The sequence below is a fragment of the Mycobacterium sp. 360MFTsu5.1 genome (genome assembly GCF_000383495.1).
GTDB lineage: Bacteria > Actinomycetota > Actinomycetes > Mycobacteriales > Mycobacteriaceae > Mycobacterium > Mycobacterium mucogenicum_B.
Map to the genome: position 1 here is coordinate 529,629 of NZ_KB911462.1, position 54,033 is coordinate 583,661.

Below are 54,033 nucleotides of genomic sequence, written 5' to 3' on the forward strand. Positions count from 1 at the left end.
CGGAACCGCCTGATCGACGCATTTCGCAACTGGCGCTGAGGGATCAGGGCGCTCGGCGGTACCGCGGACGACGCCTGCCCCGTAGAACCGGGCTTCGGACGGTTCTCCGCGTGCACCGACGACCAGGGCGTGCGGTTCGGGCTACATCAAGCCGCACGCTAGGTCAGCTGGCCCGCACACACCGGAAGCCGACGTGGCTCATCCCCGTATCGACCGCTTGGGGACGACGGGCCGCCGGCCGGTAGCGGAGACAGTAGCTGTCCGCGCACAGGAACGAACCGCCCTTGATCACCCGGCGCGGTACCGGTGTGCCGGGCTGATCCGGGTCGTAACTATCTGCGGCGCAACAGGGTTGGCTGTCGCGCGTCGCGCCGTAGAAGTCGGTGGTCCACTCCCAGACGTTGCCGGCCATGTCGAACAGGCCGTAGTCGTTCGGTGGGAAGCTCCCCGCCGGTGTGGTCTGGCCGTAGCCGGTGTCGGGCAGGTAGGGGAATTCGCCGTGCCAGAAGTTGGCCAGCCGTTGGCCGGGTTGTTCGGCTTCGTCGCCCCACGTGTAGGTGGCGCGGTCCAGGCCACCGCGCGCCGCGACCTCCCACTGCGCCTCGGTGGGCAGGGCCAGACCGGCCCACTCGGCGTACGCCGCGGCGTCGTCGAACGCCACATGTACGACGGGATGCTGCTCCCGATTCCGCAGCGACGACTTCGGGCCCCGCGGGTGGTTCCAGCACGCGCCCGGCGTCCACGTCCACCACTGGCTGAGGTGACGCAGGTCGACGGGGCCGGGCGTGCGCCGGAACACCATCGAGCCGGGTTGCAGGTTCTCCGCTGGAGCGCCCGGATAGTCCGCGGGGTCGAGCGGCCTTTCGGCCACGGTGACGTAGCCGGTGGCTTCGACGAATGCGGCGAAGTCCGCGTTGGTCACCTGGCGGGGCTGAATCCAGAAGCCCTCGACGGTGACCTCGCGCGCGGGCGCCTCCTCGGGGTAGTGCCCGTCGGAACCCAGCACCGCCGTCTGCGCGGGGATCCAGACCAAGGTCAACTGGGGAACACCTCGGCCCAGTCGGACCGCATGCTCGCGACGGTCCAGCCCTCGGTCTTCGCCAACTCGAGGACCCGTTCGGCCCCGGCGACGTAGTTGAATTCGCGCTCGGCGTCGTCGTGCCGCACCAGCAGCCGGAAGCTGCGCGCGAACTCGAGCATCTCGATGTCGCCGTTGGAATTGCCTGCGGCGAAGATCGGCCGGCGTCCGGTCCGGCCCCAGATTCGGGCCGGTTTCACCGGGCCGTCGTCGAGGAACTCCGGCTGGGACGTGGTGTACAGGTCGCCGTCGCGGTATTGCAGCGCAACCGAACTGCCGACGACGCGCTCCGGTGGGATGCCGTACATGCTGCCGGTGACGGGCCGCATGAAATCCCGTCCGCCGCCGGAGACGATGTAGCAGGTGAACCCGTTCGCCTCGAGGTACCGCAGCAGTTCGACCATCGGGACATAGCCGCACTCGGTGTACGGGCGGTCCAGCGTCGGATGCCGGACCTCGGCGAAGAACCCCGTCACCCGTTCGGTGAGCGCATCGACGGTGATGGCGTCATTGGCCGAAAGAATGCCGGCGGCAAGGATTTTCAGGTCACTGTCGTCGCCTTCGTAGTGCTTGGTGACGGCGTCGCCGAACCAAGACAGGTCGCCGGACACGGCCGCGGTGTACGGCTGACGTGCGGCCAGCGACGGATCGGCAGCGGCCTGAGCCGCCAGCCGGCGCACCAGGAAATCCAGCTGGACGTACGCCGGCTTCTCGCACCACAGCGTGCCGTCGTTGTCGAAGACCGCGATGCGGTCTTGCGGCGCAACGAAATCCGGGCCTTCGGTGGTGACCCGCCCGACGAAGTCGACGATCGCCGACTTCGTCGGGCCGTTGTTCCAGGACTCCAACACCTAGTCGGCCGCCAGGAACTCGTGCAGCTTCTCGACGATCTGATCGATGCTGAAGCTGGCCGGTGGGTGCCGCGGCGGGAACTCCTTGAAGGTGTCGAGGAATGCCGCGGCCATCGCCGTCGCGTAGAAGGCGAAGAAGTCGCGCCGCAGGAACCACTCGTAGTACGTGTTCGACGTGATGTCGGCGTACTCGTAGGGGTCGGTGCGCAGGTTGAAGAGCTTGGGCACCCGCAGCGGCGTGAACGGCTCGGCCCAAATCCGCAGGGTGCCTTGGCAGCGCTGCTCGGCGAAGACGATCTTCCAGTTCTCGAAACGCATCGCGACCAGCTCCGCGTCGTCGTTGAAGTAGAAGAAGCCCCGGCGCGGGCTGTGCTCGACCTCGCCCGTCAGATACGGCAGCAGATTGAACCCGTCGATGTGGACCTTGTACTCGGTCTCGCCGTCGGCACCGGCCTTGTGGCCCTTCTTGAGCTTCTCGAGGATATCGGGGTCGCCCGCGGCGGCCAGCAGCGTCGGCAGCCAGTCGTGGTGCTGGATGATGTCGTTGGAGACGGTGCCCGCCTTGATCTTTCCGGGCCAGCGGATCAGCTCCGGTACCCGGAAGGCGCCCTCCCAGTTGGTGTTCTTCTCGCTGCGGAACGGCGTGGTGCCGGCGTCGGGCCACGTGTTCCGGTGCGGGCCGTTGTCGGTGGAGTAGATGACGATGGTGTCGTCGGCGATGCCCAGTTCGTCCAGGACGTCCAGCACCGTGCCGACGTTCTTGTCGTGGTCGATCATCGCGTCGTGGTACTCGGACTGCCAGATGCCTGCTTGCCCGCGGCTCTCCGGCTTCACATGCGTGTAGAGGTGCATGTGGGTGAAGTTGCACCAGACGAAGAACGGATTGCCCTCGTCGTGCTGGCGCTTGATGTAGTCGACGGTGCGGTCGGCGATGTCGTCGTCGATGGTCTCCATCCGCTTCGCGGTCAGCGGCCCGGTGTCCTCGATGGTCTGCTTGCCGACCGGACCGAACTTCGGGTCGTCGGGTTCGGACGAGACCTCGGTGGTGGCCTTGCAGTTCATCACCCCGCGCGGCAGAGCCTTCTCGTACAGCCGCGGGAACTGGTCCTTGTGCGGGTAGTCGTACTGCTCGGGTTCTTCTTCGGCATTGAGGTGGTACAAGTTGCCGTAGAACTCGTCGAAGCCGTGCACCGTCGGCAGGTACTTGTTCAGGTCGCCGAAGTGGTTCTTGCCGAATTGCCCGGTGGCGTAGCCCAGCGGCTTGAGCAGTTCGGCGATGGTCGGATCCTCTGCGGCCCAACCGATGTCGACGCCCGGTATGCCGACTTTGCTCATCCCGGTGCGGTACACGCTCTGCCCGCTGATGAACGCTGCCCGGCCCGCGGTGCAGCTTTGCTCGCCGTAGGAGTCGGTGAAGCGCATGCCCTCGGCCGCGATGCGGTCGATGTTCGGGGTGCGGTAGCCCATGAGGCCGTCGCTGTAACAACTCAGGTTGCTGATGCCGATGTCGTCGCCCCAGATCACCAGAATGTTGGGTTTGCCGTCGGGCATGACAGAGCTCCTCGTTCGAAACGGAATTTCCTGTGCCCGTTCGACTTTACGGGTGGGGCAACGATTCCGGTGGCCGTTCGGTCACACGGTGAAATCGGTACTGGTCAACGGGCGGCGGGAGGCGCACGCTTACTTAGGGAAGGTGATCGACATGTACGACAAGGATCTGACCAACAAGTGGCACGTCGAGATCGAGTTCTTCGAGGACGATGTCCACACCCACGCCTCCGCGCACGCCCGGCTGCGCGACGACACACTCACCACGACGGGGGATGCCTACCGCAATCCCAAAGACCCGAGTGCGCCGTTGGTAGGCGAGGAGATCGCGGCGGCCCGCGCGCTCATCGCCCTCGGCACCGATCTGCTGATGGCGGCGTCGGCGAACATCGAGAAATCAACACAGCACCCGGTGCACCTCTACCGTTGAAATCGGTAGAGGCACACGGGCGTACAGCTACTTCGTGGCTTCAGCCGCTTCCATCTGGTGGAAGAGGTCGACGTAGTACGGCATGCATTCCTTCATGGCCTGCTCAGTGTTGAAGAGCGGCTCGTAGCCCAGGTCGCGCTTGGCCTTGGCGATCGAGAAGTAGTTGTTCAGGTAGAGGCGCTCCACCGACAGCGGCTCGATCAGCGGCTCGGGCAGGGCGAACTTGAAGTGCAGCCACTGCCACGCCATCATCACGCGGTGCACGAGCTTGCCGGACACGTAGAACGTGGGCAGCTTGCGGCCGCACGCGGTGATGACGGGACGGGCGAACTCGAACATGTTGAGCGGTTCGCCGTCGTTGATGAAGTACGCCTGCCCGGGTGAGGTGCCGCCGGGCACCAGGTGCTCGCCCGCCAGGATGAAACCGTGGATCAGGTTGTGCACGTAGGAGTTGTCCAGCTTGATGTTCTTGTTGCCCACCAGCACCTTGACGTGGCCGGCGAGGATGTTCTCGAACACCTTGCGGAACATGGTCTGGTCGCCCCGGCCCCAGATGCCGCTGGGCCGGATGGAACAGGTGAGCATGCCGTCGACGCCGTTCTGCGACAGCACGAACTTCTCGGCGGCGACCTTGGTCTCGGTGTACAGGTCGTTGAAGCGGGCGGTGTACGGCATGGTCTCGTCGCCGTTCTGGATGTCCTGCCCACCCATGACCACGCTGTTCGACGCGGTGTAGACGAAGCGCTTGACGCCCGCGGCCCGGCCCAGCTTCACCAGGTTCTCGGTGCCGCCGACGTTCACGCCGAAGCTGCGGTTGCGGTACTCGTCGGTGACGGACGCACCGCCCATCAGGTCGATGATCGCCGCGGTGTGAATGATCGTGTCGATATCGGCGACGGCCTTCGACACATCTTCGGGGTTCGTGATGTCGCCGACCTGCGTCTCCAGGTTCGGGTGCTCCGGCAGCGGCGACGGCGCCCGGTCGAAGGACCGGACGTGATGGCCGCGGTCGAGCAGTTCGGTCACCAGGTTGGCGCCGACGAAGCCAGACCCGCCGGTTACCAGCACACGGCCGAGGTCTGTGGTCAGGGAAGCATCACGCATGGTGCAGGAGCATAACTGAAACGTGTTCCAGTTAACAGAGCGCGGAAAAAATTACCGCGCTGATCAATTTTCGTCGTCGGCGCCCGTGGCGAGCGCGTCCTCGACTTTCTTGCGGGCGCCGGCCAGGTGCTCCTCGCACCGTTTTGCCAGTTGTTCGCCCCTTTCCCAGAGCTGGAGCGAGGTGTCGAGATCGAGTCCGCCCGCTTCCAATTTGCGGACGACCTCGATCAGTTCATCGCGGGCAGCTTCGTAGCCGAGCTGACTAATGTTCGTCATATATTCCTTCGCTCACGGTCGTGACGGCGCCGTCGGCCACCCGGATTCGGAGTCTGGTTCCCGCCGGGGCATCCTGCGCCGACCGCAGGACCGCACCGGCCGCCGACAGGTTCTGCACCACGGCGTACCCGCGGGCCAGTGTCGCGGCGGGCCCGAGCGTCGCCAGCCGCGCCGACAGGTGCCCGACGTGGTCGGTTTCGGTGGCGATGAGCCGCCGGATGTCGCGGCGCGCGGCAGTCACGGCCCGGGTGATCTCCTCGGCTCGGGCGTCGAGGGCCTGCAGTGGCTGCGCCAGCACCGGGCGGCCGCGCAGCTGACCGATAAAGCGTTCCTCGCGGTGCACCCAGTTGCGCAGGGCCTGCGCACTGCGCCGGCGCAGGTCGGTCACCAGCGCCTGCTCAGCGGCGGCGTCGGGGACGACGCGCTTGGCGGCATCGGTCGGGGTGGCGGCACGCAGGTCGGCGACCAGGTCGCACAGCGGGTTGTCCGGTTCGTGCCCGACGGCGCTGACCACCGGGGTGGTGCACGCCGCGATCTCGCGGCACAGCGTCTCGTCGGAGAACGGCAGCAGGTCCTCGACGCTGCCGCCGCCGCGCGCGATCACGATGACGTCCACGTGCGGCGCGGCGTCCAGGGCACGCAGGGCCTCGACGATCTGCGGCACCGCGTTGGTGCCCTGCACCGCCGTATTCCGGATATCGAAGTGGACTGCGGGCCAACGGCTTTGGGCGACGGTGACGACGTCGTGCTCGGCCGCTGAGGCGCGCCCGGTGATGAGGCCGATGGTGTTGGGCAGGAACGGAATCGGGCGCTTGAGCCGCGGGTCGAACAGGCCCTCGGCGTCCAGCAGGCGACGTAGCCGGTCGATGCGGGCCAGCAGCTCACCGATGCCGACGGCGCGAATCTGGCTGATGCGCAACGAGAATGAGCCGTTGCGGGTGTAGAACTGCGGCTTGCCCAGCATGATCACCTGGGTGCCCTCCGACAGGGCAACCGGGGCGTCGTCGACGAGGGCGCGGGGGCAGCTGACCGACAGCGACATGTCCGCAGCCGGGTCGCGCAGCACCATCCAGGCCGTCGACTGCCGCAACTTCAGCTCGGTGAGCTGACCCTCGATCCAGATGGTGCCGAGCCGGTCGATGTACTTGGCCACCCGGGTGGATACCGCCCGGACCGGCCACGGGTTCTCGGCCGAGTTCTCGTTCCCGGCCGCTGCGGCAGCCGACGTCACCGCATCACTTCGCGGTCGCGCGGGTGATCCTGTTGGCCAGCAGCGTCTGGAATGGCGCGCGGGACTTCGTGTTGTTCTCGTAGGTCAGCAGCGCCTCGAGGTCGTCCACCTTGAGCTGGGGGAGCCGGGCGCGCAGCTGCGCCAGGGTCAGCTCGGCGTAGTCCAGGTCCTCGACGATCGCGGGGGTCACGACGCTCGAGCCGTTGGCGGCCGAACCATTCGTCGTCGCCTTCGGGGCCTCGGCGGCCCCGGTGCTGTATAGCGCGAACCGGCCTTCGGTCAGGCGCGCGCCGTCGGGCTGCTCGGTGGCCGGGCCCGCGGGATCGGCGGCGGCCGGCTCCAGCAGATCCTCGTCGAACGTGGCCCATTCCGGCTGCTCGTCCTTGGGCGGGAACCACTGCTCCAGGGTCTCGTCGCCCTTGTTGACCAGTTCGGCCAGGTCCTGCTGCATTTTCATGACCAGCTGGGCGAGCTGACTGGCCAGCGTCATCGGGTAGGTCAGGATGGTGTGGGGGAGCCGAATGGTCTCCTCGAGCGCGGTCGCAGCCGCGCCGACCAGCAGCCGGACTCCGTAGGGCGCAGTAGACATGCTTGCCAGAGTACGGCTGGCTGTGGCCCTGCGTTGATCAGTACCCTTGTGCTATGCCACCGACGATCAATATGGGCATTCCCGGCGCGACCGTTTCGGTCGCCGGGGAGGCTATGAGCAAAACCGGCAAGCGCGTGCTGCTCGCCGAGCCGCGTGGCTACTGCGCCGGCGTGGACCGTGCGGTCGAGACCGTGGAGCGCGCACTGGAGAAGCACGGCGCGCCCGTGTATGTGCGCCACGAGATCGTGCACAACCGCTACGTGGTCGACACGCTGGCCAAGGCCGGCGCGGTGTTCGTCGAGCAGACCGATGAGGTGCCCGAGGGCGCCATCGTGGTGTTCTCCGCCCACGGCGTCGCGCCGACGGTGCACGAGGAGGCGGCGGCACGCAATCTGCGGACCATCGACGCCACCTGTCCGCTGGTCACCAAGGTGCACAACGAGGCCAAGCGCTTCGCCCGCGACGACTACGACATCCTGCTGGTGGGCCACGAGGGCCACGAAGAAGTCGTCGGCACCGCCGGCGAGGCCCCTGAGCACGTGCAGGTCGTCGACAACCCGGACGCCGTCGACAAGGTGACCGTCCGCGACCCGAACAAGGTCATCTGGCTGTCCCAGACCACGCTGTCGGTCGACGAGACCATGGAGACCGTCCGGCGCCTGCGGGAGAAGTTCCCGACGCTGCAGGACCCGCCCAGCGACGACATCTGCTACGCCACCCAGAACCGCCAGGTCGCGGTGAAGGCCATGGCTCCCGAGTGCGAGCTGGTGATCGTCGTCGGCTCGCGCAACTCGTCCAACTCGGTTCGTCTGGTCGAGGTGGCGCTGAACGCCGGTTCCAACGCGGCCAAGCTGGTCGACTACGCCGAGGACATCGACCCGGCCTGGCTCGACGGTGTCACGACCGTCGGCGTCACGTCAGGTGCGTCGGTGCCGGAAATCCTGGTGCGCGGCGTGCTCGAGCGCCTCGCGGAATTCGGCTACGACACCGTCCAGCCGGTCACCACCGCCAACGAGACGCTGGTCTTCGCGCTGCCGCGCGAGATTCGTCCGGCCCGGCACTGATTTCCTAGCGCAGGCGCGGTCGGCGTCAGTCCCAGTTGTTGTGGGACTGACGCGGCCGGCGCTCTGCGTGCTGTTCTGCCGCATCGTCGTCCGCACCGCGGTACCGCACCCGTGAGACGGGGTGGTGAGCGCCGCTGGGCGGTGCGTTGCGCGACGGACGGGCCGGGGACTGGTAGCGGTCGCCGGGCTCGTACGGATCGTCGGCGTAGCGACGACGGCGCGGCTCGGGCCCGGACGGGCGCTGCGTCGGCCGCTCGTAGCGGTCGCGCTCACGCGGCTCCCGGTAGTCATAGCGCTCCTGCGCGGCGCGGCGCGGCTCGCCGGCCGGACGCGGACGGCGCCGGGGCTCGTCGGGCACGGCGTAGGAGTCGGTGGCGGCCGGGCGGGGACGAGCCGGCCGCGGCCGACGCATCTGTCCGGGCACCGGTTCGATCAGCTCGGTGTCACTGGCCTGCGCCCGGGCACGGGATGGCCGCGCTGCGCGCTGCGGATCCGCGGTGCCGCGGCGCGGCGACTCCGCTGCGGACCGGCGCGACGGGGTCGCGCGGGTGCGGGAGCTGCGGGGCGTCTGGCCGGTGGTCAGCTTGGTGAGCTTGGCCGACAGCGTCGCGGCGAGACCGGCGGGAGCGACGTCTTCGTCGTCCGCCTGACGGCGGCTGCGGCGCGGCTTGGGCTCGGCGACCGCCTCCTCCGCGTCGTCCTCGTCGAACGTCTGGAACTGCGGCAGGACGAACCAGCGGACCAGGCCGAGGACGAGAACCGTCGCCGCGGTGAAGAACATCGTCGGAAAACGCTCGATCAGCGGATACCCGCAATTGATCAGCAGGTCCTTGATGCCGGCGATCTTGTCGCTGTGGAACATGAAGTACGCGCCCGGCACGGCAACGAAGAGGATCAGCGGCGGCTGGATGACCGCGGTGAAAATCCCGGACCGCCGCACGCCGAGCACAGCGAGTACACAGCCGGCCACATAGCAGAAAGTGAAGAATGCGCTGAGTTCTTTGTCACCGGTGCCGGCGTCGTAGGCGAAGCCGACCGCGGTGGCTGTGACCGCCAGCACAATGGCTCCCCACCAGGGGATTCCCGGGATGCTGGGCAGCGCCGAGCGGCGATCGAGGGCGGCTTCGGGCCCATGATGCTCTGCTGACACTCCTAGACCGTACCGGCAATCTGGGCCGCTGTGCCTGCAGGCGGGCGTTGGAACGGTGTGGCGTCTCTTAAACTAATGAACTCGTGGGTCTGAACCTGGGAATCGTCGGTCTGCCGAACGTCGGGAAGTCGACGTTGTTCAACGCGTTGACACGTAATGACGTGCTCGCGGCTAATTATCCGTTCGCAACGATCGAACCCAACGAGGGTGTCGTACCGCTGCCCGACCCGCGGCTCGACAAGCTCGCCGAAATCTTCGGCTCCGAGAAGACCGTCCCGGCGCCCGTGACGTTCGTCGACATCGCCGGCATCGTCAAAGGCGCGTCCGAGGGCGCGGGCCTGGGCAACAAGTTCCTGGCCAACATCCGCGAGGCCGACGCCATCTGTCAGGTGGTGCGCGCCTTCGCCGACGACGACGTCGTGCACGTCGACGGCCGCGTCGACCCCAAGTCCGACATCGAGGTCATCGAGACGGAGCTGATCCTCGCCGACATGCAGACGCTCGAGAAGGCGCTGCCGCGGCTGGAGAAGGAAGCCCGCACCAACAAGGACCGCAAGCCGGTTCTCGATGCGGTGGTCGCCGCCCAGGCGATCTTCAACGAGGGCAAGACGCTGTTCTCCACCGGACAGGACTGGTCGATCCTGCGCGAGTTGAACCTGATGACCGTCAAGCCGTTCCTGTACGTCTTCAACGCCGACGAGTCGGTGCTGACCGACGAGGCCCGCAAGGCCGAGCTGACCGCGATGGTCGCGCCGGCCGAGGCCGTGTTCCTGGACGCCAAGATCGAGGCCGAGCTGCTGGAGCTCGACGACGAGTCCGCCGCCGAGCTGCTCGAGTCCATCGGCCAGACCGAGCGTGGCCTGGATGCGTTGGCGCGCGCCGGTTTTCGGACGCTGAAGTTGCAGACCTACCTGACCGCGGGGCCCAAGGAGTCGCGGGCGTGGACCATCCACCAGGGCGACACCGCGCCCAAGGCGGCCGGCGTCATCCACACCGACTTCGAGAAGGGCTTCATCAAGGCCGAGATCGTCGCTTTCGACGACCTGGTCGAAGCCGGCTCCATGGCTGCCGCCAAAGCCGCCGGCAAGGTCCGGATGGAAGGCAAGGACTACGTCATGGTTGACGGGGATGTCGTGGAGTTCCGCTTCAACGTGTAGCCCCGGCAGCGCGCCGAAAGTGGAGAAGATTGCGAGATTTTCGCGAAATCTCGCAATCTTCCGCACATTCGATGACATAGATTCACAGCTGTGAGTGGGGATTGGTGCACCGACCTGGTCGACGAGCTGCGGTCTTTGATCAAGCAAGCGGAACCGGATGTCGTCGAGGAGTTCAAGTGGCGCAAGCCCTCGAATCCTGATGGCGTGCCGACGTTTTCACTGGACGGACTGATCTGCACGGTGGAGACGTACAAGGACAAGGTCAAGATGACCTTCGCCAAGGGTGCGTCCCTGAAGGACCCGGCGAAGTTGTTCAACGCCAGTCTTGATGCGGGAACCCGGCGCGCCATCGATCTGCACGAAGGCGACGAACTGGATGCCGACGCGTTCAAAGCGTTGATTCGCGAGGCTGTGACGGCCAACCGCAGTTAGCGCGCCGGGCGACCGGTCCCAGGGGCCGGTTGCTCAGTTGATGATCTCGCCGCGGTTGTCGGCGTGAACTGCCGCCAATCGGTCACGCCACATCTGGAGCTCCTCAGGTGTCAGCCGCCTCCAGTCCGTGACCTCGCTGACGATCCGGAGCGGGGCCGTGCTGCGGTACGACCGGGTGGGATTGCCGGGGAACTTCTTGTCGGTGACGTTGGGATCGTTCTCGAATTCCCCGGTCGGTTCCACGGAATAGACCCGCGGCTCACCCTCGCCGGCGGCGAGCTCGGCGGCGAGGCCGGCACCGTCGCGCAACGCGGTGAAGTAGATGTGGTTCATCACGATCTCGGGCCGGTAGTTGGACCGGAAACCGGCCGTAAGAAGTTCTCCCACTTGCAGATCGGCCTTCGTGCCGTGAAAGAAGGGCCCGTCGTCCAAAGGCTCTGTCATCTCGACAGGTTACAAACTCGGGTGCCGTCGCGCTTGTGCGTGCCGGGGTGCGGAGGTCCGGCTACACCGTGTAGTCGGCGCCGGACCGCAACAGCCGCGCCGCCTCCTCGACGATGCGCTCGACGATCGCAGCCGCTGGCTCGATCGAGTGGATGAGCCCGGCGGCTTCGCCGAACACGACCCCGGCGTTGTCAGCATCGCCGTCGGCGAAGGCGGTGCGGTATCGCGGACCCTCGATGTCGGCGTTGGCCGCCAATGTCTTCTCGTCGCCGTGCCACCGATCGGTAAATGCGTTGCGCCGCATCCGCATGGTGAATTCCGGCGGCCAGTTGATTCCGCGGACGACGTCGCCCGCCGTCGTGCGAATTGTGCTGTCCCCGTCGGACTCGACGATCGCTTGACGGTGACGCGGATGCACCAGCGCTTCGTCGGCAGCCCACAGTCGGGTGCCGATCAACACGCCGTCGGCGCCCAAGATGAGCGAGGCGGCCAGCGCCCGGCCGTCGGCGATTCCGCCGGCCGCGAGCAGCAGGGTATCGGGGGAGCGGGCAGCGAGGAAGTCGGCGACCTCCGGGACGAGGCTCAGCGTCCCGCGCAGGGAACCGTGGCCACCCGCCTCGGCACCCTGCGCGACGACGACGTCGGCACCCACATGTATCGCCCGCTCGACGTGATCAAGGTTCTGGCATTGGCAAATGAGCACGGCGCCAACGTCTTTGACCTGGGTGGCGAAGACTCCGGGGTCGCCGAACGACAACATCACCGCGGCCGGACGGAATTCGAGCGCTTCGGCCACTACGCTGGGTGAGCGCTGCGCCGACCACGTGATGAATCCGACGCCGACCCGCTCCGGGCCGGCGGCCGCGAATTGTGCACGGACCCAATCGGAGTCGCCGTAGCCGCCGCCGATGAGGCCCAGCCCGCCGGCCCGACTGACCGCCGCGGCCAGTGCACCGCCCGCGGCCAACGCCATGGGCGCCGAGACGATCGGATGCTGAATCCCGAGGCGATCGGTCAGGCGTGTGGTGATCATCTACCGATTATCGGCGTCAGGGGTGCCATCGAGCGTGGGGCTTTGCGCGAAGACACGCCCAGAATGCCTCGTAAAGCCCCACGTTCGACGTAGGTGGTGACCGACCTGACATTGCCACCCGCCTGCCCCTGTGAGAACTTGGTAACAGAGCCTTAACGCAGGCTTCCGGACGATGGGTGCCGTACCCGGTGTGCGACAAGACGGCCCGGGAGAAACATCATGTCGTGGCTCGTTCTGGTCTTGTCCGGTGTCCTCGAAGCGGTATGGGCCACCGCGATGGGCAAGTCCGAGGGGTTCAGCAAGCTCTCGCCCAGCATCGTGTTCGCGGTCGCGCTCATCGCCAGCATGGCCGGCTTGGCCTACGCCATGCGTGACCTGCCGGTCGGCACCGCGTACGCCGTCTGGGTCGGCATCGGTGCGGTCCTCACTGTGGTCTATGCGATGGCCGCCGGGGATGAGCCGACGTCGGTCCTCAAGGTCGTGTTCTTGACGCTGATCATCGGCGGCGTCGTCGGGCTCAAGCTCGTGCACTGACGAAAGGCGTTGGAGTCGCTCGAGTCTCCACGGCATCGTCGATCTGGAGCTGTCACACACGGCGACATTGTCAAAAAACCGAACATTGTCAGCCGATGCTGACAGCTCCAGATCGCAAGTGCCGCAGGGAGAGCCGACACGCCGAGCGGGCCGCTCGGCGTGTCACAGCGGCCGCAGCGACTTGATCGTCTTCATCGGGAACCGTGACGAGACGCGGTGGATGCCGGGGATCGCGAGCACCTTGCTCGTCAGGAACTGCTCGTACGCGGGCAGGTCCGCAACGGCGACGCGGACGAGATAGTCAGGCGAACCGAACAGCCGGTGGAGTTCGAGCACCTGCGGGTACTCGGCCATCGTGGCCTCGAACTTTTCGATGCTCTTCATGTCGAAGTCGGTGATCTCGACGTCGAGCAGCACCTCGAAACTCTGGTTCGCGGCGGCGGGTGAGATCAGTGCCTGGTAGCCGACGATGACGCCGTCGGCTTCGAGCCGCTGCACCCGCCGCAAGCACGGCCCCGGCGTGAGCCCGACTCTTTCAGCGAGGGCGACGTTCGCGATCCGGCCGTCTTCGCGCAGGACGTCGATTATTGCTGTGTCGAGACTATCCATGACCAATTATTGCTCACCGCAGGCTCCGGGCGCAGTAAGTGGCAACCAAATTCTGCAGCTGACCTGGGATCATTGTTGTCATGGATGCTGCGGTGGTGACTTCTCGGAAAGCGGAGGTCGCCGCGGGCGTGCGGGCCTCGCTGGCAGCCGGACTCGGCATGTATCCGATCGGCGTCGCCTTCGGCCTGCTGGTCATCCAGGCTGGCCTGCCCTGGTGGGTCGCCCCGGCACTGTCCATCGCCTGCTTCGCCGGGTCGTTGGAGCTGCTGCTGATCGGCATGATCGTCGCGGTCACTCCACTGGCGACCATCGCACTGACGGCGTTCCTCGTGAACTTCCGCCACATCTTCTACGCGTTCACCTTCCCGCTGCACGTCGTGCGGAACCGGTTCGCCCGGGCCTACTCCGTCTACACCCTCGTGGACGAGGCGTACGCGGTGACCGCCGCCAACCCGCGCGGCTGGACGTCGTGGCGCCTGGTCACGATGCAAGCCGCGTTCCAGTGCTACTGGGTCGGCGGCGGTCTGACGGGCGTCCTGCTCGGCTCGATGTTGCCGGCGCGCATCGAAGGGCTCGAATTCGCTTTGTGCGCACTGTTCGTCACGTTGACACTTGACGCCTGTCGCTCTCGCGACGGCGTGCCGTCGCTCCTGCTCGCCGCCCTGAGCTTCTCAATCGCGATCGTGGTTGCGCCGCACGCGGCGTTGTTCGTCGGGCTGCTGCTGTTCATCGCCACGCTCGTGGCGCGCTATCTGTTGGTGCGGCGGCAGGTGGCCGTCGATGCTTGACCTGAAGTACCTCGCGGCCGTGCTGGCGACCGTCTTCGTCATCAATCTGGCCCTGCGCGCCGTGCCCTTCGCGATCCTTCAGCCGCTGCGCAAGTCCCGCTTCGTCAACACGATGGCCGCCTGGATGCCGGTCGGCATCGTCATGATTCTCGCTGCCGCCACGTTCCGTTCGGTCTCCGGCGACGCAAAGCACCTGGCGTATGCGGTGATCGGTGTGGCAATCACCATCGCGGCCCACCTCATTGGTGGCCGGCGGACGCTGCTCAGTGTCGGCGCCGGGACCCTCGTCTATGTGCTGCTGGTGAATTCGTTCTGATCCTGTCCGAAGTACTGCACCAGGCAGAACTCGTGACCTTCGGGGTCGAACATGACGAGAACGATGCCCTCGTCATAGTCGTGCCGAGTGCCTGACCAGGTTCCACCGAGATCCTCGACATGCCGGCGACCCTCATCGATGTCCGCGACTTCGACGTCCAGGTGAATGCGCACCTTCGTCGCCTTGGCCTCCGGTACCCGCTGGAAGGTGAGTCGCGGCGTCGGACCATTCCGGGAACCGAGAGTCGCCCAGCCGGGGTCGTCGCCGTGTTCGTAGGAAGGCTCGATGCCGAGCAGCTGTCCCCAGAACGTCGACATGCGGACCGGGTCGACACAGTCGATCGTCACTCCCGACCATTGGTTCGGCACCGCGGCACGCCCCTCCCTCTGCGGACCAATCATGCGCTTGGCGGCGGGTGTGAGGAAGCGTTCAATTGTCTGCGTGGACGTCTTCACAGACAGGTCGGTGCGCGCGGTCCTTCAGGATTCGCTGACTTCCGCGAAAGCAATGGCCGGGGCGCGACCGCCGGCTGGCCAACCGCCGGTCGACGGGCCGAAGCTGTTGAGTCGATTCGTCGGCTCGACCAAAGACCAACGCCTCGTTGACATTCCGGTCAACCGGCGACCGTGGACGCCGAGCGGGATACGGGTCGAAAAGGGCGACCGCGTCACGTGGCTGGCCTGGGGGCGGGCGTACGCAATGACGCGGCGCGGCATCGGGACCGGGCCGAGCTTCGGGATGCTCTGCCGCGTCGGCGACGGACCTGTGCAGATGAGCGCGCGTCCCACGTACACGTTCACCGCAGACTGCGACGGCGAGGTGCTTTTCGGCGGCCGACTGCCCGCCGAGTTACAGCCGGACGGCGAGTTCAAGGCCGACCGCATCCCGTTCGGCGCGATGCGCGGCGGCTTTACCGCCGTCGTCGTCGTGTGGCCTGATGCGTCCGACCCCCTGACTGAGCTGAAACGGTTTGCCGCCCTTGACTCTTCGGGACTGTGCGCCGTCGAGCACGAGCGGCTGTCTGCGCCACCCGAACCGCCGCCCGGCTGGTCCCACCACCCGCTGCTCGGGCACGAGGACGTATACGCGAGTACCGCCGACACCATCACGGTCGCCTGCGACGATACTGCCGGAATCATCCGTCGCCCCGTCGAGCTGGACCTGACCGATCAAGTCAGCCTGCGCTGGTCGTGGCGCGTCGACCGGCTGCCGTCGTCGTTGCCCGAGAACACGATGTTCACCCACGACTACGTGAGCATCGCCGCCGAGTTCGACGACGGGCGCGACCTCACCTGGCAGTGGAGTTCGACGCTGCCGCTGGGGCTGGCTTATCGGTGCCCGCTCGACCACTGGCGCCACCGTGAGACGCACATCGTGGTCCGCAGCGGATCGTCGGAACTGGGCAGTTGGGTCACCGATGAACGGCCGGTGCTCACTGACGCGCGTTCTGCCATCGGCGGCGAGGCGCCGAGGCGGATCGTCGCGGTGTGGCTCATCGCCGTCAGCCTCAACCAACACGGCTCGGCCATCGGGGCGTTCCGCGATATCGAGCTCCGTAATGGTTCCGAGGTGACGGCCATCTAGCTCGGTTCGACGAGCTTGTCGGTGGTCGCCGATATCGTGCGCGGCATGAAGCTTGTTTCCACCCGCATCATCACCGCCGACGTGCCGAGCCTGGTCGGCTTCTATGAATTGGTGACCGGGGTCGAGGCCGTCTGGGCCAATGAGCTATTCGCGGAAATCCCCACGCCGGTGGGCACTTTGGCGATCGGCAGCGACAAGACCGTGCCCCTGTTCGGGGCGGGTTCCGCCGAACCCGCGGCCAACCGGAGCGCCATCATCGAGTTCATCGTGACCGACGTCGACGCGGAGTACGAACGGCTGCGAAGTCGGTTGGACGAGGTCGTCACCGAGCCCACCACCATGCCGTGGGGTAACCGGTCGCTGTTGTTCCGCGATCCCGACGGCAACCTCGTCAACCTCTTCACGCCGGTGAGAGACGATGCCAAGGCCAAATTCGGGGCGTAGTCGCTGCGATGCGGCTTAGCATTTGCTGGTGAGCTTCGTCGTCTCGCCGGACGCGTACGGCCGCTACATGGGCCGATACGCCGAGCCGCTCGCGGACGTCTTCGGCGCGTTCGCCGGGATCACGGCCGGAGCGAAGGTGCTCGACGTCGGCAGCGGACCCGGCGCGCTGACAGCGCGGCTGTTGGCGGCGGGCGCCGAGGTCGCGGCCATCGATCCGTCACCACCGTTCGTCGATGCGATCCAGGCGCGGTTCCCTGCGCTCGACGCCCGCCTCGGGACCGCTGAGGAACTGCCTTACGACACTGCGACTTTCGACGCCGCGCTCGCCCAACTGGTGGTGCATTTCATGACCGATCCCGTCGCCGGCATCAGGCAGATGGCGCGGGTGACCCGGCCCGGCGGCGTCGTCGCGGCGTGCGTGTGGGACGGCCCGACGGGTGCGCTGGCACCGTTCTGGGACGCCGTCCACGTGATCGACCCCGACGCGCAGGACGAGGCGCTGCTGTCCGGCGCGCACAAAGGCCACCTCACCGAGATCTTCGACGCCGCCGGGCTACGCGACGTGGTGGAGGACGCCATCGTCATCGATGTGCTGCACCAGAGCTTCGAGGAGTGGTGGGAGCCGTACACGTTCGGTGTCGGACCGGCCGGGGACTACGTCCAGCGCCTCGATGACGAGGGACGCGGCAGGCTGGAAACCGTTGCGCGCGAACGTCTTGGCGACGGGCCGTTCACCGTGACGGCGACGGCGTGGGCGGCGCGCGGCACCGTCTGATCCCGTCACGAAATGCTGAGTGCCGCGGCAACCAGATGCCAGAGTCGTTCGGCGGCCAGATCGGGATCGGCACGCGGTGTGGCCCGGAGCTGTTGGGCGATGCTGTGCCGCAGTCCGCCGATGACGAACGCGCCGGCGCTGTCCGCGTCGATGTCGTCGGGCAAGTCACCGTCGTGCTGCCCGCGGCGGATGTTGTCGGCGGCGGCCTCGCTCATCGTCTGCAGGTGGACCGCTTCGAGTTCGGCGAGTTCGGGGTCCATCGTCGCGCGGCCGAGCAGGATCGGCGCCAGCTCATCGTCGAAGTGGTAGAGGACGAAACGGCGGGTGCGCTCGCGTTCTCGGACTCCCCAGTCGGCGTCGACGGGTAGGTGCACGTCGGCGATGGCATGGCGCAGCCCGTGATAGAAGTCGTCGTAAACCGCTGCGAGAAGCCCACTTTTGGAACCGAAGTGGTGATAGAGGGCGCCGGTGCTGAGCTGCGCCCGGCGCGTCAGTGCGCTCAGTTCGAGCACCCCGTTACCGCGCACCAGTTCGTCGCGCGCGGCGGTCAGAAGTTGTTGACGTCCGATCGGGGCACGTGCCATAGTCCAAAACATAACAGAACTCGGTTATGTTTCGGCGGGAGTGGAGCAATGAGCACTGAAGTGTCATCTCTGGCGGACTTGAGCGGCGACCTGGCCGGCACCTATCGCCGAACCGAGAGCAGCGGTGCAACCGTCGACCCCGCGATCGTCGATGCCGACCTCGCCACGATCGCGCGCGACGGCTACGTGATCCTGCCCGATCTGCTCAGTGCGACCCAGCTGGACGAGATTCGCGCGGCCGTGACGCCGATGCTGGATCGACACGGCCGCAACGGTTTTGAGGGACGGTCGACGCAGCGCATCTACAGCGTGCTCAACAAGACCGCGGCGTGCGACGTCATCGCCGACCACCCGCGCGTGCTGGCACTGCTGGACCGGATGTTCCTGCCGAACTATCTGCTGTCGATGCTCCAGGTGATCAACATCCTGCCGGGGGAGCAGGCGCAGATGCTGCACACCGACGACGGCTTCTACCCGCTGCCGCGGCCTCGCGCCGCGCTGGGCGCGGCGACCATCTGGGCCATCGACGATTTCACCGCCGACAACGGCGCCACCGACGTGGTGCCCGGCAGCCAGCTCTGGGGTGACCGGCTGCCCGGCGACGACGTCGAGCGCAAGCCCGTCGTGATGAGCGCCGGGTCGTGCGTGTTCTTCCCCGGGACGCTGTGGCACGGCGGCGGCGCCAACCGCACCGACCGTCCGCGACTGGCCGTCACCGCCCAATACTGCGAGCCGTGGCTGCGGCCGCAGGAGGCCTTCACGCTGTCGATGACTCGCGACACCGTCCGCCGGGTGTCAGAAGACATTCGCCGCATGCTCGGCTACAGCATCCACCCGCCGTTCATCGGTCAGGTCGAAGGCATGCACCCGAAGCGGCTGCTGGAGATCGCCGGCGATCAGGCCGGCTAATCGTCGACGATCAGGCGGATCAGTACGGCACGTCGGTGGCGCCGGCGGATGTGTCCTTCTCGTCGTGATTGGACTCGTGGAACCCGAAGTCGTATGGGTTCGGACCTTGCTGCGGCAGGTCGAATTCGTCGCCGCCGTAGGGCACATCGGGATCCGGATCGGCGCCGGCCATCGGGGCAAGACTGATCGCCCCGCCGATTGCGGCAGCGGCAATCCACGTTCCTACGAGCGCATTTTTCAATCGCATGACGCCTCCTGAGGGCTTTCCCGTAACCGGGTAGTTGCCCACAAATGTTAATGGCGGCACGACTGCGCTGACGTCGAATGCAATGAATTGACGGATTCGGGAATTCCAGGTCAGGCGAGAATTTCAATTTCGTCGCCGAGCCGGTATCCCGGCGTCAACGACAATGAATCACCACTCCAGAACGACCCGGGATCGAAATAGTTCTCCCGTTTCTCGGTGACCAGCAGTCCCATTTCCTCGTAGGTGATGGCCACTGTCTCGGCGCAATACGCGGTCTCGAGCCCGGCTGCCCGCCGGCGGTTCTTCTCCTTCTCAGCGGATTCGCGAACCTTACGATGTACCAACGGAATTCCGCGTGTGTAGTCGCTGATCACCGGCGCCCGCCCGCGGAACCACCGACCCGTCAACCGGGCGGTGGTGGGAAACGCGGTGCCGTCCATGCGGGCCACCACTTTCAGGGCCAGGTCCTCCTGCTCGCGGGTGGCATACGGCGTGAGCTGGCGCAGCCAGCACCGCTGTCCGTACACGTACACCCACCGCTCGACGGCGGCGCGCAGATCGTTGAGTTGCACACCGCGGTGATGACTGCCGCTCCACAGGCATTCGAGTTTGTCGCCGAGTTCGGCGTGCCAGATCAGCGGCGGCAGGTCGTCGATGGCGACCGTCATGCCGACGTGGTTCACGGGGGCGTTGGTGAGCGTCTGAATGGCGCGGTCGGGCTTGGAAGCCCCACGGAACAACCAGATGTCGCCCGTCCGGGTCTCGGCCAGCGCCCGCTCCACTGTCACCGCGTTTCCAGTCATCTGGGCAGCTTAGACATTCCCCGGCGCTTCGCTCGGCCATAATCACTGCATGCGTGGCGTGTGGAAGTGGGTTGGCCTGGCCGGTGTCGCGGGCGTGGTCGCCGGTGGCGTGTTGGTCGCGCGCGATCAGCGCAAGCGCGAGTCATATACGGCCGATGATATTCGCGCCCGGCTGCATCAGCGGCTGGCCGAATCCGGTGGGAGCCAGCCCACGGCATAGAGCCGGTGGTCCCCGGCGAAGCCCTTCAGCTCCGCCACCCGGCCGCCGTCGAAGGTGATGTCCGCGCAGGAAGCCGAGGCGGACAAGGCATCTCGCACGGCCTTGCTCACGAGCACCTCGCCGCCGTCGGCCTGACTCGCCACCCGCGCGGCCATGGCGACGTTGCGGCCGAACAGATCGTCGCCCCGGCGCACCGACTTGCCGGTGTGAATCCCGATCCGGACCCGGACGCCACCCGGCGCCTTCGCCAATTGCTGCTGCATGTCGATGCTGCAGCGCACGGCCTGCTCAGGCTCGGCGAAGGCGATCATGAATCCGTCGCCCTGACTCTTCACGACCAGCCCCGACTGCTTCTTGACGCACCGGCCGACCAACTTGTCGTGATGGTCGATCAGCCGCACCCAGGCCCGGTCACCCATGCGCTCGTTGAGGGCCGTCGATCCTTCGATGTCCGAGAACATGATCGCGACGCGGCCGGTCGGTGCCAACTTGGCCAGGTCCGGCCGCTCCACCTCGGCCCAGCCGGCGAGTTCCTCGATCGATGACCACATCGCGCCGCCGAAGCCCTCTTTGTTGATGAGGTTGGCGGTCTGCCACATCGTCTTGACCGCGGCGCGGCCGCCGGCCAGCAGCAGATTGGTGCGGGGTTCGGACGGGGCGCGCAGCTCCTCGATCTCCTGCCGCGCGGCCCGCAGCCGGGCGCGCGTCACCCGCAGCACGATGGTCTCGACGACGACCACCACGGCGAGCACACAGATGGCGATCAGCGAGATCGTCGATACCGTCACCGCTCAAGTATCGAGGCGACGAGCCCCGATCGGGTCATTGACGGACGAACTGCACCACCGCGTCGGTGAACGCGTCGTTGTCGTCGCCGGCCGCCGTGTGTCCGGCATCGGACAGCTCGACGAACTGCGCGCCCGGGACCTTCTGCAGGAAGTCGTGCACGCCTTCGGTGCTGACCACGTCGGAGAGCTTGCCGCGGATCAGCAGGATCGGGATCTCGAGGTTGATCGCCGCGTGCTCGAGCATCTCGGCGCGCTCGAACGGGTCGTCGCCGGGCGCGGTGAGGAAGGCCGGGTCCCAGTGCCAGAACCACTTGCCGTCGCGCAGCCGCAGGTTCTTCTTGAGGCCTTCGACGCTGCGCGGCCGGGTGCGGTGCGGCAGGTACGCCGCGACGGCGTCGGCGGACTCTTCGAGCGAGGCGAAGCCGTCGATGCCGCTGAACATGAAGTCCCGGATGCGGGCGCTGCCGCTCTTCTCGAATCGCGGCACGACGTCGACCAGGACCAGTTTGGTGACCAGTTCGGGTCCGGCTTCATGCGCGACCGGCAGGCTGGTCAGGCCGCCCATGCTGGCGCCGATCAGCGCCACCGGCCGGCCGATCTGATAGATCACCTGAAGGGTGTCGCCGGTCAGCGTCTCGAGTGAGTAGTTCGCGGTGGGGGAGCGGTCGCTGTCGCCGTGCCCACGGCTGTCCAGCGCGATGACGTGGAAGCCGGCGTTCGCGAGAATCTGGCCGGTGTTCTTCCAGGAGTGCCGGTTCTGCCCGCCACCGTGCAACATCAGGATGGTGGGCTTGTCCGCGGCGGCATCCGCGTCGCGGTTCCACTCGTCGGCCACGAGGGTCAGCTCGTCGACACCGCGGAATCGCACCGATTGTGGATCGCTGCCGCCATCGGCCGGGGAAGTGCGTTCGTCGGTGCTCACTGGGAATCCTCTCGTCACTTCTCCTGCACGTTACCGAGCTGTGCTAACTGAACCGAACGGGACCCTCGTCACCCCACGGTCTCTAGACTCGGCCCAGGTGTCGCCGCCCGGCCGGGCGCGCGGCGAGAGGAAGGCATATGGCTGACGAGCACGGGCGGCACAGGAATCCCGACGAGGTGGACGACGACGACACGAGCGCCCCGGACGAGACCCCGGATGCCGACGACGACGCACCGGCCATCTCCGACGAGGAAGCCCTCGCCTTCCTGAAACCGACTGCACCCCAACGGGATAAACGGGTGATCGCGGCACTGGTCGTGGGAGTGCTGGTGGTCGGCGCGCTGGGTGCGCTGGTGGCCTGGCTCGGTCAGAGTGAGCTGCAGTTGCGTCGCGACGACGCCCTGCACGAGATGTACCTGACGGCCGGGAAGCAGGTCGCGGTCAATCTCGCGACCATCGACTACCGCCACGTCGACGACGACATCAAACGCGCGTTGGACACCTCGACCGGCGCCTACTACGACGACTTCAAACAGCGCTCTACGGCCGTTGTGGACTCGGTGAAACAGCAGCAGTCGGCGTCGGTCGGCACCGTCACCGAGGCCGGCGTGGAGTCGGCGAACGACACCGGCGGCGTGGTCCTGGTCGCGGTGAAGGTGCACACCGAGGTCGGCAACGGGCCGCCGCAACGCGACCGCTACTGGCGCGTGCGGCTGACGATGCAGAAGGTGGGCGACAGCGCCAAGGTGTCGAAGGTGGAGCCGATCCAATGAGCAAGCACGGGATGGCTGAACCTGACGAGCCGGCCGAGGCAGAGGCTGAGCTCGAGTCGACGGAGCCGGAACAGCATGCGGCCGAGGCGGTCGAGGCCGAGCCGGCGGCACCCAAAGGTGCTGTGCCGCAGTCGAACCCGGGAATCGTGTGGGCGCGCGTGACGGCGTATCGGATCCTGCCGGTGCTCGCGCTCGTGCTCGCGGTTGCCGCGGGCGGGCTGTGGTACCTGACGTCGCGGCACGGCAATGAGGCCGACCAGGCCGCCGTGATCAAGGTGGCCAGAGATGGCACCGTCGCCCTGCTGTCGTATGAGCCGGACACGGTCCGTCAACAACTGACCGACGCGCGCAAGCTGCTCACCACACCGTTCCTCGATGAGTACACGACGCTGACCAAGTCGGTGATCCCCGGCGCCGAGCAGCGGCACATCTCGGCGGCGACGTCGGTGCCGGCCGCGGCCGCGGTGTCGGTCGAGGAAAACCACGCCGTGGTGCTGGTGTTCGTCAACCAGATCGTCCGGGTCGGTGACCAGCTGCCGACCAGCACCCCGACCAGCGCGCGGGTGACCCTGGAACGACTGGGGGGCCAGTGGCTGATCGCCAAGTTCGAACCGGTGTGACCATCGCGATTTGTGCACGATTTTCCGCGGTCGGCGCGGATTTTCGTGCACAAATCCCGGGGCGGTGGACGTGAACCGGATGGCGGCCGCCGACGCCCAGAGTTTCTGGATGTCGGCGAAAATCCCCAACGACATGTTTCTGGTGTGCGGGTTCGACGGTGTGCCCGCCGACCTGGACGCCGCGCTGGCGGCGGTACGCCACAACGTGTCCGCGTGCCCAGAGTTGTTGGTACGCATCGACGATTCGCATTCCTGGCGCTATCCGTCGTGGGTGCGGTCCGATGCCCCGCAGATCGTCGTCCACGAACCCGGCGAAACCACCTGGTCCGGGTGCCTGGACGCCATATGCGCCCTGGCCGCGAGCGACCAGCTCGACGCGACCGTGCAGGCGTGGCGACTGCATGTCTTCGTCGGCGTCACCGGCATACCGGAGACCGCTCAGGACAAGGGGCCGGGCACCGTCGTCGTCGTGCAGATGTCGCACGCCCTCGCCGACGGGCGGCGCGCGACGGCACTCATGGGGCGAATCTTCGGCCGGGACCAGCCGGTGCCTGCGGTGGTCGAGTCGCGGTTGGGGACGTGGGCGCTGCCGTACCTGGCGTGGCGGGCCAGCGCCGCACACCGGCAACTCGTGCGGGAGACGGAGTCGGGTGCCGTTGCCGCACCGGCCGATTCGTGGCCAGTGCAGCCGACCAACAACGCGCCGGCGGGCCCCGACACATTGCGGACGGTGGTACGTCACCGTACGCATCTGCCCGGGCCGACGGTGACGGTCGGCGTGCTGGCGGCCATCTCGGAGGCGCTGGCGGCCGAGCTGGGCGGTGTCACCGCGCTCGGGGCCGAGGTGCCCATGGCCAAGACCGGCACCCGCCGGGCCTACAACCACTACGGCAACGTCGGCGTGGCATTGCACCCGGAATTGCCCTTTCACGAGCGGGCGGCCCGGATCGAGACGGAACTCGCCACGCGGCGGCAGCGGTTCGAGCATCCCGCGGCCGCGGCGAGCGACGCCGCTACCGCGGCGGTTCCGGCACGGCTGCTGCGTTGGGGCACTGAGCAATTCGACCCGCACGCGCGGTCGACGACGGTCACCGGCAACACCGTGGTGTCGAGCGTCAACCGCGGCCCGGCCGATCTGACGTTCGGCGGGTGCCCGGTGGTGTTGACCACGGCGTGTCCGGCGCTGTCGCCGATGATGGGGCTGACACACGGCGTGCACGGCATCGGGGACACCGTCACGATCAGCGTGCATGCGTCCCCGTCGGCCTTACCGGATGTCGAATCGTATGTGGAACGGTTGTCTGCGGTTCTGGACTCCGGGGGCTAAATTCATCGCGTGACTGCTTACGCGTTCTCGATCCTGCTCCTTCGGGTGGTGCTCGGTCTGACCATGGCTGCGCACGGGTACAACAAGTTCTTCGGCGGCGGCCGGATTCCGGGTACCGCCGCCTGGTTCGACAGCATCGGCATGAAGCCGGGCATGCTGCACGCCCGTCTGGCTGCCGGCACCGAAATCCTTGCGGGCCTGGGTCTGGCGGTCGGTTTCCTGACGCCGATTCCGGCCGCGGGGTTCGTGGCCCTGATGGTGGTGGCCGCGTGGACCGTGCATCGCGAAAACGGTTTCTTCATCGTGAAATCCGGCTGGGAGTACAACCTGGTGCTGGGTGTCGCGGCCGTGGCGATCGCGGGCATCGGCGCGGGCCGTTACAGCCTGGACTGCCTGCTCTTCCACAACAGCGGCTTCTACCACCTGCTGCACGGCTGGTGCGGGTTGCTGATCGCCGTCGGGCTCGGCCTCGCCGGTGGCATCGGGCAGCTGCTGATCTTCTTCCGGCCGCCCGCCAAGGTCTGAGCACCTGCCGTTGGCCCGGTGTCCAGGGCGCCGGTTTCTCGAACGTCTGCGCCCGGGCCACAGAAGCAACTGTGGGGATCTGATTCCGTCAGACTAGAACACGTTCTAGTCTGACGGGTATGGGCTTTCTCACGCAGGACACTCCTGTCATCGACTTCGAGGAGTGGAACAAGGGCACCCGCGCGCAGAAGATCGTCCCCATGGCCCGGCACTGGGCCGAGACGGGCTTCGGCACTCCGGTGGCACTGCACCTGTTCTACGTCGTCAAGATCTGCCTGTACATCCTGGCCGGCTGGCTGATCGCGTTGTCCACCAAGGGGATCGACGGATTCACGAACGTCGCGGCGTGGTGGACCGAGCCGATCGTCTTCGAGAAGGTCGTGCTGTACACAATGCTGTTCGAGGTCATCGGCCTCGGCTGCGGGTTCGGCCCGCTGAACAACCGCTTCTTCCCGCCGATGGGCTCGATTCTGTACTGGCTGCGGCCGAAGACCATTCGTCTGCCACCGTGGCCCGGCCGCATCCCGCTGACCAAGGGCGACGCGCGCGGACCGGTCGATGTGCTGCTCTACGCCGCGCTGCTGGTCCTGCTCGTCGTCGCGCTGTGCGCCGACGGCACCGGCCCCGTCCTGCCCGGCGCGCACGTCGGCGTGCTCCCGATGTGGCACATCTGGGCCATCCTCGGGGTACTGGCGCTGGCGGGCCTACGCGACAAGGTGATCTTCCTGGCCGCCCGCGGCGAGGTGTACGGCTCGTTCACCGTCGCCTTCCTGTTCGCCGGCTACGGTGTCGACCTGATCATCGCCGCCAAGCTCGTGTGCATGGTGATCTGGCTGGGCGCCGCGACGTCGAAACTCAACCACCACTTCCCGTTCGTTATCTCCACGATGATGAGCAACAACCCGGTCCTCCGGCCGAAGTTCATCAAGCGCGCGTTCTTCGAACACTTCCCGGACGACCTGCGCCCCGGTCGCCCGTCGCGCTTCATGGCGCACTTCAGCACCCTCATCGAAGGTGCGGTGCCGCTGGTGCTGTTCTTCAGTGGCGGTGGCTGGCCGACGTACATCGCCGCCTTCGTGATGCTGTGCTTCCACTTCGGCATCCTGTCGGCGATCCCGATGGGTGTGCCGCTGGAGTGGAACGTCTTCATGATGTTCTGCGTCGTCACGCTGTTCGTCGGGCACGCCGACATCGGCCTCACGGACCTGACGTCGCCGTGGCCGCTCGTGCTGTTCGCGGTCGTCGCGGGCACCGTGGTCGTCGGAAACCTGTTCCCGCGCAAGGTGTCTTTCCTGCCGGGCATGCGGTACTACGCCGGCAACTGGGACACGTCGCTGTGGTGCATCAAGCCGTCGGCTTCGGAGAAGATCGAGAAGAACATCGTCGCGATCGCCAGCATGCCCGCGACCCAGATGGAGCGGTATTACGGCAGTCCGGAGAACGCGCAGATGTACCTGTACATGGGCTATGCGTTCCGCGCCTTCAACACGCACGGCCGCGCGCTGTTCACGCTCGCGCACCGCGCGATGGCCGGGCTGAACGAGGCCGACTACACCCTGACCGACGGCGAGCGGATCGTCTCGACCGCCATCGGCTGGAACTTCGGCGACGGCCACATGTCCAATGAACAGCTCGTCGCGGCGCTGCAGGAGCGCTGCCATTTCGAGCCCGGTGAGGTGCGGATCGTCATGCTCGACGCACAGCCCATCCACCGGCAGACGCAGCAGTACCGCTTGGTCGACGCCGCCACCGGCGAGTTCGAGCGCGGCTACGTGAAGGTCAAGGACATGGTCACGCGGCAGCCCTGGGCCGACGACGTGCCGGTGTACGGCGTCACTAACGCATGACGTCGCGGACCTTGACGTCCTCCATGCCCGCGAACAGCAGGCTGTTGGCGACGTCGAGATGCTTGCGCCAATGCGCTTCGGCGGCCGCGGCATTGCCGGAGCGCATGAGCGTCATCAGCCGGCGGTAGGACTTCATCAAGATGTCGTAGTCCGCCTTGGACATAGGGCGGTTCTCACGCATCGCGAAGGCGATGTGGCGAACGGTGATCTCGTGCAGCATGCCGGTGATGATGGACAGCGTCGCGTTGCCGGACAGCTCGACCATGCGCCGGTGGAAATCGCCGGTGGTTTCGGCCATGCGGCCCGTCTCGTATCCGGACGGGACGTACTCGGCCAGCATGGTGTCGAGTTCGTCGAACGCCGCGGTGTTGCCCTGCTCGGTCAGCAGCCGTACGACGGTGGGTTCGATCCCGGAGCGTGCGGTGGTCACGTCGGAGATCGTCGCGCCGGACAGCTCCAGCAGCAGGCCCGCCGGGCGCGCGACGATCTCGGGTCCGGGCACGCGGACTCGGGCGCCGGTGCGCGACCCGCGTCGGACCTCCACGAGGCGCTCGGATTCCAGGACGCGAACGGCCTCGCGCAGGGTCGGGCGGCTGACTCCGAAGTGGGCCATCAGCTCGGCCTCGTTGGGCAGGAAGTCGCCTTCCTTGAGCTGGCCGTCGACGACCATGCGGCGCAAGGTGCCGGCCACCAGTTCCGCCGTTTTGGGGGAGCGGATCGGGCCGCTGGCCGAGGATGGCACAGTACGTGGGTCGATCATCGGCGACAACGGCGGAGTCTGCGCCATCTGGGCCCTCCTTGAACCGATTGTCTTGGCCTCGTGTTAGGCAACTCAGTAAACCATGTGAGACGGCGTGAGCCGTGCATTCCCGGCAATGGCGCTTGCCTACCAACTAGTAGGTTGACCTAGTAAACCTTCTGTTCTATGTTCGCAGATATGGGCGCCTTTACAGGTGTCAATACCGAGTCGATATTCAACGTTGAAGGAGAAGTCCGTGGCTGAAGCAGTCATCGTCGAAGCGGTCCGCTCGCCCATCGGGAAGCGCAACGGCGCCCTGTCGGGCGTGCATCCGGCCGAGCTCTCGGCTCAGGTGCTGAACGGTCTGGTGCAGCGCGCGGGTGTTGACCCGGCGCTCGTCGACGACGTCATCTGGGGCTGCGTCATGCAGGCCGGCGAGCAGGCACTCGACATCGCCCGCACCGCGGTGCTCACCGCCGGCTGGCCCGAGACCGTGCCCGGTGTCACCGTCGACCGCCAGTGCGGCTCCAGTCAGCAGTCGGTGCACTTCGCTGCCGCCAGTGTGGTCGCCGGCCACTACGACGTCGTCGTCGCCGGTGGTGTCGAATCGATGTCGCGCACCCCGATGGGCTCGTCGCTCGCCAACGGTGGGCACCCGTACCCGGAGGCGTTCCGCGCCCGTTACGACCAGACCCCGAACCAGGGCACCGGCGCCGAGATGATGGCCGAGAAGTGGGGCCTGTCCCGCACCCAGCTCGACGAGTTCTCGCTGCGGTCGCACGAAAAGGCCGCTGCCGCACAGGATGCCGGCGCCTTCAAAGACCAGATCGTGGGTATCAAGGACCAGGACGGCAATGTCGTGACCGAAGACGGCGGCATCCGCCGCGGCGGTACCGTCGAGTCCATGGCCGCCATCAAGCCGGCCTTCAAGGAAGACGGCGTCATTCACGCCGGCAACTCCTCGCAGATCTCCGACGGCGCGGCCGCGCTGCTGATCATGTCCGCCGAGAAGGCAAAAGAGTTGGGCCTCAAGCCTCTTGCTCGCCTGCACACCGGCGTCCTGGCCGGCGCCGACCCGGTGATGATGCTGAGCGCCCCGATCCCCGCCACGCAGAAGGCGCTGGCCAAGTCCGGTCTGAGCGTCGGCGACATCGGCGTGTTCGAGGTCAACGAGGCCTTCGCGCCGGTTCCGATGGCCTGGCTCAAGGACATCGGCGCCGACGAGAACCGCCTGAACCCGAACGGCGGCGCCATCGCCCTGGGCCACCCGCTCGGCGGTTCCGGTGCCCGCATCATGACCACCCTGCTGTACCACATGCGGGACAACGGAATTCAGTACGGCTTCCAGACCATGTGTGAGGGCGGCGGCCAGGCCAACGCGACCATCCTGGAGCTCCTGTGACCTCGGTGTCCGCCGAACCCGGCGCCCTCTCTGAACGCCGCGGCAACGTCCTGCTGATCACGATCAACCGGCCCGACGCCCGCAACGCCGTGAACCAGGCCGTCAGCATCGGTGTCGGTGACGCACTGCAGGCCGCGCAGGACGACCCCGAGATCCGGGCCGTCGTGATCACCGGCTCCGGCGACAAATCGTTCTGTGCCGGTGCGGATCTCAAGGCGATCTCGCGCGGCGAGAACCTCTTCCACCCGGACCACACGGACTGGGGCTTCGCCGGCTACGTCAGCCATTTCATCGACAAGCCCACCATCGCGGCCGTCAACGGCACGGCCCTGGGCGGTGGCTCGGAACTCGCGCTGGCCAGCGACCTGGTGGTCGCTGAGGAGAGCGCGAAATTCGGTCTGCCGGAAGTGAAACGGGGCCTGATCGCGGGCGCCGGTGGTGTGTTCCGGATCGTCGAGCAGTTGCCGCGCAAGGTGGCACTGGAACTGCTGTTCACCGGTGAGCCGATCACGTCGGCCGACGCGCTGCGCTGGGGCCTGATCAACCAGGTGGTCCCGGACGGCACCGTCGTCGACGCGGCTCTGGCGCTGGCGGAACGGATCACGTCCAATGCGCCGTTGGCCGTGCAGGCCAGCAAGCGGGTGGCGTACGGCGCCGACGACGGCGTGGTGACCGGTGAGAAGGACGGCTGGCGGCGCACCAACCGGGAGTTCGTGACCCTGTTGCAGTCCGAGGACGCGAAGGAAGGCCCGCTGGCGTTCGCGCAGAAACGTCAGCCTGTATGGAAATCCAAGTGACGGAGAAGAAATCGTGAAGCGGACAGTTTTCGAAGCGGAGCACGAGGCGCTCCGCGAATCCACCAGGCAGTACATCGAGCGTGAGCTCGTCCCCAATGCCGAGAAGTGGGAAGAGCAGCGCATGGTCGACCGGTCGGCGTTCGTCGCCGCCGGCAAGTACGGCCTCATCGGGTTCAACATGCCCGAGGAGTTCGGCGGCGGTGGGTCCGACGACTTCCGGTTCAACGCCGTCATCGACGAGGAACTCGCCCGCTACGGCGGCCCGGCGCCGTCCCTGAGTCTCCAGAACGACGTCGTCGCACCGTATTTCAAGCACCTCGCGAACGACGAGCAGAAGGCGCGGTGGATGCCGGGCATCGCCAGCGGTGAGCTGATCCTCGCCGTCGCGATGACCGAGCCCGGCGCGGGCAGCGACCTGGCCGGTATCCGGACCTCCGCCGTGCGTGACGGCGACGACTGGATCATCAACGGCTCCAAGACGTTCATCTCGTCGGGCATCAACTGCGACCTCGTCGTGGTGGTGTGTCGCACGAATCCCGAAGCCGGACACAAGGGCTTCACGCTGCTGGTCGTCGAGCGCGGCATGGAAGGCTTCGAGCGCGGCCGCAAGCTCGACAAGATGGGTCTGCACGCGCAGGACACCTCAGAACTGCACTTCGAGAATGTCCGCGTGCCGCAGGCGAACCTGCTCGGCCAGGAAGGCCGCGGCTTCTACCACCTGATGCAGAATCTGCCGTCCGAGCGGCTCGGCATCGCGATCTCCGCGATCGCCGGTGCGCGCGAATCCTGGCGCCAGACACTGCAATACGCCAAGGACCGCAAGGCGTTCGGCCAGCCGATCGGCAGCTTCCAGCACAACCGATTCCTGCTGGCCGAGATGGACACCGAACTCGACGTGTGCGAGCGCTACATCGATCGGTGCCTCGAGGGTGTGCTCGACGGCGACCTGTCGGCGGTCGAGGCGGCGAAGGCCAAGTGGTTCTGCACCGAGACCGCCAAGAAGGTCATCGACGGCTGCGTGCAGCTGCACGGCGGCTACGGCTACATGATGGAGTACCGCGTCGCCCGCGACTACTGCGATGCCCGCATCCAGACCATCTTCGGTGGCACCACCGAGATCATGAAGGACATCATCGGCCGCGACCTGGGGCTGTAACGGCAGCCCGCAAAAGCCAATCGGCGCCCCTGCACAACGTGGTGCAGGGGCGCCGATTTCGTTTGTCTGGCTAGCGCGCAGCCGTCGTGGTGGCCGGAGCCGACGAGGTCGACGCCGGGGCCGACTCGGTGGTGCTCGGCGCCGCCGAGGTCGACGTGGCCGTCGTGGCCGAGGTCGAGGTGGAGGTCTCGCTACCCGCGGCGGTGACCGGGGCCGGGGCCTCCGCCAGGTCCAGCACGGTGTCGATCACGTAGATGCGGGCGTTGCTCGCCTCGATCGCGCCGCACACCAGCTTGGCGGTGTCGTTGACCTTGATGTCGCCGCCGTCGCCGGTCACCTTGATCTGGGTGCCCTGCTGCGTCGGACGCTGGCCCTTGACGGTGTCATTGCCCAGCACGCCCAGGAACACGTGGTAGTAGTCCAGGCTCGTAAGCGCGGCCGGGTCGGCCTTCAGGGCCTCCAGCTTGGCCGGGTCCAGTGCCGCGAAGGCTTCGTTGGTCGGCGCGAACACGACGTACGGGCCGTTGTCCAGCACGCTGGTGATGTTCACGGCGGGGTTCAGGCCACCGGAGACCGCCGAGTTGAAGGTGCTGATCGCCGGAATGGCGGCCAGCGCCTGGCTCACCGGCTTGTTGACCAACGTCTTGAGGTCGGGCATGCCCGCCTTGACCTTGTCGCAGCCGGGGCCCTGGGGGTCCACCGTCTTGTTGGTCGGCGGCGGCAGCGGCGGCGGGTCCGCGTAGGCGGACACTGCCAGCGGCAGCGATGCGGTCAGGGCGGCGACGGCCGCGGTTACGCCCAGAAATCTGCTGGTGCGAGTCTTCATGGTTCGGCTCCTCAGCTGTTCATGACGCGCACCCCGCCCGACCGGGGAGACCCCATCCGGGGCGTGGCGCCCGTCGAATGGTAATGGCTGGCGCTGGGAAACAGCAAAATCAGCTACCGGCGGTCCGTTTTGCTCAGGCGGTTCTGACCTGCACTTTTCGTACGCTGAAACACAGCAGCGCCGCGACGGCGCACAAGCCTGCGGCCAGTTGAAAGGCCAGGTCATAGTTACCTTGTAGGTCGCGAAGCCAGCCTGCCGCGGCCGCCGCGATCGCGGCGCCGACCTGATGCGCGGCAAACACCCAGCCGAACACCACAGGGGACCGATCACCGAAGTAGTCGCGGCACAGCGCGATCGTCGGGGGCACCGTGGCAACCCAGTCCAGCCCGTAGAAGACGATGAACACCCAGGTGCCCGGGTCGGCGTGCGGAGAAAGCAGCGAAGGCAGCAGCATCAGCGAAATCCCGCGTCCGACGTAATACACAGTGAGCAGGAGCCGCGGATCGACCCGATCGGTGAGCCAGCCCGAACAGACCGTGCCGGCCACGTCGAGGACGCCGATTGTGGCGAGCAGCCCGGCGGCGACGGTCGTCGGCATGCCGTGGTCGCCCGCGGCAGGGATGAAGTGGGTGCCGATCAGTCCGTTGGTGGTCATGCCGCAGATCGCGAAGCTGCCTGCGAGGAGCCAGAACACCGGTACCCGCGCACCGATGACGAGTCCGTCGAATGCGGACCGGAAGCCGTTCGCAGGTGCCGAGGTGGGCGCGGGCGGGTGGTGGCGCATGACGGTGAGGACGGGCGCGATGACCGCGAACGCGGCCGCGGCGACGATGAGGCAGGCCCAGCGCCAGCCGTGGCGGGTCGCGACCTCGGCGACCAGGGGCAGGAAGATCAGTTGCCCCGTCGCGCTGGCGGCTGTCAGCACGCCGGTCACCAGCCCGCGGCGTTCGTCGAACCAGCGGGTGGCGACGGTCGCCACGAAGCCCATCGAGATGCAGCCGGTACCGATACCGACCAGCACGCCCCAGCACGCCACCAACTGCCAACCGGTTGTCATCCGGACCGACAGCGCCGAACCGGCCGTGATCAGTCCCAGCGCCACCGTCAGCACCGGCCGGACCCCGAATCGGTCCATCAGTGCTGCCGCGAACGGAGCGGTGACCCCGAAGAGTGTCATGTTGACCGACATCGCGAGGCCCACCGTCGCGTGCGACCAGCCGAACTCGTGGTGCAGCGGCGTCATCAGCACGCCGGGCACGGCCCGGAAACCCGCGGCGGCCAGGATCGCCAGGAAACTGACGGCGGCCACCGTCCATGCGGCACGCGTCGGCGCTGTCGTCGAAGTGAGCGTCACCGCACCACTCTGGCCGGTGCGTCAGGACGGGGCCAGTGGCAGAACCGACACGAACCGCACAGATTGCGCCACGGTCCCGGCCGCAGCGGCACGCGACCTAAACTCTGCCGCATGTCAGGACCGTTGATTCTTCCCATCCAGGGCCACGCGCCGCAGCTGCACGACGAATCGTGGGTCGCGCCGACCGCATCGGTGCTCGGCCAGGTGACGCTCGCCGCGCGCGCCAGCATCTGGTACGGCACCACGTTGCGTGCCGAGTTCGAGCCCATCGAGATCGGTGAGGGCTCCAACATCCAGGATGGCTGCACGGTGCACGTCGACCCGGGCTTCCCGGTGAAGGTGGGCGCAGGCGTCAGCGTCGGGCACAACGCGGTCCTGCACGGCTGCACCGTCGAGGACGGCGCCCTGGTGGGCATGGGAGCCATCGTCCTCAATGGCGCGACGATCGGCGCCGGGTCGCTGGTCGCGGCCGGAACCGTTGTGCCACAGGGTTTCGTGGTGCCGCCGGGCACCATGATCGCCGGTGTGCCGGGCAAGATCCGCCGCGAGCTGACCGAAGACGAGATCAACCACAACCGCATCAACGGCCAGGTGTACGAGCACCTGCTGACGCTGCACCGCGGCTAGTTCGACCAGGGATTTGTGCACGATTTTCCGCGCCGGGCGCGGAAAATCGTGCACAAATCACAAGGGGTGGGCCAGCTCGTCGGCGCGCATCCTGGCCACGACCCACGCGATGGCCGTCAGGATGGCCGGCAGGATGCCGGACACCGCGAAAATCCATTGCATGGGAACAATTTTCGACAGCGGACCGACGATCGCGTAGGACACCGGCAGGAACACCAGCGACACGAAGAAGTCGAGGCTCGACACCCGGCCCAGCATCTCGGTCGGTACCCGCATCTGCAGCAGCGTTCCCCAGATCACCATGCTGGCGCCCTCACCGATGCCGACGAGGAACGTCGCGGCGAACATGACCGGGAACGACCACGTGCTGCCGACCACGACCAAAGGCAACGCGCCCAGGCCCCAGATCGCCATCATCGCGGTCAGGTAGTGCCGTGGCATGCGCGCGTAGGAAACCGCCAGCGCGCCAACGGCACTGCCGATGCCGAATCCGGCCATGATGAACCCGTACGCGCGCGGGCCGTCTTCGAAGCGTCGTTCGGCGATGAAGGGCACCAGCACCTCGATGGGCCCCAGCACCACCAGTACGTACACGCTGGCGACCAGCAGGGTCCACAGCAGCCACGGGGTGCGGGTCATGAACCGGAAACCGTCACGCAGATCGTGCAGTACGTGCTTGTGCTCGACCTGTTCCTCGACGGTCTGGACGGTGCTCGGCCGGGTGGCCACCAACAGGACCAGGCCCACGCCGAACAACACCGCGACGGTGGTCGCGCCGACACTCGGGAACGTCAGCCCGACCAGGACGCCGGCCGCGGCCGGGCCGATCGCCTGCTGCAGCACCGGGCGCACCACGCCCTCAATACCGTTGGCCGCCAACAATTGTTCGGCAGGCAGGATGCGGGGGAGGAGTGCGCTGTACGCCGGGAAGAAGAAGGCCGCGGCGATGCCGAGGCAGGTCGCCGCCACCGCCATGTGCCAAACGCGCAGCGCCCCAGTCGAACTGAGGACAGCGACGGCCGTCACCGCGGCGAGGTTGACGATCTCGACGGTGATGATGATGTTGCGTCGGTTCAGCCGGTCGGCCGCGATGCCACCGACCAGCACGAAGCACACCAGGCCGGTACCCAGGCAGGTCGCCACCAGAGACAGCGCGGCCGGATCGTTGTCCAGCGCGATGACCTGCAGCGCGGCCACGACCGTCCACATGCCCTCGGCGAAGATGGACAACGAGACGGCCGCGATGAGCAGGCGGTACTCGCGGAAACGTAAGGGCGCGAACACCCGCCAGCGGTCAGTGGTCCGCGGTTCTGGCGTTTCGACGTCGAACTGGGAACTCACCAGTCCATCGTCCCGCGCCCGTCAAGCGATTTAGGCCGTACGTCGGTATGAGCCATTGCCGCGAATGTGCAACCAGATCACCGGATCCGCGAAATCGACGCCCTGGTTGCGCACTCGCGAACCCGCCGAAACGCATGACTCCGCGACTGTGCAACCAGAGCGCGTCAACCGCGGATCTGGTGATCTGTGCGCACGCTCGTGGTGTGGACCCGTTCGCTACACGTCCGAGTAGGCCGGCAGCCGGCGCTGCTGGAAGGACGCCACGCCCTCCCGGAAGTCGGCGGCGTTCAAAAGCTGGATCTGCCCGGCGGTTTCGCGGGCGAACGTGTTGTTGAGCTCGGTCAGGGTGGCGTCGTTGATGGCCTGCTTGGTCTTGCGCAGGGCCACGGCCGGGCCGGACTTGAGCGCCGTGAGGACCCGGTCGACCTCGACGTCGAACTCGTCGGCCGCGTGCACCGAGCTCACCAGCCCGGCGGCGAGAGCCTCGGCCGCGGGCAGCTTCTCGGCCAGCAGTGCCATTCGCATGGCCCGGGCCCGCCCGATCGACGCGGCGACCAGAGCCGAGGCGCCGCCGTCGGGCATCAGGCCGATCTTGGTGAACGCCAACAGGAACGACGACTTCTCCGATGCCAGGACGATGTCGCACCCCAGGGCCAGGGACACTCCCACACCGGCGGCGACGCCGTGCACCACCGCGACCGCGGGCTTGGGCAGGTTCACCAGTGCCGCGACGGCGCGGTTGGCCGCGTTCAGCACCGCGGCGGCATCGAATTTCTTGGCTTCCTGGTCCTCCGGGCTCAGGCCCGCGCCCGAGCAGAAGCCCCGCCCTGCGCCACCCAGCCGGACCACCTTGACCGCCGGATCGGTCGCGGCCTGGAGCACCGCATCGCCGAGAAGCTCGAGCATTTCCAGCGACAGCGAGTTCAGCGTGTCCGGCCGGTTGAGCGTCACGGACAACACGCCGTCATCCAGTGAGACCGTCAGATCGTCGGATCCGGTGTAAGTCATTCAGTACCCCAGTTTCATGGGCGGGCCAGATGCCCGCACTAGACAGACTTCGTTATACAAGTAAGCTATGTCGCGGTCAATAGAACTGGGCTCAAACCGATCGACCAAGAGGTGCATTTAGATGGCTGGACCACTGCAGGGACTGCGCGTTGTCGAGTTGGCCGGCATCGGCCCCGGACCGCACGCGGCGATGATCCTCGGTGACTTGGGCGCCGACGTGGTGCGCGTGGAACGCCCGAGCAAGTCCGGCAAGCCCAGCGGCGACTCCATGCTGCGCAACCGCCGTTCCGTCACCGCTGACCTGAAGAGCGACGAAGGCCGCGAGCTGGTCCTGAGCCTGATCAAGAAGGCCGACGTCCTCATCGAAGGCTTCCGCCCGGGTGTCACCGAGCGGCTGGGTCTGGGTCCCGAGGACTGTGCCAAGCTCAACGAGCGCCTGATCTACGGCCGCATGACGGGGTGGGGCCAGACCGGCCCGCGCGCCCTGCAGGCCGGCCACGACATCAACTACATCTCGCTCAACGGCCTGCTGCACGCCGTCGGCCGCAAGGGCGAGCGCCCGGTGCCGCCGCTGAACCTGGCCGGCGACTTCGGTGGCGGGTCGATGTTCCTGTTGGTCGGCATCCTCTCGGCGCTGTTCGAGCGGCAGACCTCGGGCAAGGGCCAGGTGGTCGACGCCGCGATGGTCGACGGTTCGAGCGTGCTCATGCAGATGATGTGGGGCTTCCGCCGGCAGGGCATGTGGAGCGACGAGCGCGGCACCAACATGCTCGACACCGGCGCCCCGTACTACGACACCTATGAGACCTCCGACGGTAAGTACATGGCCGTCGGGTCCATCGAGCCGCAGTTCTACGCCGAGCTGCTGGCCAAGCTGGAACTGGACCCGGCCCCTCTGCCCGGCCAGAACGACGTCGCCCGCTGGCCCGAGCTGCGCGAGATCTTCACCAATGCCTTCAAAGCGCAGACCCGCGACCACTGGGCCAAGGTGTTCACCGGCTCGGACGCCTGCGTCAGCCCCGTCCTGAGCTTCGCCGAGGTCGAGACCGAGCCGCACATCACCGAGCGCGACACCTTCTTCCGGTTCTCGCCCGAGGACGGCGACAACCTCGAGCCGATGCCGGCGCCGCGGTTCTCCCGCAGCGTGCCGAGCATCCCGACGCCGCCCCGCGTGCCCGGCGCCGACACCGAGTCGGTCCTGCGCGACTGGGCCTGAGGTCCCGGCGGGCGCCACAGATTTCCGTAACAAGAAGGGAATTGCATCAATGCAGATCAAAGATTCCGTAGCCGTCGTGACGGGCGGGGCGTCAGGCCTGGGCCTGGCGACCACCAAGCGTCTGCTCGACGCCGGTGGCAGCGTCGTCGTCATCGACCTCAAGGGTGAAGAGGTTGTCGCCGAGCTGGGCCCGCGCGCGAAGTTCGTCGCCACCGACGTCACCGACGAGGCCGGCGTCGCGGCGGCGCTGGACGCGGCCGAGGAGATGGGCCCGGTCCGCATCAACGTCAACTGTGCGGGCATCGGCAACGCCATCAAGACCCTGAGCAAGAACGGTGCGTTCCCGCTCGACGGCTTCCGCAAGGTCGTCGAGGTCAACCTGATCGGCACCTTCAACGTGATCCGCCTCGCCGCTGAGCGCATCGCCAAGACGGAGGCGGTCGACGGCGAAAAGGGCGTCATCATCAACACCGCCTCGGTGGCGGCGTTCGACGGCCAGATCGGTCAGGCCGCGTACTCGGCGTCCAAGGGTGGCGTCGTCGGCATGACCCTGCCGATCGCCCGCGACCTGTCGCGTGAGCTGATCCGCGTCTGCACCATCGCGCCGGGCCTGTTCAAGACCCCGCTGCTGGGCTCGCTGCCGGAAGAGGCGCAGAAGTCCCTCGGCCAGCAGGTGCCGCACCCCGCCCGCCTCGGCGATCCCGACGAGTACGGCGCCCTCGCGCAGCACATCATCGAGAACCCGATGCTCAATGGTGAGGTCATCCGTCTGGACGGTGCGATCCGGATGGCGCCGCGATGAGCATCCAGACGAAGTTCACCGAGGCCTTCGGTGTCGAGCACCCGATCGCCCAGGGCGGTATGCAGTGGGTCGGCCGCGCGGAACTGGTTGCCGCCGTTGCCAATGCGGGCGGTCTGGGTTTCATCACCGCGCTGACGCAGCCGACGCCGGCGGATCTGGCCAACGAGATCGCCAAGACCCGTGACCTGACGGACAAGCCGTTCGGCGTGAACCTGACGATCCTGCCGTCGATCAACCCGCCGCCGTACGACGAGTACCGCAAGGTGATCGTCGACGCCGGCATCAAGATCGTGGAGACGGCCGGTTCCAACCCGGGACCGCACCTGCCGATGTTCCACGACGCGGGCATCAAGGTGCTGCACAAGTGCACCTCGGTGCGCCACGCGGTCAAGGCCCAGAGCCTCGGCGTCGACGGCATCAGCATTGACGGTTTCGAGTGCGCCGGTCACCCCGGTGAGGACGACGTGCCGGGCCTGGTACTGATCCCGGCCGCGGCCAAGGAGATCGAGATCCCGATGATCGCCTCGGGCGGTTTCGGTGACGCCCGCGGCCTGGTGGCCGCACTGGCGCTCGGCGCGGACGGCATCAACATGGGCACGCGCTTCATGTGCACCGTCGAGTCGTGCATCCACCAGAACGTCAAGGAAGCCATCGTGGCGACCGACGAGCGTGGCACCGAGCTGATCTTCCGCAGCCTGCGCAACACCGCGCGCGTGGCGTCCAACGCCGTCTCGCGTGAGGTGGTGGAAATCCTCAAGGGCGGTGGCCAGTTCGAGGACGTCAAGGATCTGGTGGCCGGTGTGCGTGGCCGCAAGGTGTTCGAGAACGGCGACATCGACGCCGGCATCTGGACCGCGGGCACCGTCATGGGCCTGATCCACGACATCCCGACGTGCGACGAGCTCATCAGCCGCATCGTCGGGGAAGCCGAGGAGATCATCACGGGCCGCCTGGCCCGGATGGTCGGGGCCGGCGAAGCCGAACTCGCCGGCGTCTAGCCGCAATTCATGCGCTGAGGGCCGTGACTCCCGCCGGGGGCACGGCCCTCACTGCGTTCGGTGGCGGCCGGCGGGGTAGCTTTTGGCCATAGGCGACCCGGCCCGCGTTAAGGACTTTGATATGCAGCGCAGCTTGTTCGAGGTAGATCACGACGACTTCCGCGCCTCGGTGCGCGAATTCGTCTCTCGCCACATCGAGCCGAATGAAGACAAATTCATCGAGCAGCGCTACATCGACCGCGAGGTGTGGCTGGAAGCCGGCCGCAACGGGTATCTGGGGCTCGAGGTGCCCGAAGAGTACGGCGGCAGCGCCGCGGGGGACTACCGATTCAATACCGTTCTGTGTGAAGAGCTTTCGCGTTCCAGTGCCGCCGCGGCGTCCGCGTTCACGATCCACTATGACTGTGCCGCACCATATCTGGTCACGCTGACCACCGAGGAACAGAAGCGGCGGTGGCTGCCGAAGTTCTGCACCGGCGAGATGATCACGGCTATCGGGATGACCGAACCGTCCGGTGGATCGGATCTGGCCGCGTTGAAGACCACCGCGGTCAAGGACGGTTCCAGTTACGTCATCAACGGTTCAAAGACGTTCATCACCAACGGGACCCAGGCTGACATGGTGATCGTCGCCTCGAGAACCGCACCGGAAAAGGGTTCCAAGGGCATCACTCTGTTCGCTGTCGAAACGGGCATGCCGGGGTTCACGCGCGGGCGCAAGCTGGACAAGGTCGGCCAGCCCGAAGCGGACACCGCGGAGCTGTTCTTCGAAGACGTCCGGGTCGACGAGTCGGCGATCATCGGTGAGGTCGACCGGGGCTTCATCCACATGATGACGCTGCTGCCCCAGGAGCGGATCAGCGTCGCGGTGGCCAACCTCGCCCACGTCCGGCGGATTCTGGAAGACACCGTCGAGTACGCCAAGGAGCGCAAGGCGTTCGGCCAGGCCATCGGCTCCCTGCAGTGGAACAAGTTCCTGCTCGCTGACATGGTCACCAAACTCGATGTGGCGCAGGCCTATGTCGACAATTGCGTGTTGGCGCACCTGAGCGGCCAGTTGACCGCCGTCGATGCGGCGAAGGCCAAGTACTGGAGTTCGGTGGTGCAGAACGAAATCCTGGACAACTGCGTCCAGATTCACGGCGGCTACGGCTTCATGAACGAATACCGGGTGGCTCGGGCTTGGAAGGACGCCCGCGTCACCAAAATCTGGGCGGGCTCGAACGAGATCATGCGTGAGGTCATCGGTCGCGACCTCGGGCTGTAGGTGTCTGCCGTGTCACCGGGAGCCTGAGCCCAGACACACAAAAAGCCACCGACCGTGACGGTCGGTGGCTTTGACGCTGGTGATCACCCCAGCGAGTCCCTGCGTGCACGCGATTTCAGTGCACGGGCGTCGCGCCTCGGCGCGGCGTCAGACTCGCGGGTGAACCCGCGGAATCAGACAGCCTCGGCGAGGTCGGGGAACTGCTCGGACGTGTCACCCTCGATCAGGACGTCCCCGTGGTACAGGGCATCGAAATCTACTTTGATGACATCTGCGTTGGTGTCGTCGATCCACATGTCTATGAGGCTATGGGTCGCTATTAAGAAATCATTGAGTCACGATTCGGAAAACGTTGGCAATTCTTACCGCTGGGTAGGTTGGCCTACTCCGACCCCTAAGTGACCCGTGGGTAGCTCACATTCCGCAAGGTCGCAGGTGATCTTGATGCGCTGACAGAGCTTCTGATCGCGCGTTGGTTCACTGGCCAGTAGCAAACATGATGACGGTCACTTCGGTAACGGCTGGTCGGCGGCGTGAACCAGACGTCAATAAATCTCGTGACCAGGGTGAGCGAGCATTGACAAGCCTGAGTTATCGGCGATAACTTAGCGGTGTTAGCAGAAGGGGACTGCATGCTGAACCGCATCGCGTTGCTGGCCATCGCCGCGCCGAAGAGAATCCTGGCGGTGGCGGGGCTGGTCCTGATCGCTGCGGCGATCTTTGGTGTCCCGGTCGTCAAGACCCTGCCCGCGGGCGGTTTCCAAGACCCGAAGTCCGAGTCGTCGCAAGCGAGCCGGCTGCTGGCCACCAAGTTCCACCAGGGCGACATGCCGATGCTGGTTACCCTCACCGCGCCTGACGGGGTGCACGGGCCGGCTGCCTCGGCTGCCGCCCGCGACATCGTCGACCACTTGAAGGCCTCGCCGCATGTCGCCTATGTGTCCTCGGCCTGGACCGTGCCACCGGCCGTGGCCGGAGAACTCATCAGCAAGGACGGCAAGTCCGGTCTGATCGTCGCCGGCATGAACGGCGGCGAGAACAACGCGCAGAGATACGCCCAGGAGCTCGCCGACCAGGTCGTCCACGACCGGCCCGGCGTCACCGTCAAGGCCGGTGGCGGCGCGATCATCTACTCCCAGATCAACACCCAGACCGAACATGACCTGCTGCTGATGGAGTCCATCGCGGTGCCGCTCAGCTTCCTGGTGCTGGTGTGGGTGTTCGGGGGACTGGTCGCCGCCGCGCTGCCGATCCTGGTCGGCGGATTGGCGATGACCGGCACGCTCGCGGTACTGCGCACCATCACGTTCTTCACCGACGTGTCGGTGTTCGCGCTGAACGTGGCCACCGCCCTCGGCCTGGCCCTCGCCATCGACTACACATTGCTGATCATCAGCCGCTACCGCGACGAGGTGGCCGAAGGGCAACCCCGGGACCGAGCGCTGATCCGCACCATGATCACCGCGGGCCGCACCGTGCTGTTCTCGGCGACGACGGTCGGGCTCTCGATGGCCGCGATGCTGATGTTCCCGATGTACTTCCTGACGTCCATCGCCTACGCCGGCATCGCGACGGTCGCGTTCGCCGCCGCGGCCGCGGTGATCGTCACCCCGGCCGCCATCTGGCTGCTCGGCGACCGGCTCGACGCCCTCAGCCTGCCGCACCTGTTCCGGCGTGACACGACGCCCAAACCCGTGCAGGAGTTGTTCTGGTACCGCGCCGCCAAAGCCGTGATGCGCCGCTCGGTCTCGGCGAGCCTCGCCGTGGTCGCGCTGCTGCTGGTGCTGGGTGCGCCGTTCCTCGGCGCGAAATGGGGATTCCCCGACGAGCGCGTGCTGCCGACCACGGCATCGGCGCACCAGCTGGGGGACCAGCTGCGCAACGACTTCGCCAACAACTCCGCCACCGACATCACGGCCGTCATTCCCGACGCCGCCGGGCTGAGCCCGGCAGCCTTCGACACGTACGCCGCCGACCTCTCGCGCGTCACTGCCGTCACCGAAGTGACCTCTCCCACCGGCACTTTCATCGGCGGCCGGAAAGTGGGGCCGGCCGGTCCCGGCGCCGCGATCGTCGACGGCAGCGCCTTCCTGACGATCGGCAGCAGCGCGCCGCTGTTCTCGGATGCGTCTCAGGCGCAGCTCGATGCGGTGCATGCCGTTCGGGGACCGGACGGGCGATTGGTGCAGCTGGCGGGTGTCGCGCAGATCAGTCACGACAGCGTGCAGGCCGTCACCGACCGGTTGCCGTGGGTGCTGGCCGTCATCGCCGTCATCACGCTCGGGCTGCTGTTCCTGCTCACCGGCAGCGTGGTCCTGCCGGTGAAAGCCGTTGTGCTCAACGTTCTTTCGCTCACCGCGGCATTCGGCGCGCTGGTCTGGATCTTCCAGGACGGTCACCTCGGCGCGCTCGGCACCACGGCGACGGGGACGCTGGCGTCGAACATGCCGGTGCTGCTGTTCTGCATCGCGTTCGGGTTGTCGATGGACTATGAGGTGTTCCTGGTCGCCCGCATCCGTGAGTTCTGGCTCGTCGAACAGGACAACGACGAGAGCGTCGCGCTCGGCCTGGCCCATACTGGCCGCGTCATCACCGCCGCGGCCCTGGTGATGTCGATTTCGTTCGGCGCGCTCATCGCCGCGGAAGTGTCGTTCATGCGGATGTTCGGGCTCGGCCTGACTATCGCCGTCCTGGTCGACGCCACCCTCGTGCGGACCGTGCTGGTACCGGCGTTCATGCACCTGATGGGGCGGTGGAACTGGTGGGCGCCGGCGCCGCTGGCCCGGCTGCACAAACGCATCGGCATCAGTGAAACGGCGCCCGAGCCGTCGACATGCAGCGCGCGATGACGGCGGCCAAACGCCGTCGTGCGCCGCGCGGGTCCGGAGACCAGCTGCGCGACGAAATCCTGGACGCGGCAACCGAAATTCTCCTGGAATCGAACCAGGAGAAGGCGGTGTCCATCCGGTCCGTCGCGCAGCGGGTGGGCGTCACCCCGCCATCGATCTACCTCCATTTCGCTGACAAGGACACCCTGTTGGACGCGGTGTGCGGTCGGTACTTCGAGCGGCTGGACGACGTGATGCAGCAGGTGGCTGCCGAGCAACCGACGACGATCGACCGGTTGCGCGCGCAAGGGCTGGCGTACGTCCGCTTCGCCCGCCAGAACCCCGAGCTCTACCGGATCGCCATGATGTCCGAGGGACATCCCGACAGCGACGTGGACCAGGCCCTGAACACCGCGGCGTTCGTGCACATGCGGGATTCGGTGCAGGCCCTGATGGACGAGGGTGGCTATCCGCTCGGCGACGTCACGTTGGCGGCGCTCGGGTTGTGGACAGTGGCGCACGGGCTTGCGGCGTTGTTCATCTCGCGGCCGTATCTGCCGTTCGGTGATCCCGAGGAGTTCGCCGACCGGGTGCTCAGCGCCGCGTGCCTCGGTGGCATGGTGAGAGGACTGGGCGGATCGGATACGACGCCGCAACAGCTGGTCGAGCGACTGAAAGGTTCCTGACGATGACCGATACCTCGGTGGACAATCCGTTCTTCGCCCGCATGTGGATCGCGATGTCGTCGCGCGAGCGCAAATTCATGACCAGGCTGCGGCAGGAGAATCTGGCCGGGCTCCGCGGCCGGGTGCTGGAGATCGGTGCCGGAACGGGAACCAACTTCGCCTTCTACCCGGACACCGTGACCGAGGTGGTGGCCGTCGAGCCGGAGGTCCGGCTGGCACCGCTGGCCCGCAAGGCCGCGCTCACCGCGCCGGTGCCGGTGACGGTCCGCACCGAGACCGTCGAGAACTTCGACGGCGACGATCTTTTCGACGCCGTGGTGTGCTCCCTGGTGCTGTGCTCGGTCGACGAGCCGGAAAGCGTGCTGCGGCAGATGTATTCACGGCTCAAGCCCGGTGGCGAACTGCGCTACTTCGAGCACGTCGCCAGCGGCGGGGTGCGGGGCCGGGTACAGCGATTCCTGGATTCGACGTTCTGGCCCAAGATTTCGGGCAACTGTCACGCACATCGGGAAACCGAGCAGAGCATCGTCGGCGCGGGATTCGAGGTTTCGGATGCCCGTCGCGTGCTGATGCTGCCGGGCTGGGTGCCGCTGTCGGAGGCGGCGTTGGGGCGCGCCGTCAGGCCTGCTTGATCGTCGACAGCAGGTCGGGCAATCGCTGCAAGAGGGTCGGCAGCGCGTTGGCCGCCGTCTCGCGCAGGGACACCGTGGCCAGATCGGAGAACGGTGTCGGCTTGGGGTTCACCTCGATCACCGGAATGCCCTGCTGGACAGCGGCTTCCGGTAGGGATGCCGCCGGGTACACCACCGACGACGTGCCCACGGTGATCACCAGGTCGGCCCCGCTGACCGCCGCGACCGAGTTGTTCCAGGCGTCGGAGGGCAGGTTCTCGCCGAACCACACCACATTGGGCCGCACCAGGCCGCCGCAGTAGCACTCGGGCGGCTCGACCGTGATGGCCGGCTCGGGCATCTCTGGCAGCGTGCCTTCGAAGTTGGCTTTGCAACTGTCGCAATGGAACTGGAACAAGCTGCCGTGCAGATGGTGGACCCGCGTGCTGCCCGCGCGCTCGTGCAGGTTGTCGATGTTCTGGGTGACGATGTCGACCTCGGTGTAGTCCTGCCACGCGGCAACAGCCCGGTGCCCGTCGTTGGGGGCCACGTTGCCCATCATGTGGTGGCGCCACAGATACCAGGCGAACACCCGCTCGGGGTGGCGGCGCCAGGCGTCCGAACTCGAGATCTCGTAGGGGTCGGTATTGGCCCACAGGCCGGTCTCGGCGTCCCGGAAGGTCGGCACGCCACTGTCGGCGGACATCCCCGCACCGCTGAACACCGTCACCCGCATTGGACCACGTTATCGGGTCTTGGGTGATCTGGGCCACCTCGTCATCGGTCATACTCGGCTGGTGACCGATTTCGGTGAGTGGGTCCGCCTCGACCCGCACGCGGGGCCGTTGTTCGACCAGCTGAGGCTGCAGATCATCGACGCCATTCGCGATGGCCGGCTGCCTGCCGGAACTCGGCTGCCCACCGTCCGTGACCTGGCCGGCACGCTGGGAATGGCGGCCAATACCGTCGCCCGGGCCTACCGCGAGCTCGAGACCGCCGGCGTCCTCGAAACGCGGGGTCGGTCAGGGACTTTCGTCGCGGCTGCCGACCCCGCTGCCGCCGCGATGGTGGACGCGGCCAATGCCTTCGCCGACACCGCCCGGGCGTTGGGCGTGCTGAAAGCCGATGCACTGCGGTATCTGGACGCGGCGTTCGAGTAGGCGTGGCGAGCATCCGTCTGGGCTGCCGAATGTGCACGCTCGACCGCTGCGGGGCTTTCCCATGGGTGCGCGCTGGGAGCTGTCGCAAAACGTGACATTGTCAGCCCTTGGTGACGGCTTTGACCTGGCACTGCCGCCGGAGGGTGGTGCGCAGGACGGGGATTGAACTCGCGGCATCCGTCTTATAAGGACGGCGCTCTGACCAACTGAGCTACTTGCGCATGCGCGCCCCTGGAGAGATTCGAACTCCCAGCCATCTGCGTCGAAAGCAGGTGCTCTTCCGTTGAGCTACAGGGGCATTTGGCGGAGGCGGCGGGAGTCGAACCCACAACCGCTGGACAGCGGCCACGGCTTAGCAAGCCGCTGCATTACCGTTCTGCCACGCCTCCGTGGTTGTCCGGGATGGGCTTGAACCACCTGCCTCCGCCGTATCAGGGCGGCGCTCTGACCAGTTGAGCTACCGGACATTGGGTTAGTGCCGCGGATTGCAGTCAGTGGGTGACTGCAATCCGCGGCGTTGTCGAAGTTGGGGTGTGCGACGGGACTCGAACCCGCTTTGCCCAGGATCACAACCTGGGGCCTCGACCGCTTCGGCATCGCACACAGCGGAAGACAGAGGAGTCGAACCCCAGGGCTTTCACCCCGCGCCCGTTTTCGAAACGGGATGCGCCACCACGGCGCGCTGTCTTCCTGAAGCTGACCCGCCAGGATTCGAACCTGAACCGGCTGAACCAAAATCAGCAGTGCTACCGGTTACACCACGGGTCATCGGTGCGTGCGGAGGGATTCGAACCCCCTGTGCCTGAAGGCCTCTGGTTTACAGCCAGGTGCGACGCTCCCGCTTCGCCGCGCACGCTTGGCTACCCCGGCAGGAGTCGAACCTGCAACCTACTCCGTAACAGGGAGATGCTCTGCCAGTTGAGCTACGGGGCAACATGTTTCGTCGTGGCGGGGCGAGAGTTGACGGACCTCCCGCCCCGCCCAACGGGTTTCAAACCAACTCGGGGACTCGGTAGCGATCCCGATCGCGAGGTTCGTAGGGCTCCCAGAGCAATCGCATCCCGGCTTCCTCCGGCGTGCGGTCACTCTTGCGACCGTTGCACGGCGCGCACGCCGCAATGAGGTTCAGCCAGGTGTCTTGCCCGCCTCGCGACACCGGCTCGATGTGATCCACCGTGTCGCCATGGCCACCGCAATAGCCGCAGGTGTAGCCGTCGCGAGCCAGGACTCCGTCACGGGTGACCCGGTTGTGCGGCCGGTACGGCACATGGACGTACTGATGCAGCGCGACGGATGCGGGCAGCTCGATCACGGTAGAGGGGCTGTGTACATGCACGGCCGGGCTGTGGCGTTCGATCACGTAGACCGAACCGCGCAGCAGCAGCCGGACCGCCTCCTGCCAGGTCACGTGGGTCAGCACGCGGTAGTCGGCGTTGTACACCGCCACGGCCCGGTGACTGGCCTTGTGTTGTCGGAAATGCCTCATGCCGCGTGCCTCCTTTCTGATTGATCTTGCGGACAAGTGGTTGGCGGTGAAAGCAACGTACGCCGTGAGGGTTTCGATCCCCCGTCTCCAGATTAAGAGTCTGGTGCTATCCCAACTCAGCTAACGGCGCATGTGGGTCGCCCGGGGCTCGAACCCGGAATTCATGGGTAAAAGCTAAGAGTGATACTGGTTTTCACCAGCGACCCGTTGTGCCCCGCGAGGGATTCGAACCCCCAACACCTGGAACCTAAATCCAGTGCCTCTTCCAGTTGGGCCAGCGGGGCATGCGTGCGCTCGGCAGGACTTGAACCTGCACGCCGGGGCTACCGGCACCCGGGTTTGAGTCGGGCGCGTCTGCCGAAGTTTTCGCCACGAGCGCGAATGCCAACACTATGGAGTTCTCAAAGTTCTTACAGTGCAGGGTGATTCGTACCGCACTGCATGTCCGGATCGATCCGGCGTGTGATCAATGATGCGCACCGAACCCGATGCTGTCCAGTGATAAATTTCCGTTAACCTGTTGCCGTGCAACGTAATTGGGTGCACTGAACTACAGGAATGTCAGGCGACGTTCCTGTCAGCGAAAACTGCAAGATTGTGGAATTTGTGAGAGTTGTCTTCTGGCCCGAGCTTCCGGCCGCCGCGCACGCCGGCATGCGCGGCGGAAGTACGGCGGAATGACCGGAAGCGCATGGGCTGCCAGAGGATGCTGCTCTGCTCACTCGATTCGTGCCGGGCTATGGAGCTGACGGTGCCTGCGTACGACAAAGCCGCCGTCGGCGTCGAAGACACCTCGGCGAGCTGGTCGTCATGCAGAAAAGCCACGGAATCAACGGTAACAGCGCCGGGCGACAAAACCGAGTGGTTATTTCCGGCGGTGAAACCTCAACCGCGCCAGTGCAACACGTCGAGCGCGACGCCGACTTCGACGCTGTTGTCGGCGAGGGGGCGCGGCAGCAGTTCGTCGGCACGGGCCAGCCGGCGCAGCAAGGTGTTGCGATGCGTGAAGAGCTTGGCCGCGGCGCGGGACACGTTGCACTGCTCGCGGACGAACGCGCGCACCGCGGAACGCAATTCGGGACTCGCGGTCTCGAGCTCACCGAGGACGCGTTTGACGAACACCGCCGCGCGGTCGGCGTCCGCGGTGAGCAGTGCCACGAGTTCGATATCGGTGTACTCGGCGATCTGCTGGGGCGAGTGCAGCCGCGCCATCATCTGCTGGGTGGTGATGGCGTCGAAGTGGCTGCGCCGGAACCCGTCGACCCCGGCGCCGGTCGAACCGATCGCGACGCGCACTTCGGGGCCGGCGGCTGACGCCACGGCGTCGACGTCGACGGCGCCGGGTGCCCACACCCACCGCGTGGCGCTACTGGCCAGGACGCTGAGTGGTCGGGCGCCGGCTGCTTGCCCGAAAGCCTCAGCGGCCCGGTCCAATTGGGACAGGTCGCCGTTCGGGTTGTTGGTCCAGATGACGGCGGCGGTGTGGGTGCCGCCGAGTCCGTAAGCCAGCCGGCTTTCGGCGCGTTGACGGGGGATCGGGGCGCCTTCAAGGAGCAGTGCGACCGTCGCACGCCGCTCGGCGTGGCTACCGCGCGTGAGCTCGTCGCGCTCGAGTTCGATCTGGGCGGCGATGGCCGCCAGGGTGGCCTCGATGAAGTCGCTGATCGACTGTGAGCAGACGTCGAGCATCGCGTGCAGGTCGACGGGGTCGGAGGTCAGTTCGAAGGCGATGTCCATCAGGCGTCGCCATGCCACACCTTCGCCGACCCGGTAGGCGTCCAAGGTGTACGAGTCGACGCCGCGACGGACCATTTCTCTGGCGACGCTCATCGGCTCGGCGCCGGCGTTGGGCGGTACCGGTGCGCCGGGATCGCGCACGTTGGCCGCACCCCAGAACAACAGGTTCGAGCGGTTGCTCCGGCTGACGGCCCCGGCCAGCTCGGGATCGGACGCGATGGCCGGATTGGCGCCCAGCACGGCGCGGTCGAGTTCTTCGAGCCATGCTGCAGGGGCATTGACGACCACCTGGGCGCACTGTCGAATCAGGTCTCGTACCTGCGGTGATGGCTGCGCCCCGTCCATGGGCTGAGCGTATCGCCTATGGTGCATTCTGCACCGCAGGCGGCGAAAACTGAGACGTTTTGACCTTCAGCCGGAGCTCGCCGCGCGCCACCATTATTGCCAACCCCATCACCGCCAACAGGGAGTTCGCAATGGAGCACACCGCCAACACAACCCAGGTCGACGTGCTGATCGTCGGCGCCGGCATCTCCGGCATCGGCGCCGCCTACTACCTGCAGCAGGAACATCCTGGGCGGTCGTACACCATCCTGGAATCCCGCGGCGCGACCGGCGGCACCTGGGACCTGTTCCGGTACCCCGGCATTCGCTCCGACTCCGACCTGCACACCTTTGGTTACGAGTTCAAGCCGTGGCGCGACGAGGATGCCATAGCCTCCGCCGACAAGATCCTCGCCTACCTGCGCGAGACGGTCCGCGAGAACAACATTGACCGCAACATCCGGTTCCACCACAAGGTCCTCGGCGCCGCGTGGGACAGCACCACCGCGCGGTGGCTCGTCGACGTCGAGCGCACCGACACCGACGAGCTGGTGCAAATCTCCGCCAACTGGCTGTTCTGCGCCGGTGGCTACTACCGCTACGACAAGGGCTTCACGCCGCAGTTTCCGGGTCGCGACCGGTTCACCGGCCAGGTCGTACACCCACAGCACTGGCCCGAAGACCTGGATTACACCGGCAAGAAGGTCGTCATCATCGGCAGCGGCGCGACCGCGGTGACGCTGGTGCCGTCGATGGCGGCCAAGGCCGCGCACGTCACCATGTTGCAGCGTTCGCCGACCTACATCCTTCCCGTCCCGTCCAAGGACGCCTTCGCCAACGTGGCCGGCCGCGTGCTCGGCGCCGACCGGGGCTACGCGTTGGCCCGGCGGAAAAACGTCATTCGGCAGCGCGCGGTGTACACCCTGTGCCAGAAGTACCCGGCCGCCGCCCGGCGGGTGATCCGCTGGACCAACGCCCGCGAGCTGCCCGCGGGCTACCCCGTCGACACCCACTTCAGCCCCGACTACAAGCCGTGGGATCAGCGCCTGTGCACGGTGCCCGACGCCGACTTGTTCAAGGCGATCGGCAGCGGCAAGGCCACGGTGGTCACCGACCGGATCGCGACCTTCACCGAGACCGGCATCGAGCTGGAGTCCGGACAGCACCTGGACGCCGACATCATCGTCACCGCAACGGGTTTGAACGTCCAGATGTTCGGCGGGATGACGCTGACCGTCGACGGGCGGGCGGTGAGGCCGTCTGACACCGTCGCCTACAAGGGCATCATGCTGTCGGGTGTGCCGAATTTCGCCTTCGCCTTCGGCTACACCAACTCGTCGTGGACACTCAAGGTCGGCCTGCTGTGCGAGCACTTCTGCCGGCTGCTGCGCCACATGGACGAAAACGGATTCGACAGCGTCCGGCCGGAGTTCGACGATGCGGGCATGGAGACCAAGCCCCTGCTGGACTTCGCGGCGGGATACGTGCAGCGGGTGGCAGACACCCTGCCCCGGCAGGGCGCGGAGGGCCCCTGGGTGATGTCGATGAACTACAACTTCGACCGCGAGGTGCTGCGGCACGGGACAGTCACGGACCCGAACCTGCGGTTCTCGGCCGTCGCACCCACGAAAACCCGGGAGGTCGTGCCGGTTTCCTGATCGGCACTCAGGGCGGCCGTTTACGCTGGCGTGAATGGAGAGCTTCTCGCCAGCGGTGCCGCCCGAGATTCCCGGTGTCCCTTCGGCTGTCGGTGTCGAGTTGCCGCCCGGGCCGGTGCCCGGGCGGCCGTATTCGTTGCCGCTGGATCTGCTCACCGAGCAGTACGGCCCGCTGTTCTACGCCGACCTCGGGCCCGGCAGGCGGCTCTATGCGTGCTCGCTGGCCCTGGTCGACGAGCTCTGCGACGAGACCCGGTTCACCAAAGCGCTGACGGGCCGGTTGGCCCGGTTCCGTCCCGTGGTCGGCAACGGACTCTTCACCGCCTACCCCGGCGAGGAAGGCTGGCAGGAAGCCCACAACGTCCTGATCCCCGGCTTCAGCTTCAGCGGCCTGCGCAGCTACCACCCGGCCATGCTGGACATCAACCGGCAGCTCCTCGCGCAGTGGGACGCGGCCGTCGGCACCCGTACCGTCGACGTCGCGGGGGACCTCGCCAAGCTGGCCATGGACACCGTCGGCCTGGCCGGCTTCGGGGCCCGCTTCGACTCCTACCAGCACGAAGGGCTCGCCGACATCCCAGCGAGTTTCGCGGCCACGCTGAACCAGGTCCTGCTCGGACCCAACGCCGACCAGGCGATGTTCGAGACCGAGCGCGGCAAGCTGTTCAGCTTCATCACCGACCTCATCGGCCGGCATCGCGCGGGGGAGGTGGACCTCGACGACCTCCTGGCCCTGATGCTGCAGCCCGGTCCGGACGGCAAGCCGATCCTGGACGACAACAGCATCCGCAACCAGATCGCCACGTTCCTGGTCGCCGGCCAGGACACGACGTCGATCCTGATGCCGACGGCGCTGTACAGCATCGTCAAGAACCCGGCGGTGCTGCACCGGGCGCAAGCCGAGGCGGACGCGGTGTTCGGCCCCGACGACGACCATGTGCCGGCGTTCGACGAGATCGGCAAGCTCACCTACATTCGCCAGATCATCGACGAAGCGCTGCGTCTGTCCCCTCCGGTGCGGGAATTCGATCGAATGGCCTTGGCAGATACCGTCATCGGTGGCCAGTATCCGGTGCGGCAGGGTGAAGCCGTGACGGTGCTGACGTCGTCGCTGCATCGGCAACCGGAGTGGGGCGACAACGTCGAGATCTTCGATCCGGACCGGTTCGGCCCCGACCGGGCCGGGCAGCGGCCGGTCAACCTGTTCAAGCCGTTCGGCACCGGCGCGCGGTCGTGCATCGGCCGTCAGTTCGCGCTGCACGAAGCGACCATGGCGATCGCGACCCTGGTGCACCGCTACCGGTTCGTCGACGTCGGGCACTACACCTTGCGTACCCACAGCGACGTGTTGCGCAAGCCGGAGGGCTTTCACGTGCAGCTCATCCGCCGCACCCCGGAGGAGCGGCGGCAGGCTCCGGCGGCCGTCGCGGCCGCGCCGGTGACGCAGTCCCGTGCGGCGGTGCCGCCGGGCACGAAACTGCTTGTGCTGCATGGTTCGAACCTCGGAAACTGCCGGTCGTTGGCGCAGCAACTCGGTGATGAGGCCGTCGACCTCGGATATGAAACGACCGTCGCCGCACTGGATTCCGCAACCGCGGCACTGCCGGACCAGGGTGCGGTGGTGATCGTCGCGGCGTCGTACAACGGGATGCCGACCGACGATGCCCGGGCCTTCGTGGACTGGCTGGATGGATCGACGGATCAGGTACCGGCGGTGCCGTACGCGGTTCTCGGTGTCGGAGATCGCAACTGGGCCGAGACGTACATGGCGATACCACGACGGATCGACGCCCGGCTCGCGGAACTCGGTGCCACACAACTGCTTCCGATGGCCGAAGCCGACACCTCGGGCGACTTCGCCGGTGTGGTGGAGGATTTCTCGGTGGCACTGTGGAATGCGCTCGGCGGTGTCTTCGGCGCCCTCGTCGCCGACGAGCCTGTGGCCGACGAGTCGCTCTACGATCTGCGTGCCATCGACGGGCCGGTCACGGCCGCGATCGATGCCCGCCATCAAGTCCAGCCGGCGACGGTGCTGGACAACATTCCGTTGGTGGACACCGGGTCCGAATTCGGACAGGACAAGAGGCTGATCCGGATCGCGCTGCCCGACGGCGTCGACTACCAGACCGGCGACCACCTGACCGTATTGCCGGACAACAGCCCCGCCCTGGTGGACGAGGTCGGTGAGCTGCTGGATCTGCGCCTCGATCGCCGCATCTCGATCAATCCACGGCGCAGTACGCGGCGGGCCATCCCGATCGACCGGGAAGTCACTGTGCGCGAACTGCTTACGCACTTCCTCGAACTCCGCAAGCCGGCGACCCGCAGTCAGCTGCTGCGGCTCGCTGCCGCCAACCCGTGTCCACCGGAACGGGCCGCGCTGACCGCCCTGGCCGACGACCCCGAGTCCCGCGCGCTGAGCATCACCGACTGCCTGGCGGAGTTCCCGGCCACCAAGCTGAGCCGCCAAGAGTTGTTGGAGCTCTTCGAACCCATGTCCCCGCGGCACTATTCGATCGCCACCTCGTCGCGCCGCCGGGCCCGGGAAGTCGAGTTGGTCGTCGGGGTGCTGGAAGGGCCGGCCCGGTCGGGCTCCGGTGTCTTCCGCGGCGTCTCATCCAGCTATCTCGCGGATGCTGTTCCGGGACAGCAGATCCGGATGCGGGTCGATCCGGCTCGGCAGGCCTTCCGTGCTGGTGCCGATCCGATGCGCAACGTCATCCTGGTCAGCGCCGGGACGGGTGTGGCCCCATTCCGGGGATTCATCGGAGACCGGCTCGGCGCGCTGGAAGCCGGGGAGCCGTTCACCGCCGCGCTGTGCTTCTTCGGCGTGCGGCACCCCGACGTGGACTACCTGTTCCGCGACGAGGCCGAGGACGCGGAACGTCTCGGCGTCGTGCGGATGCGGCCGGCGTTCTCGCGGGCCGGTGATGAGGTCAAGTACGTGCAGGACCGGATCGCCGCGGACGCCGACGAGGTCTGGGACATGCTCGGAAACCCGGACAACG

59 protein-coding genes, 12 tRNA genes and 1 riboswitch (2 of these 72 running past the window's edge) are annotated in these 54,033 nt (G+C 66.8%); of the genes, 32 read left to right on the forward strand and 39 right to left on the reverse strand.

Translation table 11 applies throughout. The features are described from left to right. Positions 1 to 39 carry the end of an anti-sigma factor family protein gene (locus H289_RS0102750; protein WP_020099227.1) on the forward strand. The gene continues 201 nt to the left of window position 1, outside the view, so only the last 39 of its 240 coding nucleotides appear in the window; the start codon falls outside the window, past its left edge; it ends in the stop codon at positions 37 to 39. Positions 40 to 163: 124 nt separating this feature from the next. Here the strand turns inward: H289_RS0102750 and H289_RS0102755 are convergent, their stop codons facing one another. Genes H289_RS0102755 through H289_RS0102765 form a run of 3 tightly spaced genes read right to left on the reverse strand, consistent with a single transcriptional unit; the run spans position 164 to position 3,480 of the window. Beyond that, positions 164 to 1,039, reverse strand: coding sequence for a formylglycine-generating enzyme family protein (locus H289_RS0102755; protein ID WP_020099228.1), 876 nt, complete (start codon positions 1,037 to 1,039; stop codon positions 164 to 166). Next, complete coding sequence (locus H289_RS0102760; protein ID WP_020099229.1) at positions 1,036 to 1,929, reverse strand: HAD family hydrolase; 894 nt, start codon at positions 1,927 to 1,929, stop codon at positions 1,036 to 1,038. The genes H289_RS0102755 and H289_RS0102760 overlap by 4 nt, the downstream gene beginning before the upstream one ends. Beyond that, the gene (locus H289_RS0102765) at positions 1,930 to 3,480 is read right to left on the reverse strand and encodes an arylsulfatase (protein ID WP_020099230.1); all 1,551 of its coding nucleotides are present in this window, start codon (positions 3,478 to 3,480) and stop codon (positions 1,930 to 1,932) included. Positions 3,481 to 3,631: 151 nt separating this feature from the next. Here H289_RS0102765 and H289_RS0102770 point away from each other — a divergent pair, with 151 nt between their 5' ends. After that, positions 3,632 to 3,907 (forward strand): dsRBD fold-containing protein, encoded by a 276-nt coding sequence (locus H289_RS0102770; protein WP_029104721.1) that lies wholly within the window; start codon positions 3,632 to 3,634, stop codon positions 3,905 to 3,907. A gap of 27 nt (positions 3,908 to 3,934) precedes the next feature. On the opposite strand, the gene H289_RS0102775 is transcribed toward H289_RS0102770, so the two are convergent. From H289_RS0102775 to H289_RS0102790, 4 genes are all read right to left on the reverse strand, one after another. Beyond that, a complete protein-coding gene (locus tag H289_RS0102775) occupies positions 3,935 to 5,011 on the reverse strand; it encodes a 3-beta-hydroxysteroid dehydrogenase (protein WP_020099232.1) in 1,077 nt (358 codons plus the stop codon). Between the two features lie 63 nt (positions 5,012 to 5,074). Next, complete coding sequence (locus H289_RS0102780) at positions 5,075 to 5,287, reverse strand: exodeoxyribonuclease VII small subunit (RefSeq protein WP_020099233.1); 213 nt, start codon at positions 5,285 to 5,287, stop codon at positions 5,075 to 5,077. Then, positions 5,274 to 6,518 (reverse strand): exodeoxyribonuclease VII large subunit, encoded by a 1,245-nt coding sequence (xseA, locus tag H289_RS0102785; RefSeq protein ID WP_020099234.1) that lies wholly within the window; start codon positions 6,516 to 6,518, stop codon positions 5,274 to 5,276. The genes H289_RS0102780 and xseA overlap by 14 nt, the downstream gene beginning before the upstream one ends. 4 nt (positions 6,519 to 6,522) lie before the next feature. Next, positions 6,523 to 7,107, reverse strand: a complete 585-nt coding sequence (locus H289_RS0102790; RefSeq protein WP_020099235.1) for a lipid droplet-associated protein — start codon at positions 7,105 to 7,107, stop codon at positions 6,523 to 6,525. Between the two features lie 53 nt (positions 7,108 to 7,160). Here H289_RS0102790 and H289_RS0102795 point away from each other — a divergent pair, with 53 nt between their 5' ends. After that, entirely contained in the window at positions 7,161 to 8,171 is a 1,011-nt protein-coding gene (locus tag H289_RS0102795) for a 4-hydroxy-3-methylbut-2-enyl diphosphate reductase (RefSeq protein WP_020099236.1), read from the forward strand. Between the two features lie 25 nt (positions 8,172 to 8,196). Here the strand turns inward: H289_RS0102795 and H289_RS29555 are convergent, their stop codons facing one another. Beyond that, complete coding sequence (locus H289_RS29555) at positions 8,197 to 9,321, reverse strand: DUF6542 domain-containing protein (RefSeq protein ID WP_081633285.1); 1,125 nt, start codon at positions 9,319 to 9,321, stop codon at positions 8,197 to 8,199. A gap of 83 nt (positions 9,322 to 9,404) precedes the next feature. Here H289_RS29555 and ychF point away from each other — a divergent pair, with 83 nt between their 5' ends. Both ychF and H289_RS0102810 read left to right on the forward strand, forming a co-directional pair. After that, a complete protein-coding gene (ychF, locus tag H289_RS0102805) occupies positions 9,405 to 10,478 on the forward strand; it encodes a redox-regulated ATPase YchF (RefSeq protein ID WP_020099238.1) in 1,074 nt (357 codons plus the stop codon). Between the two features lie 90 nt (positions 10,479 to 10,568). Further along, positions 10,569 to 10,910, forward strand: a complete 342-nt coding sequence (locus tag H289_RS0102810) for a DUF1801 domain-containing protein (protein ID WP_020099239.1) — start codon at positions 10,569 to 10,571, stop codon at positions 10,908 to 10,910. A 33-nt stretch (positions 10,911 to 10,943) separates the two neighbouring features. On the opposite strand, the gene arr is transcribed toward H289_RS0102810, so the two are convergent. Both arr and H289_RS0102820 read right to left on the reverse strand, forming a co-directional pair. Next, entirely contained in the window at positions 10,944 to 11,354 is a 411-nt protein-coding gene (gene arr / locus H289_RS0102815; RefSeq protein ID WP_029104722.1) for an NAD(+)--rifampin ADP-ribosyltransferase, read from the reverse strand. A gap of 61 nt (positions 11,355 to 11,415) precedes the next feature. Next, positions 11,416 to 12,387 (reverse strand): NAD(P)H-dependent flavin oxidoreductase, encoded by a 972-nt coding sequence (locus tag H289_RS0102820; protein ID WP_020099241.1) that lies wholly within the window; start codon positions 12,385 to 12,387, stop codon positions 11,416 to 11,418. Between the two features lie 144 nt (positions 12,388 to 12,531). Further along, positions 12,532 to 12,597: riboswitch (guanidine-III (ykkC-III) riboswitch) on the forward strand. Between the two features lie 9 nt (positions 12,598 to 12,606). Here H289_RS0102820 and H289_RS0102825 point away from each other — a divergent pair. After that, positions 12,607 to 12,921: a DMT family transporter gene (locus H289_RS0102825; RefSeq protein WP_020099242.1), complete on the forward strand. Its 315-nt coding sequence runs from the start codon at positions 12,607 to 12,609 to the stop codon at positions 12,919 to 12,921. A gap of 162 nt (positions 12,922 to 13,083) precedes the next feature. Here the strand turns inward: H289_RS0102825 and H289_RS0102830 are convergent, their stop codons facing one another. Further along, positions 13,084 to 13,530: an Lrp/AsnC family transcriptional regulator gene (locus H289_RS0102830; protein ID WP_020099243.1), complete on the reverse strand. Its 447-nt coding sequence runs from the start codon at positions 13,528 to 13,530 to the stop codon at positions 13,084 to 13,086. 95 nt (positions 13,531 to 13,625) lie between these two features. Here H289_RS0102830 and H289_RS0102835 point away from each other — a divergent pair, with 95 nt between their 5' ends. After that, complete coding sequence (locus tag H289_RS0102835) at positions 13,626 to 14,318, forward strand: AzlC family ABC transporter permease (protein ID WP_286133540.1); 693 nt, start codon at positions 13,626 to 13,628, stop codon at positions 14,316 to 14,318. After that, entirely contained in the window at positions 14,311 to 14,634 is a 324-nt protein-coding gene (locus H289_RS0102840; protein WP_020099245.1) for a branched-chain amino acid transporter permease, read from the forward strand. The genes H289_RS0102835 and H289_RS0102840 overlap by 8 nt, the downstream gene beginning before the upstream one ends. Here the strand turns inward: H289_RS0102840 and H289_RS0102845 are convergent. Beyond that, positions 14,607 to 14,981: a VOC family protein gene (locus H289_RS0102845; RefSeq protein WP_231387947.1), complete on the reverse strand. Its 375-nt coding sequence runs from the start codon at positions 14,979 to 14,981 to the stop codon at positions 14,607 to 14,609. The two genes, H289_RS0102840 and H289_RS0102845, sit on opposite strands and share 28 nt — an antisense overlap. Before the next feature lie 94 nt (positions 14,982 to 15,075). On the opposite strand from H289_RS0102845, the gene H289_RS0102850 reads away from it, so the two are divergent. Genes H289_RS0102850 through H289_RS0102860 form a run of 3 tightly spaced genes read left to right on the forward strand, consistent with a single transcriptional unit; the run spans position 15,076 to position 17,437 of the window. Continuing rightward, the gene (locus tag H289_RS0102850) at positions 15,076 to 16,218 is read left to right on the forward strand and encodes a DUF3047 domain-containing protein (protein ID WP_029104724.1); all 1,143 of its coding nucleotides are present in this window, start codon (positions 15,076 to 15,078) and stop codon (positions 16,216 to 16,218) included. Positions 16,219 to 16,263: 45 nt separating this feature from the next. Continuing rightward, a complete protein-coding gene (locus tag H289_RS0102855; protein WP_029104725.1) occupies positions 16,264 to 16,662 on the forward strand; it encodes a VOC family protein in 399 nt (132 codons plus the stop codon). Positions 16,663 to 16,690: 28 nt separating this feature from the next. Then, entirely contained in the window at positions 16,691 to 17,437 is a 747-nt protein-coding gene (locus tag H289_RS0102860; RefSeq protein WP_020099249.1) for a class I SAM-dependent methyltransferase, read from the forward strand. Between the two features lie 5 nt (positions 17,438 to 17,442). Here H289_RS0102860 and H289_RS0102865 read toward each other — a convergent pair whose 3' ends face one another. Beyond that, complete coding sequence (locus H289_RS0102865) at positions 17,443 to 18,033, reverse strand: TetR/AcrR family transcriptional regulator (RefSeq protein WP_502685692.1); 591 nt, start codon at positions 18,031 to 18,033, stop codon at positions 17,443 to 17,445. Positions 18,034 to 18,069: 36 nt separating this feature from the next. Between H289_RS0102865 and H289_RS0102870 the strand changes: the two genes are divergently transcribed. Next, the gene (locus H289_RS0102870; RefSeq protein ID WP_020099251.1) at positions 18,070 to 18,930 is read left to right on the forward strand and encodes a phytanoyl-CoA dioxygenase family protein; all 861 of its coding nucleotides are present in this window, start codon (positions 18,070 to 18,072) and stop codon (positions 18,928 to 18,930) included. Positions 18,931 to 18,949: 19 nt separating this feature from the next. Here H289_RS0102870 and H289_RS32195 read toward each other — a convergent pair whose 3' ends face one another. Then, positions 18,950 to 19,177: a hypothetical protein gene (locus tag H289_RS32195; protein WP_029104726.1), complete on the reverse strand. Its 228-nt coding sequence runs from the start codon at positions 19,175 to 19,177 to the stop codon at positions 18,950 to 18,952. A gap of 110 nt (positions 19,178 to 19,287) precedes the next feature. Continuing rightward, positions 19,288 to 19,980 (reverse strand): guanylate cyclase, encoded by a 693-nt coding sequence (locus tag H289_RS0102880; protein ID WP_029104727.1) that lies wholly within the window; start codon positions 19,978 to 19,980, stop codon positions 19,288 to 19,290. A 49-nt stretch (positions 19,981 to 20,029) separates the two neighbouring features. Between H289_RS0102880 and H289_RS32770 the strand changes: the two genes are divergently transcribed. Beyond that, on the forward strand, positions 20,030 to 20,200 hold the full coding sequence (locus H289_RS32770) for a hypothetical protein (RefSeq protein WP_090562611.1): 171 nt from the start codon (positions 20,030 to 20,032) through the stop codon (positions 20,198 to 20,200). On the opposite strand, the gene H289_RS0102885 is transcribed toward H289_RS32770, so the two are convergent. Together H289_RS0102885 and H289_RS0102890 are read right to left on the reverse strand one after the other, a co-directional pair. Beyond that, the gene (locus H289_RS0102885) at positions 20,158 to 20,988 is read right to left on the reverse strand and encodes an adenylate/guanylate cyclase domain-containing protein (RefSeq protein ID WP_020099254.1); all 831 of its coding nucleotides are present in this window, start codon (positions 20,986 to 20,988) and stop codon (positions 20,158 to 20,160) included. The two genes, H289_RS32770 and H289_RS0102885, sit on opposite strands and share 43 nt — an antisense overlap. A gap of 34 nt (positions 20,989 to 21,022) precedes the next feature. Continuing rightward, positions 21,023 to 21,910: an alpha/beta fold hydrolase gene (locus tag H289_RS0102890; RefSeq protein WP_020099255.1), complete on the reverse strand. Its 888-nt coding sequence runs from the start codon at positions 21,908 to 21,910 to the stop codon at positions 21,023 to 21,025. A gap of 137 nt (positions 21,911 to 22,047) precedes the next feature. Here H289_RS0102890 and H289_RS29560 point away from each other — a divergent pair, with 137 nt between their 5' ends. From H289_RS29560 to H289_RS0102915, 5 genes are all read left to right on the forward strand, one after another. Further along, complete coding sequence (locus H289_RS29560; RefSeq protein ID WP_020099256.1) at positions 22,048 to 22,683, forward strand: Rv1363c family protein; 636 nt, start codon at positions 22,048 to 22,050, stop codon at positions 22,681 to 22,683. Further along, complete coding sequence (locus H289_RS0102900; protein ID WP_020099257.1) at positions 22,680 to 23,303, forward strand: Rv1363c family protein; 624 nt, start codon at positions 22,680 to 22,682, stop codon at positions 23,301 to 23,303. Before H289_RS29560 ends, H289_RS0102900 begins: the two co-directional genes overlap by 4 nt. A gap of 79 nt (positions 23,304 to 23,382) precedes the next feature. Then, positions 23,383 to 24,630: a WS/DGAT domain-containing protein gene (locus tag H289_RS0102905; protein WP_036420048.1), complete on the forward strand. Its 1,248-nt coding sequence runs from the start codon at positions 23,383 to 23,385 to the stop codon at positions 24,628 to 24,630. Between the two features lie 9 nt (positions 24,631 to 24,639). After that, positions 24,640 to 25,155 carry a DoxX family protein gene (locus tag H289_RS0102910; RefSeq protein WP_020099259.1) on the forward strand — a complete coding sequence of 172 codons (516 nt, stop codon included), beginning with the start codon at positions 24,640 to 24,642 and terminating at the stop codon, positions 25,153 to 25,155. A 119-nt stretch (positions 25,156 to 25,274) separates the two neighbouring features. Beyond that, a complete protein-coding gene (locus H289_RS0102915) occupies positions 25,275 to 27,002 on the forward strand; it encodes a DUF3556 domain-containing protein (RefSeq protein ID WP_020099260.1) in 1,728 nt (575 codons plus the stop codon). Here H289_RS0102915 and H289_RS0102920 read toward each other — a convergent pair. Beyond that, positions 26,992 to 27,789: a FadR/GntR family transcriptional regulator gene (locus tag H289_RS0102920; RefSeq protein ID WP_020099261.1), complete on the reverse strand. Its 798-nt coding sequence runs from the start codon at positions 27,787 to 27,789 to the stop codon at positions 26,992 to 26,994. The genes H289_RS0102915 and H289_RS0102920 overlap by 11 nt on opposite strands. Positions 27,790 to 27,997: 208 nt before the next feature. Here H289_RS0102920 and H289_RS0102925 point away from each other — a divergent pair, with 208 nt between their 5' ends. From H289_RS0102925 to H289_RS0102935, 3 genes are read left to right on the forward strand one after another with little or no spacing between them, the layout of a single operon-like run. Continuing rightward, positions 27,998 to 29,143, forward strand: a complete 1,146-nt coding sequence (locus H289_RS0102925) for a thiolase family protein (RefSeq protein WP_020099262.1) — start codon at positions 27,998 to 28,000, stop codon at positions 29,141 to 29,143. After that, positions 29,140 to 29,940, forward strand: a complete 801-nt coding sequence (locus H289_RS0102930; protein WP_020099263.1) for a crotonase/enoyl-CoA hydratase family protein — start codon at positions 29,140 to 29,142, stop codon at positions 29,938 to 29,940. Before H289_RS0102925 ends, H289_RS0102930 begins: the two co-directional genes overlap by 4 nt. 13 nt (positions 29,941 to 29,953) lie before the next feature. Next, entirely contained in the window at positions 29,954 to 31,096 is a 1,143-nt protein-coding gene (locus tag H289_RS0102935) for an acyl-CoA dehydrogenase family protein (protein ID WP_020099264.1), read from the forward strand. 70 nt (positions 31,097 to 31,166) lie between these two features. On the opposite strand, the gene H289_RS0102940 is transcribed toward H289_RS0102935, so the two are convergent. Next, positions 31,167 to 31,922: a fasciclin domain-containing protein gene (locus H289_RS0102940; protein ID WP_020099265.1), complete on the reverse strand. Its 756-nt coding sequence runs from the start codon at positions 31,920 to 31,922 to the stop codon at positions 31,167 to 31,169. 133 nt (positions 31,923 to 32,055) lie between these two features. Continuing rightward, positions 32,056 to 33,276 (reverse strand): MFS transporter, encoded by a 1,221-nt coding sequence (locus H289_RS29565; protein WP_036419954.1) that lies wholly within the window; start codon positions 33,274 to 33,276, stop codon positions 32,056 to 32,058. A gap of 111 nt (positions 33,277 to 33,387) precedes the next feature. On the opposite strand from H289_RS29565, the gene H289_RS0102950 reads away from it, so the two are divergent. After that, the gene (locus H289_RS0102950; protein ID WP_020099267.1) at positions 33,388 to 33,903 is read left to right on the forward strand and encodes a gamma carbonic anhydrase family protein; all 516 of its coding nucleotides are present in this window, start codon (positions 33,388 to 33,390) and stop codon (positions 33,901 to 33,903) included. Positions 33,904 to 33,960: 57 nt separating this feature from the next. Here H289_RS0102950 and tet(V) read toward each other — a convergent pair whose 3' ends face one another. Further along, positions 33,961 to 35,244, reverse strand: coding sequence for a tetracycline efflux MFS transporter Tet(V) (tet(V), locus tag H289_RS0102955; RefSeq protein ID WP_020099268.1), 1,284 nt, complete (start codon positions 35,242 to 35,244; stop codon positions 33,961 to 33,963). A gap of 216 nt (positions 35,245 to 35,460) precedes the next feature. Then, a complete protein-coding gene (locus H289_RS0102960) occupies positions 35,461 to 36,252 on the reverse strand; it encodes an enoyl-CoA hydratase (RefSeq protein ID WP_020099269.1) in 792 nt (263 codons plus the stop codon). Positions 36,253 to 36,373: 121 nt separating this feature from the next. Between H289_RS0102960 and H289_RS0102965 the strand changes: the two genes are divergently transcribed. From H289_RS0102965 to H289_RS0102980, 4 genes are all read left to right on the forward strand, one after another. After that, positions 36,374 to 37,468, forward strand: a complete 1,095-nt coding sequence (locus tag H289_RS0102965) for a CaiB/BaiF CoA transferase family protein (protein ID WP_020099270.1) — start codon at positions 36,374 to 36,376, stop codon at positions 37,466 to 37,468. A 49-nt stretch (positions 37,469 to 37,517) separates the two neighbouring features. Next, positions 37,518 to 38,270, forward strand: coding sequence for a 3-hydroxyacyl-CoA dehydrogenase (locus H289_RS0102970; RefSeq protein ID WP_020099271.1), 753 nt, complete (start codon positions 37,518 to 37,520; stop codon positions 38,268 to 38,270). Then, on the forward strand, positions 38,267 to 39,268 hold the full coding sequence (locus H289_RS0102975; protein WP_020099272.1) for an NAD(P)H-dependent flavin oxidoreductase: 1,002 nt from the start codon (positions 38,267 to 38,269) through the stop codon (positions 39,266 to 39,268). The genes H289_RS0102970 and H289_RS0102975 overlap by 4 nt, the downstream gene beginning before the upstream one ends. A gap of 121 nt (positions 39,269 to 39,389) precedes the next feature. Continuing rightward, positions 39,390 to 40,535 carry an acyl-CoA dehydrogenase family protein gene (locus H289_RS0102980; protein ID WP_020099273.1) on the forward strand — a complete coding sequence of 382 codons (1,146 nt, stop codon included), beginning with the start codon at positions 39,390 to 39,392 and terminating at the stop codon, positions 40,533 to 40,535. Positions 40,536 to 40,708: 173 nt separating this feature from the next. Here the strand turns inward: H289_RS0102980 and H289_RS33850 are convergent, their stop codons facing one another. Then, entirely contained in the window at positions 40,709 to 40,831 is a 123-nt protein-coding gene (locus H289_RS33850; protein WP_020099274.1) for a hypothetical protein, read from the reverse strand. A 336-nt stretch (positions 40,832 to 41,167) separates the two neighbouring features. On the opposite strand from H289_RS33850, the gene H289_RS0102990 reads away from it, so the two are divergent. From H289_RS0102990 to H289_RS0103000, 3 genes are read left to right on the forward strand one after another with little or no spacing between them, the layout of a single operon-like run. Continuing rightward, positions 41,168 to 43,384, forward strand: coding sequence for an MMPL family transporter (locus tag H289_RS0102990; protein WP_020099275.1), 2,217 nt, complete (start codon positions 41,168 to 41,170; stop codon positions 43,382 to 43,384). Next, complete coding sequence (locus H289_RS0102995) at positions 43,381 to 44,049, forward strand: TetR/AcrR family transcriptional regulator (RefSeq protein ID WP_081633295.1); 669 nt, start codon at positions 43,381 to 43,383, stop codon at positions 44,047 to 44,049. The genes H289_RS0102990 and H289_RS0102995 overlap by 4 nt, the downstream gene beginning before the upstream one ends. A gap of 2 nt (positions 44,050 to 44,051) precedes the next feature. Further along, entirely contained in the window at positions 44,052 to 44,681 is a 630-nt protein-coding gene (locus H289_RS0103000; protein WP_020099277.1) for a class I SAM-dependent methyltransferase, read from the forward strand. On the opposite strand, the gene H289_RS0103005 is transcribed toward H289_RS0103000, so the two are convergent. Next, on the reverse strand, positions 44,668 to 45,396 hold the full coding sequence (locus tag H289_RS0103005) for an NAD-dependent deacylase (protein ID WP_020099278.1): 729 nt from the start codon (positions 45,394 to 45,396) through the stop codon (positions 44,668 to 44,670). The two genes, H289_RS0103000 and H289_RS0103005, sit on opposite strands and share 14 nt — an antisense overlap. 61 nt (positions 45,397 to 45,457) lie before the next feature. Between H289_RS0103005 and H289_RS0103010 the strand changes: the two genes are divergently transcribed. Beyond that, positions 45,458 to 45,820, forward strand: coding sequence for an Rv1152 family transcriptional regulator (locus H289_RS0103010; protein WP_029104729.1), 363 nt, complete (start codon positions 45,458 to 45,460; stop codon positions 45,818 to 45,820). A 144-nt stretch (positions 45,821 to 45,964) separates the two neighbouring features. On the opposite strand, the gene H289_RS0103015 is transcribed toward H289_RS0103010, so the two are convergent. The 15 genes from H289_RS0103015 to H289_RS0103080 form a co-directional block, all read right to left on the reverse strand. Then, positions 45,965 to 46,041, reverse strand: a tRNA-Ile gene (locus H289_RS0103015). 5 nt (positions 46,042 to 46,046) lie between these two features. Beyond that, positions 46,047 to 46,118: transfer RNA gene (locus tag H289_RS0103020), tRNA-Arg, on the reverse strand. Positions 46,119 to 46,121: 3 nt separating this feature from the next. Then, positions 46,122 to 46,209 (reverse strand) — tRNA-Ser (locus H289_RS0103025). Between the two features lies 1 nt (position 46,210). Then, positions 46,211 to 46,287: transfer RNA gene (locus H289_RS0103030), tRNA-Ile, on the reverse strand. Between the two features lie 60 nt (positions 46,288 to 46,347). Further along, a tRNA-His gene (locus H289_RS0103035) sits at positions 46,348 to 46,424 on the reverse strand. A 2-nt stretch (positions 46,425 to 46,426) separates the two neighbouring features. Further along, positions 46,427 to 46,511 (reverse strand) — tRNA-Ser (locus tag H289_RS32780). Between the two features lie 5 nt (positions 46,512 to 46,516). Next, a tRNA-Gln gene (locus tag H289_RS0103040) sits at positions 46,517 to 46,588 on the reverse strand. A gap of 4 nt (positions 46,589 to 46,592) precedes the next feature. Further along, a tRNA-Tyr gene (locus tag H289_RS0103045) sits at positions 46,593 to 46,676 on the reverse strand. 1 nt (position 46,677) lies between these two features. Further along, a tRNA-Asn gene (locus H289_RS0103050) sits at positions 46,678 to 46,753 on the reverse strand. A gap of 58 nt (positions 46,754 to 46,811) precedes the next feature. Continuing rightward, a complete protein-coding gene (locus tag H289_RS0103055; RefSeq protein WP_051128364.1) occupies positions 46,812 to 47,306 on the reverse strand; it encodes an HNH endonuclease in 495 nt (164 codons plus the stop codon). A gap of 58 nt (positions 47,307 to 47,364) precedes the next feature. Then, a tRNA-Lys gene (locus tag H289_RS0103060) sits at positions 47,365 to 47,436 on the reverse strand. Positions 47,437 to 47,516: 80 nt separating this feature from the next. Next, a tRNA-Leu gene (locus tag H289_RS0103065) sits at positions 47,517 to 47,590 on the reverse strand. A gap of 5 nt (positions 47,591 to 47,595) precedes the next feature. After that, positions 47,596 to 47,685 (reverse strand) — tRNA-Leu (locus H289_RS0103070). 182 nt (positions 47,686 to 47,867) lie between these two features. Continuing rightward, entirely contained in the window at positions 47,868 to 48,131 is a 264-nt protein-coding gene (locus H289_RS0103075) for a hypothetical protein (RefSeq protein ID WP_020099281.1), read from the reverse strand. Between the two features lie 60 nt (positions 48,132 to 48,191). Next, positions 48,192 to 49,388: a PucR family transcriptional regulator gene (locus tag H289_RS0103080; RefSeq protein ID WP_036419955.1), complete on the reverse strand. Its 1,197-nt coding sequence runs from the start codon at positions 49,386 to 49,388 to the stop codon at positions 48,192 to 48,194. Between the two features lie 131 nt (positions 49,389 to 49,519). On the opposite strand from H289_RS0103080, the gene H289_RS0103085 reads away from it, so the two are divergent. Further along, positions 49,520 to 51,025, forward strand: a complete 1,506-nt coding sequence (locus H289_RS0103085) for a flavin-containing monooxygenase (protein WP_020099283.1) — start codon at positions 49,520 to 49,522, stop codon at positions 51,023 to 51,025. 34 nt (positions 51,026 to 51,059) lie between these two features. Further along, a protein-coding gene (locus H289_RS0103090) for a bifunctional cytochrome P450/NADPH--P450 reductase (protein ID WP_020099284.1) crosses the window boundary here: on the forward strand, positions 51,060 to 54,033 show its 5' portion. It continues 170 nt past the right edge of the window; 2,974 of the gene's 3,144 nt are visible here — the first part of the coding sequence; its start codon is at positions 51,060 to 51,062; the stop codon falls past the right edge of the window.

What these genes read in the sequence shown, in the direction of transcription:
- H289_RS0102765 (WP_020099230.1), bottom strand. Translation starts at nt 3,480, where the DNA reads ATGCCCGACGGCAAACCCAACATTCTGGTGATCTGGGGCGACGACATC.
- H289_RS0102770 (WP_029104721.1), top strand. Translation starts at nt 3,632, where the DNA reads ATGTACGACAAGGATCTGACCAACAAGTGGCACGTCGAGATCGAGTTC.
- H289_RS0102775 (WP_020099232.1), bottom strand. Translation starts at nt 5,011, where the DNA reads ATGCGTGATGCTTCCCTGACCACAGACCTCGGCCGTGTGCTGGTAACC.
- H289_RS0102780 (WP_020099233.1), bottom strand. Translation starts at nt 5,287, where the DNA reads ATGACGAACATTAGTCAGCTCGGCTACGAAGCTGCCCGCGATGAACTG.
- H289_RS0102790 (WP_020099235.1), bottom strand. Translation starts at nt 7,107, where the DNA reads ATGTCTACTGCGCCCTACGGAGTCCGGCTGCTGGTCGGCGCGGCTGCG.
- H289_RS0102795 (WP_020099236.1), top strand. Translation starts at nt 7,161, where the DNA reads ATGCCACCGACGATCAATATGGGCATTCCCGGCGCGACCGTTTCGGTC.
- arr (WP_029104722.1), bottom strand. Translation starts at nt 11,354, where the DNA reads ATGACAGAGCCTTTGGACGACGGGCCCTTCTTTCACGGCACGAAGGCC.
- H289_RS0102820 (WP_020099241.1), bottom strand. Translation starts at nt 12,387, where the DNA reads ATGATCACCACACGCCTGACCGATCGCCTCGGGATTCAGCATCCGATC.
- H289_RS0102825 (WP_020099242.1), top strand. Translation starts at nt 12,607, where the DNA reads ATGTCGTGGCTCGTTCTGGTCTTGTCCGGTGTCCTCGAAGCGGTATGG.
- H289_RS0102830 (WP_020099243.1), bottom strand. Translation starts at nt 13,530, where the DNA reads ATGGATAGTCTCGACACAGCAATAATCGACGTCCTGCGCGAAGACGGC.
- H289_RS0102840 (WP_020099245.1), top strand. Translation starts at nt 14,311, where the DNA reads ATGCTTGACCTGAAGTACCTCGCGGCCGTGCTGGCGACCGTCTTCGTC.
- H289_RS0102855 (WP_029104725.1), top strand. Translation starts at nt 16,264, where the DNA reads ATGAAGCTTGTTTCCACCCGCATCATCACCGCCGACGTGCCGAGCCTG.
- H289_RS0102865 (WP_502685692.1), bottom strand. Translation starts at nt 18,033, where the DNA reads ATGTTTTGGACTATGGCACGTGCCCCGATCGGACGTCAACAACTTCTG.
- H289_RS0102870 (WP_020099251.1), top strand. Translation starts at nt 18,070, where the DNA reads ATGAGCACTGAAGTGTCATCTCTGGCGGACTTGAGCGGCGACCTGGCC.
- H289_RS32195 (WP_029104726.1), bottom strand. Translation starts at nt 19,177, where the DNA reads ATGCGATTGAAAAATGCGCTCGTAGGAACGTGGATTGCCGCTGCCGCA.
- H289_RS0102880 (WP_029104727.1), bottom strand. Translation starts at nt 19,980, where the DNA reads ATGACTGGAAACGCGGTGACAGTGGAGCGGGCGCTGGCCGAGACCCGG.
- H289_RS32770 (WP_090562611.1), top strand. Translation starts at nt 20,030, where the DNA reads ATGCGTGGCGTGTGGAAGTGGGTTGGCCTGGCCGGTGTCGCGGGCGTG.
- H289_RS29560 (WP_020099256.1), top strand. Translation starts at nt 22,048, where the DNA reads ATGGCTGACGAGCACGGGCGGCACAGGAATCCCGACGAGGTGGACGAC.
- H289_RS0102900 (WP_020099257.1), top strand. Translation starts at nt 22,680, where the DNA reads ATGAGCAAGCACGGGATGGCTGAACCTGACGAGCCGGCCGAGGCAGAG.
- H289_RS0102905 (WP_036420048.1), top strand. Translation starts at nt 23,383, where the DNA reads ATGGCGGCCGCCGACGCCCAGAGTTTCTGGATGTCGGCGAAAATCCCC.
- H289_RS0102915 (WP_020099260.1), top strand. Translation starts at nt 25,275, where the DNA reads ATGGGCTTTCTCACGCAGGACACTCCTGTCATCGACTTCGAGGAGTGG.
- H289_RS0102920 (WP_020099261.1), bottom strand. Translation starts at nt 27,789, where the DNA reads ATGGCGCAGACTCCGCCGTTGTCGCCGATGATCGACCCACGTACTGTG.
- H289_RS0102940 (WP_020099265.1), bottom strand. Translation starts at nt 31,922, where the DNA reads ATGAAGACTCGCACCAGCAGATTTCTGGGCGTAACCGCGGCCGTCGCC.
- H289_RS0102950 (WP_020099267.1), top strand. Translation starts at nt 33,388, where the DNA reads ATGTCAGGACCGTTGATTCTTCCCATCCAGGGCCACGCGCCGCAGCTG.
- H289_RS0102960 (WP_020099269.1), bottom strand. Translation starts at nt 36,252, where the DNA reads ATGACTTACACCGGATCCGACGATCTGACGGTCTCACTGGATGACGGC.
- H289_RS0102965 (WP_020099270.1), top strand. Translation starts at nt 36,374, where the DNA reads ATGGCTGGACCACTGCAGGGACTGCGCGTTGTCGAGTTGGCCGGCATC.
- H289_RS0102970 (WP_020099271.1), top strand. Translation starts at nt 37,518, where the DNA reads ATGCAGATCAAAGATTCCGTAGCCGTCGTGACGGGCGGGGCGTCAGGC.
- H289_RS0102975 (WP_020099272.1), top strand. Translation starts at nt 38,267, where the DNA reads ATGAGCATCCAGACGAAGTTCACCGAGGCCTTCGGTGTCGAGCACCCG.
- H289_RS0102980 (WP_020099273.1), top strand. Translation starts at nt 39,390, where the DNA reads ATGCAGCGCAGCTTGTTCGAGGTAGATCACGACGACTTCCGCGCCTCG.
- H289_RS33850 (WP_020099274.1), bottom strand. Translation starts at nt 40,831, where the DNA reads ATGTGGATCGACGACACCAACGCAGATGTCATCAAAGTAGATTTCGAT.
- H289_RS0102990 (WP_020099275.1), top strand. Translation starts at nt 41,168, where the DNA reads ATGCTGAACCGCATCGCGTTGCTGGCCATCGCCGCGCCGAAGAGAATC.
- H289_RS0102995 (WP_081633295.1), top strand. Translation starts at nt 43,381, where the DNA reads ATGACGGCGGCCAAACGCCGTCGTGCGCCGCGCGGGTCCGGAGACCAG.
- H289_RS0103000 (WP_020099277.1), top strand. Translation starts at nt 44,052, where the DNA reads ATGACCGATACCTCGGTGGACAATCCGTTCTTCGCCCGCATGTGGATC.
- H289_RS0103005 (WP_020099278.1), bottom strand. Translation starts at nt 45,396, where the DNA reads ATGCGGGTGACGGTGTTCAGCGGTGCGGGGATGTCCGCCGACAGTGGC.
- H289_RS0103055 (WP_051128364.1), bottom strand. Translation starts at nt 47,306, where the DNA reads ATGAGGCATTTCCGACAACACAAGGCCAGTCACCGGGCCGTGGCGGTG.
- H289_RS0103080 (WP_036419955.1), bottom strand. Translation starts at nt 49,388, where the DNA reads ATGGACGGGGCGCAGCCATCACCGCAGGTACGAGACCTGATTCGACAG.
- H289_RS0103085 (WP_020099283.1), top strand. Translation starts at nt 49,520, where the DNA reads ATGGAGCACACCGCCAACACAACCCAGGTCGACGTGCTGATCGTCGGC.